This window comes from Paenibacillus psychroresistens, from assembly GCF_009728935.1.
Lineage (GTDB): Bacteria > Bacillota > Bacilli > Paenibacillales > NBRC-103111 > Paenibacillus_AC > Paenibacillus_AC psychroresistens.
Genome location: NZ_CP034235.1, coordinates 127,843 through 185,513, shown reverse-complemented (window position 1 = coordinate 185,513; position 57,671 = coordinate 127,843). Strand labels below are relative to the sequence as shown.

Annotated in this window: 49 protein-coding genes (2 of these 49 only partly in view); 9 read left to right on the top strand and 40 right to left on the bottom strand. The window is 41.7% G+C overall.

The window, feature by feature from the left end:
- The 9 genes from EHS13_RS00850 to EHS13_RS00810 all read right to left on the bottom strand — a co-directional run.
- Window positions 1–605, bottom strand: partial view of an ABC transporter permease gene (locus EHS13_RS00850; protein WP_155698458.1) — the 5' portion only. It extends 250 nt beyond the left edge of the window; the window shows 605 of its 855 coding nt (coding positions 1–605); its start codon is at window positions 603–605; the stop codon falls past the left edge of the window.
- 84 nt (window positions 606–689) lie between these two features.
- Window positions 690–1,859 (bottom strand): ABC transporter substrate-binding protein, encoded by a 1,170-nt coding sequence (locus tag EHS13_RS00845; protein ID WP_227013739.1) that lies wholly within the window; start codon window positions 1,857–1,859, stop codon window positions 690–692.
- Between the two features lie 187 nt (window positions 1,860–2,046).
- A complete protein-coding gene (locus EHS13_RS00840) occupies window positions 2,047–3,525 on the bottom strand; it encodes an MDR family MFS transporter (RefSeq protein ID WP_155698456.1) in 1,479 nt (492 codons plus the stop codon).
- Between the two features lie 136 nt (window positions 3,526–3,661).
- Window positions 3,662–4,783 (bottom strand): immunoglobulin-like domain-containing protein, encoded by a 1,122-nt coding sequence (locus EHS13_RS00835; protein ID WP_155698454.1) that lies wholly within the window; start codon window positions 4,781–4,783, stop codon window positions 3,662–3,664.
- A 186-nt stretch (window positions 4,784–4,969) separates the two neighbouring features.
- Window positions 4,970–5,959, bottom strand: coding sequence for a DUF4340 domain-containing protein (locus EHS13_RS00830; RefSeq protein WP_155698453.1), 990 nt, complete (start codon window positions 5,957–5,959; stop codon window positions 4,970–4,972).
- On the bottom strand, window positions 5,956–7,350 hold the full coding sequence (locus EHS13_RS00825) for a GldG family protein (RefSeq protein ID WP_162462915.1): 1,395 nt from the start codon (window positions 7,348–7,350) through the stop codon (window positions 5,956–5,958). The genes EHS13_RS00830 and EHS13_RS00825 overlap by 4 nt, the downstream gene beginning before the upstream one ends.
- A 12-nt stretch (window positions 7,351–7,362) precedes the next feature.
- On the bottom strand, window positions 7,363–8,073 hold the full coding sequence (locus EHS13_RS00820) for an ABC transporter permease subunit (RefSeq protein ID WP_155698450.1): 711 nt from the start codon (window positions 8,071–8,073) through the stop codon (window positions 7,363–7,365).
- Window positions 8,066–9,067 (bottom strand): ABC transporter ATP-binding protein, encoded by a 1,002-nt coding sequence (locus EHS13_RS00815; protein ID WP_155698448.1) that lies wholly within the window; start codon window positions 9,065–9,067, stop codon window positions 8,066–8,068. The genes EHS13_RS00820 and EHS13_RS00815 overlap by 8 nt, the downstream gene beginning before the upstream one ends.
- A 234-nt stretch (window positions 9,068–9,301) precedes the next feature.
- Window positions 9,302–11,809, bottom strand: coding sequence for a U32 family peptidase (locus EHS13_RS00810; RefSeq protein WP_155698446.1), 2,508 nt, complete (start codon window positions 11,807–11,809; stop codon window positions 9,302–9,304).
- Between the two features lie 159 nt (window positions 11,810–11,968).
- Here EHS13_RS00810 and EHS13_RS00805 point away from each other — a divergent pair, with 159 nt between their 5' ends.
- Window positions 11,969–12,628, top strand: coding sequence for a DUF975 family protein (locus EHS13_RS00805; RefSeq protein WP_155698445.1), 660 nt, complete (start codon window positions 11,969–11,971; stop codon window positions 12,626–12,628).
- A gap of 70 nt (window positions 12,629–12,698) precedes the next feature.
- On the opposite strand, the gene EHS13_RS00800 is transcribed toward EHS13_RS00805, so the two are convergent.
- Complete coding sequence (locus EHS13_RS00800; protein WP_227013738.1) at window positions 12,699–12,977, bottom strand: hypothetical protein; 279 nt, start codon at window positions 12,975–12,977, stop codon at window positions 12,699–12,701.
- Window positions 12,978–13,172: 195 nt separating this feature from the next.
- Here EHS13_RS00800 and EHS13_RS00795 point away from each other — a divergent pair, with 195 nt between their 5' ends.
- Window positions 13,173–14,141 carry a sugar phosphate isomerase/epimerase family protein gene (locus EHS13_RS00795; RefSeq protein ID WP_155698443.1) on the top strand — a complete coding sequence of 323 codons (969 nt, stop codon included), beginning with the start codon at window positions 13,173–13,175 and terminating at the stop codon, window positions 14,139–14,141.
- Window positions 14,142–14,218: 77 nt separating this feature from the next.
- Here the strand turns inward: EHS13_RS00795 and EHS13_RS00790 are convergent, their stop codons facing one another.
- The 3 genes from EHS13_RS00790 to EHS13_RS00780 form a co-directional block, all read right to left on the bottom strand.
- Window positions 14,219–14,482, bottom strand: a complete 264-nt coding sequence (locus tag EHS13_RS00790; protein ID WP_405083544.1) for a DUF2759 family protein — start codon at window positions 14,480–14,482, stop codon at window positions 14,219–14,221.
- Window positions 14,483–14,702: 220 nt separating this feature from the next.
- Entirely contained in the window at window positions 14,703–15,185 is a 483-nt protein-coding gene (locus EHS13_RS00785) for an SRPBCC family protein (protein ID WP_155698442.1), read from the bottom strand.
- 80 nt (window positions 15,186–15,265) lie between these two features.
- Window positions 15,266–16,357 (bottom strand): ParM/StbA family protein, encoded by a 1,092-nt coding sequence (locus tag EHS13_RS00780; RefSeq protein WP_155698440.1) that lies wholly within the window; start codon window positions 16,355–16,357, stop codon window positions 15,266–15,268.
- Window positions 16,358–16,561: 204 nt separating this feature from the next.
- Here EHS13_RS00780 and EHS13_RS37330 point away from each other — a divergent pair, with 204 nt between their 5' ends.
- From EHS13_RS37330 to EHS13_RS00765, 3 genes are all read left to right on the top strand, one after another.
- A complete protein-coding gene (locus EHS13_RS37330) occupies window positions 16,562–17,563 on the top strand; it encodes a peptidoglycan DD-metalloendopeptidase family protein (RefSeq protein ID WP_319633414.1) in 1,002 nt (333 codons plus the stop codon).
- Window positions 17,564–17,565: 2 nt separating this feature from the next.
- Window positions 17,566–17,991, top strand: coding sequence for a bactofilin family protein (locus EHS13_RS00770; protein WP_155698438.1), 426 nt, complete (start codon window positions 17,566–17,568; stop codon window positions 17,989–17,991).
- A gap of 87 nt (window positions 17,992–18,078) precedes the next feature.
- Window positions 18,079–18,423, top strand: a complete 345-nt coding sequence (locus EHS13_RS00765; protein ID WP_155705174.1) for a TFIIB-type zinc ribbon-containing protein — start codon at window positions 18,079–18,081, stop codon at window positions 18,421–18,423.
- A gap of 83 nt (window positions 18,424–18,506) precedes the next feature.
- Here the strand turns inward: EHS13_RS00765 and uvrA are convergent, their stop codons facing one another.
- Both uvrA and uvrB read right to left on the bottom strand, forming a co-directional pair.
- Complete coding sequence (gene uvrA / locus EHS13_RS00760) at window positions 18,507–21,359, bottom strand: excinuclease ABC subunit UvrA (RefSeq protein ID WP_155698436.1); 2,853 nt, start codon at window positions 21,357–21,359, stop codon at window positions 18,507–18,509.
- A gap of 273 nt (window positions 21,360–21,632) precedes the next feature.
- Window positions 21,633–23,627, bottom strand: a complete 1,995-nt coding sequence (gene uvrB, locus EHS13_RS00755) for an excinuclease ABC subunit UvrB (RefSeq protein ID WP_155705173.1) — start codon at window positions 23,625–23,627, stop codon at window positions 21,633–21,635.
- A 240-nt stretch (window positions 23,628–23,867) separates the two neighbouring features.
- Between uvrB and EHS13_RS00750 the strand changes: the two genes are divergently transcribed.
- Together EHS13_RS00750 and EHS13_RS00745 are read left to right on the top strand one after the other, a co-directional pair.
- Entirely contained in the window at window positions 23,868–24,665 is a 798-nt protein-coding gene (locus tag EHS13_RS00750; protein WP_155698434.1) for a flagellar motor protein, read from the top strand.
- A complete protein-coding gene (locus EHS13_RS00745; RefSeq protein ID WP_155698433.1) occupies window positions 24,649–25,497 on the top strand; it encodes a flagellar motor protein MotB in 849 nt (282 codons plus the stop codon). Before EHS13_RS00750 ends, EHS13_RS00745 begins: the two co-directional genes overlap by 17 nt.
- A gap of 44 nt (window positions 25,498–25,541) precedes the next feature.
- On the opposite strand, the gene EHS13_RS00740 is transcribed toward EHS13_RS00745, so the two are convergent.
- Genes EHS13_RS00740 through ftsE form a run of 5 tightly spaced genes read right to left on the bottom strand, consistent with a single transcriptional unit; the run spans window position 25,542 to window position 31,173 of the window.
- Complete coding sequence (locus tag EHS13_RS00740) at window positions 25,542–26,843, bottom strand: PDZ domain-containing protein (RefSeq protein WP_155698431.1); 1,302 nt, start codon at window positions 26,841–26,843, stop codon at window positions 25,542–25,544.
- Between the two features lie 39 nt (window positions 26,844–26,882).
- Window positions 26,883–28,361 (bottom strand): S41 family peptidase, encoded by a 1,479-nt coding sequence (locus tag EHS13_RS00735; protein WP_155698429.1) that lies wholly within the window; start codon window positions 28,359–28,361, stop codon window positions 26,883–26,885.
- Between the two features lie 27 nt (window positions 28,362–28,388).
- The gene (locus EHS13_RS00730) at window positions 28,389–29,567 is read right to left on the bottom strand and encodes a murein hydrolase activator EnvC family protein (RefSeq protein WP_155698427.1); all 1,179 of its coding nucleotides are present in this window, start codon (window positions 29,565–29,567) and stop codon (window positions 28,389–28,391) included.
- Window positions 29,568–29,576: 9 nt separating this feature from the next.
- Window positions 29,577–30,497 (bottom strand): permease-like cell division protein FtsX, encoded by a 921-nt coding sequence (gene ftsX / locus EHS13_RS00725; RefSeq protein ID WP_155698425.1) that lies wholly within the window; start codon window positions 30,495–30,497, stop codon window positions 29,577–29,579.
- Complete coding sequence (gene ftsE, locus EHS13_RS00720; RefSeq protein WP_155698423.1) at window positions 30,487–31,173, bottom strand: cell division ATP-binding protein FtsE; 687 nt, start codon at window positions 31,171–31,173, stop codon at window positions 30,487–30,489. Before ftsE ends, ftsX begins: the two co-directional genes overlap by 11 nt.
- A gap of 180 nt (window positions 31,174–31,353) precedes the next feature.
- Here ftsE and EHS13_RS00715 point away from each other — a divergent pair, with 180 nt between their 5' ends.
- On the top strand, window positions 31,354–32,844 hold the full coding sequence (locus tag EHS13_RS00715) for a VanW family protein (RefSeq protein WP_155698421.1): 1,491 nt from the start codon (window positions 31,354–31,356) through the stop codon (window positions 32,842–32,844).
- Window positions 32,845–32,935: 91 nt separating this feature from the next.
- Entirely contained in the window at window positions 32,936–33,247 is a 312-nt protein-coding gene (locus EHS13_RS00710; RefSeq protein WP_155698419.1) for a hypothetical protein, read from the top strand.
- 108 nt (window positions 33,248–33,355) lie between these two features.
- Here EHS13_RS00710 and EHS13_RS00705 read toward each other — a convergent pair whose 3' ends face one another.
- The 20 genes from EHS13_RS00705 to EHS13_RS00610 all read right to left on the bottom strand — a co-directional run.
- Window positions 33,356–34,804 carry an O-antigen ligase family protein gene (locus EHS13_RS00705; protein WP_227013737.1) on the bottom strand — a complete coding sequence of 483 codons (1,449 nt, stop codon included), beginning with the start codon at window positions 34,802–34,804 and terminating at the stop codon, window positions 33,356–33,358.
- A gap of 197 nt (window positions 34,805–35,001) precedes the next feature.
- Entirely contained in the window at window positions 35,002–38,430 is a 3,429-nt protein-coding gene (locus EHS13_RS00700) for a carboxypeptidase regulatory-like domain-containing protein (RefSeq protein ID WP_162462913.1), read from the bottom strand.
- 188 nt (window positions 38,431–38,618) lie between these two features.
- On the bottom strand, window positions 38,619–40,034 hold the full coding sequence (argH, locus tag EHS13_RS00695; RefSeq protein ID WP_155698414.1) for an argininosuccinate lyase: 1,416 nt from the start codon (window positions 40,032–40,034) through the stop codon (window positions 38,619–38,621).
- Between the two features lie 39 nt (window positions 40,035–40,073).
- Window positions 40,074–41,312 carry an argininosuccinate synthase gene (locus EHS13_RS00690; protein ID WP_155698412.1) on the bottom strand — a complete coding sequence of 413 codons (1,239 nt, stop codon included), beginning with the start codon at window positions 41,310–41,312 and terminating at the stop codon, window positions 40,074–40,076.
- 21 nt (window positions 41,313–41,333) lie between these two features.
- The gene (argF, locus tag EHS13_RS00685; protein WP_155698411.1) at window positions 41,334–42,290 is read right to left on the bottom strand and encodes an ornithine carbamoyltransferase; all 957 of its coding nucleotides are present in this window, start codon (window positions 42,288–42,290) and stop codon (window positions 41,334–41,336) included.
- Between the two features lie 18 nt (window positions 42,291–42,308).
- The gene (locus tag EHS13_RS00680; RefSeq protein WP_155698409.1) at window positions 42,309–43,505 is read right to left on the bottom strand and encodes an acetylornithine transaminase; all 1,197 of its coding nucleotides are present in this window, start codon (window positions 43,503–43,505) and stop codon (window positions 42,309–42,311) included.
- Between the two features lie 39 nt (window positions 43,506–43,544).
- The gene (gene argB / locus EHS13_RS00675; protein WP_155698407.1) at window positions 43,545–44,336 is read right to left on the bottom strand and encodes an acetylglutamate kinase; all 792 of its coding nucleotides are present in this window, start codon (window positions 44,334–44,336) and stop codon (window positions 43,545–43,547) included.
- Between the two features lie 36 nt (window positions 44,337–44,372).
- Complete coding sequence (gene argJ, locus EHS13_RS00670; protein WP_155698405.1) at window positions 44,373–45,599, bottom strand: bifunctional glutamate N-acetyltransferase/amino-acid acetyltransferase ArgJ; 1,227 nt, start codon at window positions 45,597–45,599, stop codon at window positions 44,373–44,375.
- A 97-nt stretch (window positions 45,600–45,696) separates the two neighbouring features.
- Window positions 45,697–46,746 carry an N-acetyl-gamma-glutamyl-phosphate reductase gene (gene argC / locus EHS13_RS00665; protein WP_155698403.1) on the bottom strand — a complete coding sequence of 350 codons (1,050 nt, stop codon included), beginning with the start codon at window positions 46,744–46,746 and terminating at the stop codon, window positions 45,697–45,699.
- Between the two features lie 171 nt (window positions 46,747–46,917).
- Window positions 46,918–48,037 (bottom strand): peptide chain release factor 2 gene (gene prfB, locus EHS13_RS00660; RefSeq protein ID WP_155698401.1). Its coding sequence is split into 2 segments (ribosomal slippage): window positions 46,918–47,964 and window positions 47,966–48,037, totalling 1,119 coding nucleotides; the frame shifts between segments, so codons are not numbered across the junction.
- A gap of 67 nt (window positions 48,038–48,104) precedes the next feature.
- Entirely contained in the window at window positions 48,105–50,609 is a 2,505-nt protein-coding gene (gene secA / locus EHS13_RS00655; protein ID WP_155698399.1) for a preprotein translocase subunit SecA, read from the bottom strand.
- Window positions 50,610–50,786: 177 nt separating this feature from the next.
- Window positions 50,787–51,341 (bottom strand): ribosome hibernation-promoting factor, HPF/YfiA family, encoded by a 555-nt coding sequence (gene hpf, locus EHS13_RS00650; protein WP_155698398.1) that lies wholly within the window; start codon window positions 51,339–51,341, stop codon window positions 50,787–50,789.
- Between the two features lie 165 nt (window positions 51,342–51,506).
- On the bottom strand, window positions 51,507–51,707 hold the full coding sequence (locus tag EHS13_RS00645) for a cold shock domain-containing protein (protein WP_227013985.1): 201 nt from the start codon (window positions 51,705–51,707) through the stop codon (window positions 51,507–51,509).
- Between the two features lie 242 nt (window positions 51,708–51,949).
- Entirely contained in the window at window positions 51,950–52,288 is a 339-nt protein-coding gene (locus tag EHS13_RS00640; protein ID WP_155698395.1) for a flagellar protein FliT, read from the bottom strand.
- Window positions 52,281–52,685 (bottom strand): flagellar export chaperone FliS, encoded by a 405-nt coding sequence (fliS, locus tag EHS13_RS00635; RefSeq protein WP_155698393.1) that lies wholly within the window; start codon window positions 52,683–52,685, stop codon window positions 52,281–52,283. Before fliS ends, EHS13_RS00640 begins: the two co-directional genes overlap by 8 nt.
- Window positions 52,686–52,722: 37 nt before the next feature.
- Complete coding sequence (fliD, locus tag EHS13_RS00630; RefSeq protein WP_155698391.1) at window positions 52,723–54,630, bottom strand: flagellar filament capping protein FliD; 1,908 nt, start codon at window positions 54,628–54,630, stop codon at window positions 52,723–52,725.
- Between the two features lie 24 nt (window positions 54,631–54,654).
- Window positions 54,655–55,077 (bottom strand): flagellar protein FlaG, encoded by a 423-nt coding sequence (locus tag EHS13_RS00625; RefSeq protein ID WP_227013736.1) that lies wholly within the window; start codon window positions 55,075–55,077, stop codon window positions 54,655–54,657.
- 139 nt (window positions 55,078–55,216) lie between these two features.
- A complete protein-coding gene (locus EHS13_RS00620) occupies window positions 55,217–56,164 on the bottom strand; it encodes a dTDP-glucose 4,6-dehydratase (protein ID WP_155698390.1) in 948 nt (315 codons plus the stop codon).
- 11 nt (window positions 56,165–56,175) lie between these two features.
- Window positions 56,176–56,712: a GNAT family N-acetyltransferase gene (locus EHS13_RS00615; RefSeq protein WP_155698388.1), complete on the bottom strand. Its 537-nt coding sequence runs from the start codon at window positions 56,710–56,712 to the stop codon at window positions 56,176–56,178.
- 2 nt (window positions 56,713–56,714) lie between these two features.
- Window positions 56,715–57,671, bottom strand: the 3' portion of a protein-coding gene (locus tag EHS13_RS00610) for an N-acetylneuraminate synthase family protein (RefSeq protein WP_155698386.1). Its footprint extends 123 nt past the window's final position; only the last 957 of its 1,080 coding nucleotides appear in the window; its start codon lies beyond the right edge, outside the window — the gene reads right to left on this strand; it ends in the stop codon at window positions 56,715–56,717.

The window sequence follows — 57,671 nt, the reverse complement described above, 5'->3', positions numbered from 1 at the left end:
AAAACGGGCAGAGCAATATAACGCCAGAACTGAAATGGACCCGCCCCCAGTAAAGAAGCCGCTTCTTTCCAGCCTTCGCGAATACCGTTGTAGATGGGGAAAAGCAAGAGTGTAGCTAGTGGAATCTGAAAATATACATAAACTAGGGCAAGTCCCGTCCAAGTGTAGAGATCAAAATCAGTAAAAACCGACCAGCCCCACTGCTGCGCGAGAATAGTAAAGATTCCGTTATTTCCCAAGAGAATAATATAAGCAAATGCCAGAGGAATCCCGGCAAAATTGGAGGTCATATTAGAAATCATAATCACTTTTTCACGAATTCCCTCGGATACTCTTGTGATGGCATATGCCACTAACAAACCAACAATAAGCCCAATTACACTGGAGTATAACGAGATCATCAGACTATTTTTGATGGCTTTTAGATAAAAGGGTTTGCTTAAAGAGGTTACATATTGATGCAAAGTAAAACTACTGGCATCCTCTGCATGAAAGCTATTCAGCAGCATAGCGACTGCTGGCGCCAGCTCAAAGATAACAATTAAGATCACAAAAGGCAGAAGGGCAACCAATAACAGCAGCTTGATCTGTTTCTTATTCTTCATGTTAGACTCCCTTACTTTAGTAAAACAATTATCCCCTCTGGATAGAGAGGATAATGGCTTCTACATGGCTGCAGTTAGCTAAAATTAGTTAAGCAAGACGGATATTTTATCTTCCCAAAGCTGTGGCAATGTTTTTGAAGTTTCTTCCCAGACTTTAAAATCCTTGACTGGTTTTACGTTTGCATATTGGTCTGCAGGAATCATTTTTGCTGCTACATCAGCTGGAAGTGTAACATCCGCACGAATTGGACGCGCAAAACCTTTTGCTAAATTAATCTGACCAGCGTCGCTTAAGATATATTCACGAGTAAGCTTAGCTGCGTTTGGATGAGCGGAGTATTTATTGATGATAGTTGCATAACCACTAACAACGCTGCCTTCAGTAGGAATAGCTACGTCAAAAGTACCGGTAGGAATTTGTTGCTTGTAACCAAGTGCGTTAAAATCCCAAACTAAAGCAACTTCAACTTCACCTTTTTCAAAATTAGCGATCTTCACATCGGATAGTGAAATGCGTTTCTGCTTAGCAAGCTTTTCAAAGAAATCAATACCCGGTTGAATGTTGGACTCATCTCCGCCAAAAGCGATAGCGGCAGCAAGAATAGCATTTTGCGCTTGGGATGCTTTAGCAACATCACCGATTGAAACCTTATAATCTCCAGCTAAAATGTCTGCAAAGCTTTTCGGAGGGTTCTTAACTAGCTTTGTGTTAGTAATGATTGCAATCGTTCCTGTATAGCCTACAACCCAGTTGCCTTCTGTATCTTTTGCCCAATCGGGAATTTTATCCCATTGTGTTGTTTTGTAAGGAAGTGTAACACCTTTATCCACGGCTACAGATCCAAAAGCAATACCCACATCGCCGATATCGGCTGTTGGTTTATCTTTTTCTGCATCAAATTTAGCAACCTCTTCAGCACTCGACATATCTGTATCGGTGTGCTTCAAACCATATTTAGTGTCCATGTCTTTCCAAGTATCCAACCAGTTAGCCCATGAATCCGGCATGCCTACACTGATTACAGATCCTTCTGCTTTAGCCGCTATCTCCAAATCTGCCAAAGATGAATCTCCTGCTGCAGCTACTGCTGTTGCGTCTGGTGTGCTGCCTGCCGATTCTGTTGGTGAATTAGCTGCTGTTGCTTCGGGGCTGTTTTCTGGACTGTTCGACATGACTGGATCCTTTTTACCACAAGCTGTAACGATGGAAAGCAGCAACAAAACCATTACCATGCTTAAAGCCATTTTCTTCATTATGAAATTCTCCTCTTTATCCTTTTTTGTGGTTTTCGTTGTTGTTGTATGTCTTTATGTTGTTTTTACCACTATTCCTATCATAAACAACATTTATCATCGCAATTTAAACTTGGGGTGAAGGTTTTGTAAAGCAAAAAAACACCAACCTCTTGTTAAAGGTTGGTGTTCTTGGATAATGGCTTATTTATATATGCTCTTTCACTACAGGTCGACCCTTAGGCAATGCTAGAATAATTAAAAAAGAAACCAGAGCAATCACAGCTATAACGATGAAAACTAAATGCAAACTAGACGCTAGTGCGCTTCGATAACCTTGAAGAATATTCTGCGGAAGCGTTGAAGCATATTCAGGGCTAAGTGCTTTATTCATATCCATTTGTAAAGCCAGATCCTTGGACATATGACGAACGATACCGGTATTAAGCAGTAGTCCAAAAACCGCAATTCCGATGGTTTGTCCCAAAGTACGCAAGAATTGATTCGAGGCAATTGCTATGCCACGGAGATTCCACCCGACTGCCGACTGAACCGAGAACGTCATGGTCGTAAATAAGAAACCAAATCCTAAACCAAAACCACCCATCAATACTGCCAAAACCCAATGCATGGGCAGATACGCAGATGCAATGGCTAAACTAATACTGCTGCAAATGATGAGCGTTATGCCCCATAATGTTATAGCTCTAATGCCGTATTTTGTAATAAATTTCCCGCATAAAGCTGCACTTAACGGCCAAGTGATCGTCATCGGCACGATAATCAAGCCCGAGAACGTCGCCCCTTCGCCATAAACTCCCTGCACCCATAAGGGTATATAGAAGCTAATGGCAACCAAAACAAAGCTAATGAGAAATCCAGACAAATTTACTACTGCAATAATCCGGTTGGAGAATAGCTTTAGAGGCAGCATGGGCTCAGGTGATTTCCATTCAATATAGAAGAAGATAATCCCCAAAATTGCGGAAATCGAGAATAAGCTAATTATCATCGGAGAATCCCATGGAAAGGCTGATCCACCCTCGAGCAATGCATACAAAAAGCAAGTCATACTTAGGGTAAAAGCAAGCGCTCCCCAATAATCAATATGATGTTTTTTACGCTCAAACCCCTCCTGTAAAGCAGATAAAATTAGAATTAAAGAAAGAATTCCAAAAGGTAAATTGAAATAGAAAATCCAGCGCCAAGACACATAATCCACCAGTAATCCACCTGTTAGAGGTCCCAGAATACCGGCGACTCCCCACATCGCACTAATTAGGCCTTGAATCTTAGCACGTTGTTCAAATTGAAAAACATCCCCTATGATCGTGAAGGTTACAGGAATGAGTGCCCCTGCCCCTATGCCTTGAATAGCTCTAAATATAATTAACTGCTCCATTGTCTGCGACAGACCAGAAAGAATGGATCCCAATAAAAAAACGACAGTTCCAATCATAAAGACAGGCTTTCGCCCAAACAGATCTGAAATCTTCCCAAATATAGGAGTTGTAACCACCATCGATAATAAATAAATCGAGACCACCCAGCTGATCTTCTGCACGCCGCCAAGATCACTCGCTATCTTGGGTATTGCCGTGCTGACAATGGTACCTTCAATTGCCGATAAAAATGTCGAAATCATTAACCCGATCAACACGATTTTAGTATTAGTTTTCTTTTGCATGCTGCACCTCTTGCTAAATTATAAACTTAAGTCGAGCCTAATTATAAGATAATCTAACAAAATAAGCGATTTTTTTTCAACAAAAAAAGGCTATCCCTGAAGTCTTTTTAGACTTGGGGACCGCCTCCCGATTTGCTTAAGGAAGTTGTTTGACTATTACTTGAAAGGTTTTTGAATCCACAATTCCGTTATTGGTGATATAGGCCGTTAAGGTGACTGTTGCATCACCTGTGCCATGAGCTGGGCGGCCAATAGCTGTACCATTATTTGAGATGTTCTGCGGATTGCTTGAAATCCATATTATTGTCGAGCCATAGTAACCTGTTGTTGGTAGACTTAAAGCTTTTGTTACTTGCGCAGCCGAATCCGACCCACCAAAGTTAATTTCAAGCGCTGCTTTATCAGCCGCTACTTTTTGATTGTCCGTCAATTGTTGCTTGATTGTAAATGGAAACAGCTTTGCGTCCGAGACTGTATTGGAACTAACAATTGCGATCATTAACACTACTACATCACTATTTCCCGTTGTAGGGCGAATAACGGTCTTGCCATCATTTGAGATAACGGAAGGAAATCCTGAATACCAAGTAATGTTAGAACCATTTGATCCTTTCGACGGAAGGGCAGCTAATGCTTGAGTAACACTATTCGCCGTATCCGTACCGTTAAATAGAATGTTAAGCGCTTCTTTATCTGCTGTAACTTTTTGTGTATCTGTTATAGCAACCGGGAACGCTTTAATCAATAAAGTAAATGTTTTACTTTCCGAAACTTGATTGATAGTGATCTTTGCCGTCATTATAACGGTTTCATCCATTGACGCTGATCGAACTACTGTTAATCCATTATTAGAGATAGAATTTGGTTTACTTGAACTCCAAGTAATAACCGATCCTTTCTTTCCTGCGGCTGCCAGTTTAATAGGTCCTGTTACACGTTGAGCAGAGTCATTGCTGCCAAAACCAATTTGCAACGCAGCTTTGTCTGCTAACACTTTTTGTAAATCGGTCATACCCTTATTATTATCATCTTTTTTACATTTTTGTTTATACTTTTCAATATTCTTCTCGATTGCCGCTTTTGCTTTAAGGTTTTTTTCTTTCTTTAGCGCATTAGCCAAGCTTGCTAGAACTTTACAATCTTTGACTTTCAAATCATGGGAATTCCTGTCTTGTTTTCCATGATCGTCCTTGGCCATTGCCGTACTGCCAAAAGTCAGTAACGCAATCACTAAGGGTATCGCTAACCACTTTTTCATCTTCATCTCTCCCAATCTAATCATTTTTTAAAGTAATACTAAAAAATTCGGATTGACTTGGAATTTTACGGAGGTTATGTAAAAATTTATTATTATGTTTAGCGCGCAATAGCCACAAATTATATGACCTCATATATGCAAATAGAACCGTGCATGATAAAAAATGCACGGTTCGAAATAGCTTGTTTATGGGGCTACTGTTGGGGCAATGGATGGTACTGGTGTTGCAGCAGGCTTGCTGGCATCAAAAGCTTCTTGTATGGAAGCTAGCGGAACCGAGAATGCCCATGCTCCACCTTGTTTAGCTATCCATACATTCTCTTTGTCTATTTTGCCGTTGAAGGTAGAAATAGTTGCTTTACCCGCTTCTGATTCAGTAATTGTAAACTTAAGCTCAGGAGCTTCCATCTTGACTTCTACTGCAGCTTTTGGCAGTTCTGCGGTTGAAAGTGCCACGACTTTATCGAGAAGCGCTGTACCTTCTTCTGCTTTCCTGTCTTTACCGTCCAGCTTCCATGTTGACTCGAAAACGGTTTTGTCGGCTTGAGCCTTTTCCAATAACCATTTGCTGCCTTTCCAATCCATTTGGATGCTATTCACATTATCGTACGCAACCATTACCGCATTTTTGTTAACAAAATCCAACGGTTGCTTGTTTAAACCTTCTAAGAGTGATTCGGTCACATCGAATATTTTAGGTGAGTCAGCAAACTTAGCATACACATGTCCTTCGATGGGCAGCGGACTGCCGATGAGCAGTTTTTTAGTCGAACCGTCTTTTAAGCTGACTTGATAAAACTGCTTGGGCTCCGCAAGACCGTAATCAGCAAGGCTTGTAGCATTTTCTTCTACTATGCCTTCATATGTTAAGGCTGCAAAAGCTTCATTCCAGCTATCTACGCTAAAAGAGTTGATTGGATAAGCCGTTGGCTTAAGCATCTCCCAGCCCGCGTCCTTTTTAGTCAGCTCTGTGAGATCATAAACAGCATCCGGACTCTCCGAGCTTGCAGCATTTTTAGCTTGAAAAGAAATGGCTTGAATATCAGCCGCTGCCAGCGTGAAGAGCTTTTTCTCATCCACAACCGTTTTATCCTTGAAAAAGTTTTGACTGGAAGCATACCAAAACCCACCTATACAAACGATAACCAAGATTAGTGTAGGAAGCAGTCGCTTCATCCTTTACGCCTCCTCCACCAAATGCCGCCTCCGAGTAGTAGAATCAACAAAGGAATGATAATTAGCGAAATATATTGTATGACTCTTCCTTGACTTGGGCTGATCATAGCTTGCTGCGGCATATCCACTAAACGCGGACGAATCGTAAGCTGATCCTTCTGCTCCTGCAGCCAGCCAACGCTGTTCATGATAAAATCATTGTTGCCATATTGGCCAATCAAATCATTCTCAAACATAAAAGAATTACCGATTACAATCGCTTTAGGTTTACCGTCTTTATCTTGAATGGCATAAGCTAGATCCAAAGGACCTTTGGGATCGGTATCTTTTTCCGCCACATCTGCTTGAGTTAGAGGCTCTTGCGATGTGAATCGGGAGATATTAGTCTTCCCATAGGAATCAGCGGTCGATTTAAGCAGGGCTGTAGATTGATAACTGGTATTGGCTGAATCCGCTGTTAAACCAAGCGCGCCTTGAAGAATCGTAACTATATTCTGTTCCATCAGCTTATCAGTAATCGCATGTGATCCATATTCAGGTACGATGGTGAATGGATCTCCTGCTTTTGAATTATTCTCAATTGCCAGAGAAAGCTGATTCTTAATGCCTAATGTGTTTAAAATAGCATACCAATTTTTCCACTTATCCATATCAGGTACTAGATTAAGCCCGAAAATTAGTTTGCCTTTGCCTTTTACATAGTCTTGTAATACTTTAGTTTCTACATCACCGAGATCCTTCTGAGGGGCTAGTAATATTAGGGCTTCTGCATCGGTCGGAACCTGAGCAGTTCCCACTAAATTAAAGTCCTTCACTTCATACCCTGCTTGCTGCAGGCCTTGAGTAAAGGTGCTGGCTGTCTCAGAGGTTAATTCCCCGTGCCCAGTAATCAAATAGACAGGATGCTTAACTTCAGTAGACAAATTAACTATCGCTTGGGTGAATTTCTGCTCCCCGTTAAAGCTTTGAGCGCCAGTCGTTTGATCCTGCAAATAAATATCGGAAGGATTTACAAGATTGGTTTTACCATCAATAACGAAAACAATCGTGCTGTACTGCGTCACATTGTATTGCTTGGCAAGGGCAGGTTTTTTAACCAAATTAACCTCTTCATAGGTTAGCTTGCTGTTTAGCTTATGGTAAGCACTAAGCATATCTGTAATCTCTGGATCCACTTCACCGCCTTGATTGGAAAAAGCCAGTACATGTACATCCTTTTTTAACTGCTGCATGGTCGTTTTGGTTTGATCCGATAATGTGAACTTTTTATCCTTGGAAAAATCCCACTGCACACCTTTCAACGAATGAAGAAAGATCGTGAGCACGATAAAAATACCGATAACGGCCAACGAAAGCACTACAGCATTGGTCCCTTTAAGCCAGTTTTTCAAGCGAATCGACTCCTATCTCCACCGTTTTCTGTCCAGCAGTTGAATGCTGAGAAATATAAATACAAGAATAAAGCTCACATAGAACAGCACATCACTTAAATCAAATACACCTTTTTGCATATTGACGGTTCGGCCAATGATCGAGAATTGATTCAGCCAATCCTTGCCTGAGGTTGCCGAGCTTCCGCCCATGAATTCAATCATCCACAAGAGAATCATCAGTGAAAATGCAACTACACCTGCCACCATTTGATTGGCAGAAGTGGTTGATGCAAATAAGCCAACCGCCATTAATGCCGAACCGAGCAGGAACATGCTGAGGAAGGAAAGCCATAAAATCGGCATATCTAGCTTACCAAACGCTGACATAATTAAAGGATAGATTAAAGTTCCCACAACAAGCGTGCCTTGAACAATCAAAGCTGCTAGATACTTGCCCACAATAATTTCCGTAATGCTTGCAGGCGAGGTTAAGAGCAGCTCGTCCGTTCCTTGGCGCAGCTCATCTGAAACCAATCGCATGGTTAAAAGTGGGATAATAAACAAGTAAATGAACGAAGTATTTCCGATAATCGGAACCACATCTAAAGATAACGATTGCAGAAAGTACAAGGAAAAGAAAAATCCACACACCAAGAAGTATATCGCGAAAGCAATGTAGGAAGTCGGAGCGAAGAAATAAAGCTGCAGCTCCTTGCGGCACAAGGCCCAAGTTCTACGCATCTTCACTCACCTCCTCTTGAGGAATCAATTCTAGTGTCGGCTCAATTTCTTCGCCTTTTTCATTGGTAGTCAGCTTTAAGAAGATATCTTCCAGACTGAGGTTTTGTTTCTTCATTTCCAATATAGGCAATCCCAGCTCCGCCATGCGGTAGAAGAGAATTTCACGGATGTCTTGGCGATTATTAGAGGAAACCTGAAGCTTGGTTGAATCCGCTTGAGGTTGGTCAGCCGCAATGGTGACTTGACCCACGGATTCCAGCAATTCCAGCTCACGCACAATTGTTTCACGATGCCCTTTAATCTCTAAGCTAACTTCGAAAGTCTCGCCCATGGTATTAACTATTTGCTCTGGTTTGCCATCCAACACAATAGACCCTTGATTGATGATCAAAACTCGATTGCAAAGCGCATTCACTTCAGGCAAAATATGCGTGCTTAAGAGCACCGTATGATTCTCTCCCAGCTCTTTAATCAGCTGGCGGATCTCAATAATTTGCTTCGGGTCAAGTCCTGAGGTGGGCTCGTCCAAAATAAGCAAATCCGGATTGTGAATGATTGCTTGCGCCAATCCCAGTCTTTGCTTATATCCCTTGGAAAGTCCACGGATGATTTGGCGTTCTCTGCCTTGCAGCCCCAGCTTCTCAATAACAGAGCCGATCCGCATTTTCTGCTCCTTCACCGGAATACCACGTAGATCCGCGATAAAACGCAGGTATGCATAGACATTCATTTCCGGGTATAACGGCGGTGTTTCCGGCAGATAGCCTATTTTGCTTCTAGCTTTTCTGGGATGATCAGCCATGGATAAGCCATCCACGAGAATTTGGCCCTGCGAGGGATTAAGATACCCCGTGATCATCCGCATGGTAGTCGTTTTGCCGGCACCATTGGGTCCGAGAAATCCCACAATCTCTCCGCGACTCATCGAAAAATCAATCTGATTAACCCCACGCTGATTTTCATATAACTTACTGACCTGCTGTACCTCTAGCAATAGGACACCCTCCCTTTGAAAAAAATCTGGTAATAACGGAAACCGAATAGTCTCATCAATCAATATAGCCAAGTAACAATAAGCTAACCTTAAAGGAGTCTGAATTTTTGCTTAATAATTTGTGTCTGATTTGTGACAAAAAAGTACCCATATCCTAAACACTCTTTTTTAAAGTGTCTAGTCTATGGGTACCCGTTTAAAATTCCGCTATCTCTTTCTAAATTTGTAATTTGGTTACTTCACTAATTGTCCGCGAGTAACTCCAAGTTGATTGGTTGCTTTTAATGTGCGCCATACTTGAGACCCGCTAATTTTCCCGCTCAACGCTTGGCTGTAAAGCTCTAGAACTTCAATCACTTGTTCAGGAGTTTCCTCCAAAAATTCGACGCGATAAGAAGGGACACCTAGCTCGATGAACTGCTTCAAGTATTCAGCGCCTGATTGCTCAATGGCATTGTAAACGGTGTTCCGACAGCCTTCATCTACACGAACAGGATGTGACATTCCGATTCTGTCCTGTAAGGATACACGACTTTCTTCGCAAGGTCTGCCACAGTTGGTGAAGTCTGTGCCTTCACTAAGGAAGGTGCAATAAACGCAATGCTCTGTATGGAACATCGGCATATGCTGATGAATGACGATTTCCATTTGTGATGTGTCAGCTTTCCGCAGCATATCGACCATTTGTTGAATGTTCAAGTCGTAAGATGGAGTAATGGTATTACAGCCGGCATCCAAGAATAATTGTGCGGCCTTATGATTGGCAATATTTAAGGAGAAATCTCCGATTAGTTTAGGATGCTCTTGCTCTGGATGAAGCTGTTGCTGCTGCATGTAATAGTATACCCCAGCTGTATTACGCACCAGTACAGCGTCCGGTTTAAGATTTGCAATATTGCGGAAATACCCGTTTTCCCCCGGCATGTGAATACGTGGAGTTGCTAGAGCTATCTTCCGGCCAGCTGCACGGACAGCATCTACTGCTGCTGGAAATTGCTTAATAAACTCAAAGTCTGCATAGATCCATTCCACATTGGTTTGCAATACGGCCTTTACCTGCTCTAGATTGCGACATAAAGCGGTTAGCTGTGGTTTCACTTGCAGCTGCACAGGTGTCTGTGCGTCCTTATACACTTCATATTCTTCTACCGAGTGTTTAATGTAAGCTCGCGGCTTTTGGCGAATGGCTTCCAGCTTTTCGACCGCATCGCGACGCATTTGGTTCAATTCACGCATGGGTAGGATTAGATCACCCTGCAGCTGTATATCAAGCTTATCTAATGTATATATCGTTCCGCCAAGGCGACCAAATTGCTCTGTGAAGAAGACTTCGTCCATTGGACGCTTCAAGGCTTGCTCAAGCAGCAGCTCCGATTCAATCAGCTCTGTATGCCCTGTAAGCAGATCAGTCCACCAGCTTCGCAGCGGATGACCCAATGCGCCCGTGACTTTGACCTGTACTGGGAAGACATGATACGGCTTCTCCGTCTCGTAGGTTTGACGCAGCTGCTTGTCGAGGTGCGGATCGTTCGTCTTCCAGACGCGATCCCCGACATGCACGCGGCTAAGATCCACATCGTTGCGCCCCGGCACGATGTCAATAAACCCACCGGCCGCTTCGCCTTCAATCTTCGCCCCATTGCGGCGAATATCGTACACGCGGCCGCCCTGTTCCTTCTTCGACGGGTCGCCCGCGTCGAAGACAATCCCATCACCCCGCTTCACAGGGGCTTCAAGCTCACAAACCACGCCGTCGCGCAGCACCTGCTTCACGCGGCCCAGATAAACCCCACGGCTTTTGGGAAACGTGCCCTCCACCAATTGCTTGTTGTTTGTCCCGTTAAAAAAGCCGACCGTAAACCCACGCGAGAAGCTTTGCTGCAGCTCTCGTAAATCCTGCTTGTCCGGCCGCGCATCCTCGCCGGCAAAATACTTGTCGATCGCCTTCCGGTACTTGCCGACGACATTGGCAACATATTCCGGGCTCTTCATCCGCCCTTCAATCTTAAAAGACGTCACGCCGGCTTCAATCAGCTCCGGCATAATCTCCAGCGCCGCCAAATCCTTCGGCGACAGCAAGTACGCGACATCGCCCATCGGCTTCTGCACCCCATCGACCATTAGGTCGTAAGGGAGACGGCAAGCCTGCGCGCATTCGCCGCGGTTAGCAGACCTTCCGCCCCACATCTCCGAGGTGAGGCACTGCCCCGAATATGACACACATAAAGCTCCATGAACGAAAACCTCCATAGGTAGCTTAGCCTGTTCGCCAATAGCTTTAATCTGCTTCAAGTTATTTTCGCGGCCCAGTACAACTAGCTCCAACCCAAATGGCTTTGTAAACTCCACCGCTTCCGGTGAGGTAATCGTCATTTGCGTAGAACCGTGAATCGGAAAGTCCGGCGAGATATCACGAATCATTTTGACCAAGCCCAAATCCTGAACAATTACCGCATCCACACCAGCATCTATACAGGCCTCGACCAATCGCTTCGCGTCCGTTAGCTCATCTTCAAACACTAGAATATTAAAGGTTAGAAATCCCTTGACTCCATATAAATGAAGATAGGACATAATATCAGGGAGTTCATCCATTCTAAAATTGTTCGCCCTAGCCCTAGCATTAAATTTCTCTACACCAAAAAACACGGCATCTGCTCCATTGGCTACCGCAGCACGCATACATTCCCAATCACCAGCCGGAGCTAGCAATTCAACCTTCTGTCTGGATATAATACTCATATACAACCTCCGTAAATCATAACTTATACTTACTAGTGTAGCAGAAAAGCAGGCAAGTAAGCCAGTTTGCAAAAAAAGGGTAATCTTTACGAAACGTCGAATATATATTTTCGTAAAACATTAAGGAATAATAGCGAAACTACAACTGGAGCGTGGAACATGTTAACTGATTTAAAAAGCAATCCTGAATTACGTGCAACTGCAAGGGAACGACTAAAGGGAAATTGGGGCAAAGCGATTTTAACCGTGCTGGTTTATTTCATACTAACCATCTTAATAAACGGCGGCTCTAAATTTGAAGATATCGGTTGGATAGTTAGCATTTTAGCGCTAATCTTAAATGGTGCATGGTCCGCAGGGCTACTAACCTACTTTATCCACGTGGCACGACAAGAACCTTTATCGATCAAGCTTTTGTTCAGTCAGCTCCCTAGGCTCATTCCATTTTTTATCCTGCTGCTCATCCAAGGGATATTAATCATTCTTTGGACCTTACTACTGATAGTACCGGGTATTATTGCGAGCATACGTTATTCTCAAGCCTTCTATATCTTACTTGACCATCCAGAAATGAAAGCAAGCGAAGCAATAAACCGTAGTAAAGAAATGATGAAAGATCAGAAATGGAAATACTTTTTGTTAATTTTAAGCTTCGCTGGTTGGTATATTCTAATTATGGCAGCCCTATTAATTTTGAGTGCGCTAGGTTTGCAAATTCTCGGTATTATTGTATTCGGTATCGGTATATTAGCGTTAATGCCTTATATCTACACCACTCAATCCATCTTTTATGATGATTTGAATAAAAATACACCTTAAAGTGTCAAAAAGATGAGGCTCCAATGAATGACTGGAACCTCATCTTTTTATTTATACAACTGTTTCTATGTTAATTCGCATTTACTACCAGACCTATGATAACAACAAACAATACAATGTAAATCGCTGCAACACAACCAATGATAATCAAAGATGCTTTAGCATAATTTTGCTTATTTAAATTCACTCCTTCACCAAATGCCCATACAAAAAGCAAGATAATATTCACGAGTGGAATCATTAACAAAAGGGTAGTACCCACCCAGCTTTTTACACTCATCGGTGCAGAATTGGGTGAATATTGACCATTGTCCGGAAAAACTGGATTATTCTCATAGTTTTGATTCATTTCAACACACTCCCAAATTTTATTTAAAAAATTGCTGAGTTGTTACCTCTGAGAATGTATGCCCCTCTGGCGAGATTAATACGTGTTTAAAATTACTGTTACATAAATTTGAAATTTATCTGAGCTTCTTAATTCATTTTCTCCAAATCAAATGTTATACTTTAGACGAACCAAATTATGTCGGAGGTGTCAAACATGAAGTTAGGTGTTTTCGCAGTTCTATTCGCCCAAAAGTCTTTAGAGGAAGCCTTAGATTATATTGCTGAAAAAGGCTTGCAAGCCGTTGAGCTTGGTACGGGGGGATATCCCGGGAACTCTCATTGTAATCCGGATGAATTATTGAACGATGCTGGCAAGCTAAAAGCTTTCAAGCATGCTGTAGAGTCACGCGGTTTAATCATCAGTGCTCTTAGCTGTCATGGCAATCCGTTGCATCCGCAAAAAGCTTTTGCTAAAGAGCATCACGATGCTATGTACAAAACAGTAGAATTAGCCCAACGTTTAGAAGTGCCTGTAGTAAATACCTTCTCAGGATGTCCTGGCGATCATGAAAATGCCAAGTATCCAAACTGGCCTGTCGCTCCTTGGCCGAATGATTTTAAAGAAATTCTGGATTGGCAGTGGGCAGAAAAAGTTATTCCTTATTGGACCGAAGCTGGAAAATTCGCTTCAGACCGTAATGTAAAATTTGGCTTAGAGCTCCATGGCGGTTTCTCTGTACATACTCCAGGGACCTTGCTAAGACTACGCGAAGCTGTTGGTGAAGTCATCGGCGCCAATCTAGATCCAAGTCATATGTGGTGGCAAGGCATCGATCCTGTGCAAGCTGTTCAAATTCTAGGACGCGCAGGGGCCATTCATCACTTCCATGCAAAAGATACAACGATTGATCCTGTTAACGTAAACAAACATGGACTAACGGATATGCAATCATACTCCATGATGTTGGATCGCGCTTGGCAGTTCCGCACCGTTGGTTATGGCCATGACTTGAAAACATGGGCTGATATTATCAGCGCTCTTCGCTTAGTTGGTTACGATTATGTAGTCAGTATCGAGCATGAAGATGGCCTGATGTCGGTTGATGAAGGCTTCACTCGTGCCGTGCAAAACTTAAATCAAGTATTAATTAAGGAACCACTAGGTGAAATGTGGTGGGTTTAATCCTATAGAAACAACACAAAAGCCCTCTCACCTAAGTGAAGGGGCTTTTGTATGTCTTGTTTATCACTCGTCAAACATTAAGTAAGTCCGGGGAATAACCAATTCTTAACCATGATGTAATCCATAATAACGAATACGAGCAATGAAACGCCACCAAAGCCGATAGCCACTACATTCTTCTGCTCTGCCTTTAATGATCGATATACACCTATAGCAATTAATATGGTAAAAGCAATTACAAAAAAATCAAAATAATCGAAAGTAATGCCGAACATATTAAATGTACCAGTTGCCATTGCTTCATGTTCTGGTGATGTAACTGGTTCTGCTGCTAATAACATGGAGAGCCCTCCTTATATTTATACGAAAACAACCTATTTTTCTATGTTATCGCGTGAAGCCCACGGATGCAAGTGCTTTCTGGCTTAAGAGGCCCTTTGTCACCAAATCTCCAAATTTCCTATTAAGAATTATCTAAATTTCAAGCAATAATCTTTATAATTATAAATTGTCCATTTTGATTAAAATTTATCACTGCATTCATTAATGTATCTTTAGTCATTAGTTTTTATTGAGATTATCGATAAGCTCTTTGTATAGTTCAAACTGTATTTTCCATTCGTTTTCACGAGACTCCAGTGTTTTCCCATCCAATAATAAGCCTAAGACAGCTAGGCAAACATGCCAGCCGGCAAGATCCCTTGGTGTATGGTCCGTAATTTTAGCCATCTTTTCTATTAAGATTAAACAACATCCTTCTGGTTCCGGATATAACTCAAAACGTACAATGCCTTCATCCCAAGTAAATTCCAATACCGAATTTAGTGTCAGTTCGATAATTTCAAGCCCTATGAATGTTTCATCTGGCATGTTGAACTTAATTGTCCCTCCCTTACGGAGGCTGTCTACCTCGAGTTCAGAAAACCATTTCGCCAGTTTATCATTCTCTGTTAACCCAGCCCATACCTTTTCAACCGAATGCTGGAGATTACGCTCATAACGCGCGGTATATCCTTCTTCTGCTTTCTTTATGACTGCTATCATGTTAATTCTCCTCCTCCAAAATGGTGCTGACTAATACAAAAAGCCTACCATTTCGGTAGGCTCCAATCAAATTCTAGTAATTAAGAGGTTTGATTTACTTTATTTTTAGCCATTTTTAGGTAGCCGTATACATTCTGCAATTCACTATCTTCAGCAAAGCGCAGCTTCATTGTTTTAGCAAGCTCTTGAATGTATGGCTTCAACGCCATAGCCCCACCGCCTAATACATAAAAACACTCAATATCCGGATATTTTTTCCAACGTTTTTTGATTAGATCAACAATGCGCTGTGCTGCTCGGGTAAAATAGGCATCGACGATTGGCTTGATGTTGGCTTGCCCTTCACCTATTCGTTGAATATTGTAATTGCCGCTTTTCACTCGTTGCACTAACTTTGTACGACTTGGAAAACGATATCCGTATGTATCTTCGATATCATGGATAATATAATCCAAGTACATAGCCAGACCCATTTGCTCACCTGTACTGAATTGATTATCGATACTCATTCTTTTTAGAACTGGAAAATCTGTCGTTAGCGCACCCATCTCACAAATACCAATACAACCATAGTACAGCTCTTCATCCTTGACTTGAAGATTCTCGTGAGTTGCCATATGGAACAAAGCCGCCGCACCCTCAATGGAGATAACCGCTTTACGAATGGTGACTTTTACTTTACGATTGCGCAGCTGTGGGGTAGTTAAGAAAGTAACTTCATGCTCACCAACTAAACGATCTTCGAATACTTTATGAAATTTGGCATAGGTACGGACAGGTAATCCAGTCCCAATTACATACTCTACCTCATCAAATGTGCTATTAAAGGAAGAGCCTGAATGGCTGTTTCCACTAACTCCAGCGTAAGCTAAGGCCACTAAAGCAACAATTAGAGATTGATCAGATAAAGCTTTATTATCCATGTCTTCCAATTCAACGTTATCATCATTCTCCATAGCAAGCTGCCCAATAAAATAACGCTGATTGCTTCTCGCTAATCTCGGGCTATGTACCATAACATCCAAACCTTTAAGAGGTGAATCTTCTTCTTGCAGAATAGATCTTTCATATCCAGGAGCAACAATGTTAGGGACCATAATCGTCTCTTGACCCCCGTCGACCACAAGCTTAATACTGTCATTACCTATATCAATTCCAGCTAATTTGATCATTTGATCCTCCCTATTAGTCATTGCTATCAATTGCTATCACAATACTTATCTACAAGATTTCTACTTATTTCGACAAATTCCTGCTTGTCCGATGAATTAAATTGAAAATTAAGGTAAAGAGAGGCAGGTTTTTGTAGATTAATGGCGAATATTACAAACGGTAAAAGTCCAAATATCGACAATTCGCTTCGAAAAGGAGTTCGCATGAAATTAAAGTGGTTTAAGAAAAAATTCACCTTTATGGTCATACCGGACAATGATCCAAGTCGAAGTGTGCTTCGCTTTCGGGTACATGGCCTCTTGCTGTATGTCTTCTTCTCGATCTTTTTTGCATTAATTGTCATCAGCATGATTTTGTATATTGTGCATGGAAAAAGCTCATTATTGAATTCCATTCTCGCAAAAAAGCTAACTGGACAAGAGCAAGAATACTCTCAAACCGTTTCCTCTAAAGATTTGACTATTGAACAGCTGCAAAATAAAGTGATTCAGCTCTCGGAGCAAGCCGCAGAGATCCAGAGTAGAATTGGAGAAATGCAAAAGCTGGATGAGGAAGTCAAGCTGCTTACGAATCCCGATAAAACTGCAAAGAAACAAGTAAAGGCTGGAACAGAGGTTGCTCAGGATAGTAGCAATGATAAAGGCGGGCCTATGCTTTCGGTTACTAACGAAGAAATTCTCCAGCTTGCGGATAACACTCAGAAAAATTTTAAAGCTTTAGGTACTGAAATGACTACTTTATTCGGGTCGATGGAACAAACTAAGAAAAAAGTGATCAATGCCATTGAGCTGCTGAAAATTTCACCCACTATTTGGCCTGTAACGACACGACATATCACCTCTGGATTCGGCTTTCGAGAAGATCCTTTTACATACAGACCTACTTTTCATAGTGGGTTCGATATAGCAGGGAGTTTTGACGATCCCGTTTATGTAACCGCAGATGGTACGGTAATCTCATCCGATTATGATAAGCTACATGGAAACAATATTGTGGTTAGTCATTCCAAGGGTCTTCGAACCTGGTATATGCATTTGAATAAATCCCTTGTTTCTGAAGGTGATCATGTGACTAAAGGTCAACAAATTGGTTTGCTTGGCTCCACGGGACGCAGCACGGGTCCCCATCTTCATTATGAAGTAAAAAAAGACGGCGTTAGCGTCGATCCTGAACCTTACTTAATTACAGCTAGAAAGGAAGAATAAACATGTTTAAAGGCAAGAAAAAGCAAATTAATCCTAATATTACGGATACCCTAGTTGGAGAAGGCAGTCAATTTGAAGGCAGAATTAAATCAGAAGCTAGCCTTCGGATCGAAGGTATGGTAACAGGCGATGTGGAGTGTACAGGTGATGTAATCGTTGGGGAGCATGGGGTCGTTAAATCAAATATTATTGCACGCAATATTATTATTGCAGGCTCGGTACATGGCAATATTATGACTAAAGGAATGCTGAAAATTACCTCATCTGGAAAATTATTTGGAAATACGACAACTGCTTCATTAATGATTGATGAAGGCGGTACTTTCCAAGGGACTAGTAAAATGGAATCCAAAGCTGCACAAACTGAAAAGCATGAAAACGAAGAAAAAAACCAACCAACCGTTATCCCATTTAGCCAAGGTTTATAATATTACCAATTCGCTTTGAAACCGTATGGTCTACGAAACGTACTAAGCATAGACGAAACGGAAATCACCGAATGGAGGGTATTAATGATGAAATGTCCTGTATGTTCAGATGTTCGAATGCGCGAAGTGGCAAAAGATGGAGTTTTAATTGATGTATGTCCCGATTGCAAAGGAGTTTGGCTTGACCGGGGTGAGTTGGACAAGCTGCGAACTGGGATTCAAGAAACACGAACCGAGTATGAACGAATGGAACGGCATGTCTCGAATGATGATAAATATGAGCGTAAACAGAGTAGAGATGATGACGATGATGATGATGATGATGATGATCGTTCGTATAGCTCACAGGATTCCAAAGGCTATGACAAACATGGCAAGCCCTATAAGAAAAAGAAAAATGTGATGGATGTATTTGGTGATCTATTCGGATAACTTTATAACTAAAAGGCCATTCATTAAGTCAGCTGACTTGATGAATGACCTTTTTGCTTACTCTAGATTTAACTTAGGTAAGATTAATGTACTTCTGCTAAGGTACGTGCGCGATCCCGTTCCAGCACAGGTTTTAGGTATTGCCCTGTATAAGAACCTTTTACTTTAACGACTTCTTCTGGTGTTCCTGAAGCAACAATCAAGCCACCACGACTCCCACCTTCAGGTCCTAAATCAATCACATAATCAGCTGTTTTGATTACATCTAGATTATGCTCAATGACTAACACGGATTCTCCGTTATCCACTAAACGATGCAGGACCTCTAACAAGCGAGCAATATCATGGATATGCAAGCCAGTAGTAGGCTCATCTAGTATATAGATCGACTTGCCTGTACTGCGACGGTATAACTCAGCTGCAAGCTTAACTCGTTGTGCTTCTCCACCTGATAAAGTGGTTGCAGGCTGACCCAAATCCATATAACCGAGACCAACATCGAATAAGGTCTGCATCTTGCGGCTAATGCGCGGAACATTCTTAAAGAATTCACAAGCATCTTCAATCGTCATGCCTAGAATCTCCGATATATTCTTGCCTTTATATTTGACCTCAAGTGTTTCGCGGTTGTAGCGTTTGCCTTTGCAAATTTCGCATGGTACATAAACATCGGGTAGAAAATGCATTTCAATTTTGATGATGCCATCCCCTCGACAGGCTTCACAACGGCCGCCTTTTACATTGAAGCTAAAACGACCCTTCTTGTAGCCGCGGATTTTTGCTTCCGATGTAACGGAGAATAAGTCCCGAATATCATCGAAAACACCTGTATAGGTAGCCGGGTTAGAACGTGGGGTTCGTCCAATTGGAGATTGATCAATATCGATTACTTTCTCAATATGTTCAAGTCCGAGAATTTCTTTAAATTCACCTGATCTGACTTTTGCCCCATTCAGTTCACGCGCTAAGGTCTTATACAGAATCTCATTGATCAATGTACTTTTTCCAGAGCCTGATACCCCAGTTACACAAGCAAAAACCCCTAACGGGAATTTCACATTTACATTACGCAGGTTGTTCTCTTTTGCACCTTTTATTTCTAGCCATTTACCGTTAGTAGCACGACGTTTTAATGGGATGGGAATGAACTTACGCCCACTTAAATATTCTCCGGTTAAAGAGTTAGGATCTGCCATAACTTGCTCAGGTGTTCCTTGTGAAATAATTTGGCCCCCATGGATACCTGCTCCAGGACCAATATCGATTATATAATCTGCAGCCAACATAGTGTCTTCATCATGCTCAACAACGATTAGGGTATTGCCTAGATCACGCATGTGCAGTAGAGTCTCGATTAAACGAGCGTTATCCTTCTGATGCAATCCAATACTCGGCTCATCTAGAATATATAGCACGCCCATTAAGCTTGAACCAATTTGAGTTGCTAAGCGAATACGCTGTGCTTCCCCACCCGATAATGTGCCTGCTGCTCGACTTAGCGCTAAGTAATCCAAGCCCACATTAACTAAGAAACCCAATCGTGCATTAATCTCTTTAAGAATTAGTGTGGCAATCTGCATTTCACGATCTGTCAGTACAAGATTCGAGAAAAACTTCTGTGCATCTCCAATAGACAGACCTGTGGAGTAAGCTATATTCTTCCCTTGAATCGTTACAGCCAAGCTCTCGGCTTTAAGACGCTGCCCTTTACATTTACCGCAAGCCTTAGAGCTCATATAAGCCTCGATATGCTCCCGTATCCCATCTGAAAAGGTATCACGATACCTACGTTCCAAATTCTTAATGATCCCTTCAAATGGAACCATGGCATCTCTTGTTTGTCCAAGTTCATTCTCATATCGAAAACGAATCTTTTCCCCATCTGTGCCGTATAACAAAACTTTCATTTGATCTTCTGTTAGCTTCTCTATAGCCACGTTCCGTGGAATTTTATAATGCAGACAAACGGAAGCAAGAAATTGTGGATAATAGTTAGATGTACTACCCGCCCATGCTTCGAAAGCTCCATCCTGAATGGTCTTCTTGCGATCGGAAACCAGGAGATCGGGATCTACAATCATTTTACTGCCTAACCCGTCACAATCTGGACAAGCACCATAAGGGCTATTGAAAGAAAACATCCGTGGAGCAAGGTCCTCAATACTGAAGCCACATTCAGGGCATGCTAGATTCTGACTAAACAGCAGCTCATCATGATCTGCCACATCTATAAGTACTCTGCCCTCAGAGATCTTCAGCGCAGTTTCTATCGAGTCGGCTAATCTGACTTGTACGTCTTCTTTAACCACAATCCGATCGATAACAACTTCGATTTTATGCTTTTTGTTCTTATCTAATTCTATTTTTTCTGACAAGTCGATAATCTCGCCATTCACCCGTACTCGAACAAAGCCTTGTCGCTGAATATCGCCCAAAAGCTTAGTGTGCTCCCCTTTGCGACCTGAGATCAGTGGAGCCAAAATTTGAATTCTTGTTTTTTCTGGGTACTCCATAATGCGGTCCACCATTTGTTCAACGGTTTGTGCAGTTATTGCTATCCCATGAGTCGGACAATGCGGCTGACCGACACGCGCAAAAAGCAAACGCAGATAATCATAGATTTCTGTAACCGTACCGACGGTTGAGCGGGGATTACGGCTTGTTGTTTTCTGGTCGATAGATATAGCCGGAGATAAACCTTCGATAGAATCTACATCCGGCTTCTCCATCTGGCCTAAAAATTGACGGGCGTAAGCAGAAAGCGACTCTACGTATCTTCTTTGCCCTTCTGCATAAATCGTGTCGAACGCTAAGGATGATTTACCTGAACCGCTTAATCCTGTCAATACGACAAAACGATCACGTGGAATGGTCACATCGATGTTTTTGAGATTGTGAGCTCTTGCTCCTTTAATGACGATATGTTCACTTGCCACGAAAATTTCATCCTCTCATTGTGAGATTAAATTATTAAGATAATTGAACAATGGTAGATATCACTTACGTTTATTAAAAAAGAAATGCTCAAGTGCGTAACAGATGTGCCTTCCAGCCACTCTTGAAATTGCATCCCTTTATTTGAAGGGTTGTAACGATGCAATATTCAAAGGCGGCACGTAAACTTTCCAGACACACCCATTACTCCCTTTCGCTTCTTTTTTAAAAAGCATTAAAAATATAATCTACTTTATTTAGAATATCTTTAAAAATTAATCTTCTGCTTTAAGTTCTAAGACCGCATCGCGGAGTTCGGCGGCGCGTTCGAATTGAAGATTCTTAGCTGCGGTTTTCATTTCTTGCTCTAAACGTTCGATGAGTGCAATGCGCTCTTTTTTGTTGAGCTTGCCGCCCACACCTGTTAGATAATCTGCTTTTTGCTCGGCTACTTTGCTAGCTTCAATCACATCACGTACTTTTTTGCTGATCGTCGTTGGCGTAATGCCATTCGCTTCGTTATGTGCAGCTTGAATGACTCGTCTACGCTCCGTTTCATCTAAAGCTTTACGCATGGAGTCTGTTATTTTATCGGCATACATAATGACTCGGCCGTCTGAGTTTCGGGCAGCTCGGCCTACCGTTTGAATTAATGCGCGTTCTGATCTTAAGAATCCTTCTTTATCCGCATCCAAAATACAAACCAAGGATACTTCAGGTAAATCCAAGCCTTCACGAAGCAGATTTATACCAATTAAAACATGAAAAACACCTAGCCGTAAATCACGCAAAATTTGCAAGCGTTCTAAGGTTTTAATATCCGAATGCAGATATCGCACTTTAATATCTATGTTTTTGAGATAGTCAGTTAAATCTTCTGACATTTTCTTGGTCAATGTTGTAACCAGTACACGTTCATCTCTGCGAATCCGTTCGTGAATCTCACCTATTAAATCATCAATTTGACCTTTCGAAGGACGAATTTCTATGATGGGATCAAGCAAGCCTGTTGGACGAATAATCTGCTCAACCATAATAGGACAGCGTTCCAATTCAATGGGACCAGGTGTTGCAGAAACATAGACGATTTGACTGACTTTATCCTCAAATTCTTCGATGCGCAGAGGGCGATTATCCATAGCGGAAGGTAGTCGGAATCCATGATTAACGAGCATTTCTTTTCTCGCTCTATCCCCGTTGTACATCCCACGAATTTGCGGTAAGGTTACATGAGATTCATCCACAACAAACAACATATCATCTGGAAAATAATCCAAAAGCGTATAAGGGGTAGCTCCTTTTTCACGGAAGGTTAAAGGTCCAGAATAGTTCTCAATCCCTGAACAAAAACCCATTTCTTGCATCATTTCTATATCATAACGCGTCCGCTGCTCCAACCGCTGTGCTTCAAGCAGCTTGCCTTCTTCACGGAATACAGCTAAGCGTTCCTCAAGCTCGCGCTCAATATGGACTATGGCAACCTTCATTGTGTCTTCATGCGTCACAAAATGTGAGGCTGGAAAAATAGCAATGTGGTCCCGTTCAGCAATAATTTCACCTGTTAAAACATTGATTTCGACAATTTTCTCAATCTCGTCGCCAAATAACTCGATCCTAACAGCTTGCTCACTGTGTGAAGCCGGGAAAATCTCTACTACATCGCCTCGCACACGAAAAGTACCGCGCACAAAATTCAAATCATTCCGCTGATACTGAATATCAACTAATTTATGGAGGATTTCATTCCGCGAACGTTCCATACCCACACGAAGAGATAACAATAGATTTCCATATTCTATGGGAGATCCTAAACCGTAAATGCATGAAACACTGGCAACGATAATGACATCTCGCCGTTCAAATAAAGAGCTTGTTGCTGAATGTCGCAGCTTATCGATTTCTTCATTGATGCTGGAATCCTTCTCGATAAAAGTATCCGAAGAGGGAATATAGGCTTCCGGCTGATAGTAATCGTAGTAGCTGACAAAATACTCGACTGCGTTATTCGGGAAAAACTGCTTAAATTCGCTGCAAAGCTGGGCCGCTAACGTTTTGTTATGGGCAATTACAAGAGTAGGGCGATTCAATTCGGCTATAACCTTAGCCATTGTAAAGGTTTTCCCTGTACCTGTTGCGCCTAAGAGAGTTTGCTGCTTTTGTCCAGCGGTGATGCTTTTAAGCAGCTGCTCAATTGCTCTTGGCTGGTCCCCTTGCGGTGAAAACTCTGAAACCAATTCAAACTTTTTATCACTCCGTACTATATCGTTCATTTCACTCACCTTATCCCAGCCTCTAGGCGCGAATTTGATTAATCCAGATGCAGCCATACAGTTTTACTAAACTTTTATAGACGATTTTCCGATATAAATAAAGTATTAAGCAATTTTGGAAATAGGAATATTTGTTCCCGTTAATTATACCTCTTTTCAATAATCGTTGCAAATAAAGAATCACCGTTTTACACCAATATACGAAGTATATAGAAAAGTTGACTTAGGGGTGGTAGTTTCGTGGATTTGACAACAGTAATCGGTTTAGTTTTGGGTCTTGCATCATTAGTAGGTGGGTATATGTGGGATGGCGGGCATTTATCTGCTTTGGTTGTTCCCAGCGCCATGCTTATCGTTTTTGGAGGTACATTTGGAGCCGTAGCCATGAGCTTTCCAATCTCCCGTCTTAAAGAGCTTCCTTTGGCCATAAAAATGGCTTTTAAAGAACCCGTGCATAATCCGCATACCATAATTGAAGAGGTTGTAGAGATGGCAACTGTAGCACGTCGAGAAGGTGTGCTAGCCTTGGAACAACGTGCCCAAGAACATACCAATCCATTTCTTAAAGAAGGCTTAATGATGGTCGTGGATGGAACTGATCCTGATCTTACCCGTCAAATTCTCGAATTAGAAATGGATGCATTAGCTCATCAACATGAAGGCTTCGCCAAGATTTTTGATAGCGCAGGTGCAATTGCTCCTACCATGGGAATTATCGGTACCGTTATGGGTTTGATTCACGTATTGGGTAATTTAGCTAATCCAGATGATCTAGGACCAGCGATCGCCGTTGCTTTTACAGCAACCTTGTATGGGGTGGCGAGTGCTAACGTTGCTTATCTGCCGCTTGGAGCCAAGATCAAAATACGCAGTAAGGAACAAATTTCTGAAATGGAATTAATGCTTGAAGGTATTCTAGCCCTACAGGCTGGTGAAAACCCACAACTAATCAAGAAAAAACTAACCTCATTCCTGCATAAGAAAGAAGATAAGAACAAAACGGGAGGAGCAGGTGAGGAAGATGGCGAGGAGAAATAAGAAGCATGAGGAGCATGAGAACCATGAACGCTGGCTCATCACTTATGCCGATTTAATCACATTATTGCTAATCTTTTTCGTTATTATGTACTCCATGAGCAAAATTGATATGGCCAAATACACAGAACTGTCTAAGTCCCTTGCTTTTCAGTTCAAAAAATCGGATACCGTTATTCCCCAGGGAAATGTCGGTGTTGCAGATCCAGGTGAAGGGGCTGAAGGAAATCTGTCTCAAAAAGATCCCGAAAAGGATTCCCCTACTGCTGAGGAAACTGATGAAGTATCTGAAGAAACGGAGAAAGAAAAGCAAGAGAAAAAAGCTGAGCAAATCGAGCAAAGAGAAAAAGAATTGAAGGATCTCAAGGAAAAAACCGAAAAGTACATCAATGATAATAAGCTGCAAACCAAGGTATCTGTTAAAGATACCGCACGAGGCATTGCTATCACTCTAAATGATTTATTCTTATTCGATTCAGGAAAAGCAGACTTAAAACCCGCTTCCATTCCTATTCTAGAAAAGCTATCCAGTCTTTTTCCAACTTTACACGCACCAGTTAGCATCGAAGGCCATACGGACGACCAACCTTTAAGCACTGGATCCTTATATCAAGATAATGATGGATTATCATCTGAAAGATCCTTATCGGTCAAAAGGATTTTCAATAAAATCCCTGCCTTGCACGGCAAGCTTGTCGGCGCATTCTATGGCGACTCCCATCCAATTGCTCCTAACGATACACCTGAAAATAGACAAAAAAATCGTCGTGTCGAAATCATCGTATTACGCGAGATTGAAGCCGAAATTACACCTACAGCAAAAGTAGCGCCATAGGAAAAAAAGCTTGAAGCTCCGTTTAACGAGAGCTTCAAGCTTTTTTAATTTTCATCATATATCTGACGTTCCTTGCGCTTACCCGGTTTTCCCTTTAAACCATGAAGGAAATGCAAATTCCGCTGTTTCTGTGGAATGTAATCAATCGTCTCTGCATCGGGGGCCAAAATGATACCTAACTCGTGATGATCACCTGCGTAGATTGCTCTACTAACAAATTTACTATGTCCTTCTAGATTAAGTACTTCCAACCGGCAAAAAGCGGGGTTTAAGCGCATAGCCTGATGTAGCTCTTGCTTCGTGCGTACGAGTACGGAATTGACCTTATGGATAATTTCACCCGCTTGAAGTCCCAACTCAATTGCAGAGCTTCCAGGCAGCACAGCTAATATTAATAAGCCTCGTTCACCATGGACAAATAATGGACTTTGGGTTGTCTCTTCCCAAGCACTATATTTCACTAGCCCTTCGTGCAATAGGATGGTCAGGATCGACGCTATTAAGATGAAAAAGCTCCAATAATAGCTCAGTAAAGAAGCTATAAGTATAATGCAAGCATATAACAAGAGTAAGCTTGAGCTTCGTCTTATTTTGGCGACGGGAAGTCGCGCTTGGGTAAAATCAGTAAACCCCAGAATCAACGGGAGTGCGAGGAAGCCCCAGCTGCCAGTAACTGCAGCAGAGTCTAGTCCAGAAGCAAACAGCGGAGTCCATGGCAAATCGAGCGTACCGCCTGCTACAGGCATTAATAAGAACAACGGGATCGGCCAATAGCTTTGTAACTGATACCCACCGACGATTTTACCTCTTTTGCCTTCAACCAAGGTTGGGCTTGCCAGTCGTTTCCCCTGAATTCTTAACAGGTAAGCTTCGAGAAGATGCATGATGGCGACTATAAAAAGCAAAGACGGGACATGAAGTTCATTTATCGGTCTAAAAAGCCATTGATAGGAGGTTAGTTCCAATAGGCCAGGAAAATACCCAACTATACAGTGCAACAATCCCATGATTCCTGCAGCGTATGCCACGTTAAAATAACGAACACGGAACAGCAATAGAATCAGAGAAATTGCCCACAGCAAGTAAACGCTTTCCATGGGTATGGAGGCACCTACAAAAATCATGATAAGTGAAGCGACTATTCCGCATAGCCAGCCCCAGAGCAGCATTCGCCAGAATTCATGAACAATAGAATGCAGCTTTGTATGGAATAGCTTGCGTTCCAATACGATCTGCCTACGATATTGCAGCATAATGATCACAATGCCTAAATAATAAAACGGCTGCAGTAAAATTTGCCCTGCAGCCTGTAAAAGTTGATTTAGCAGCTCCAATATAAATGCCATACTATGTTTCTCCTTAGATGGGTAGAATACGAAGCTTGCTTAGGAAGCTGGTGTGCTCTGAAGTAGGTCAATCGCTGCTTTAAGCTGCAAGTCATTCTTACTATCTTTAATTTTGTCTGAAATCTTATTCTCAATTTCTTTCATTGTTACTTCATTTGCCTCGCCGGTTTCTGCAAGTAAATTAGCTTTTTGAAAAGCTCCCACAGCTGCAACGGTTTTCATGTCATAATAACCATCTTTCCGTTCCGGAGAAAACCCTAAGCCTTCTAGCATAATTTGCATGTTCATGATGTCTGCGTTATTCATATCAAATTTCAAGGTTTCCTTTTTACTGAGCACCATGACATCAAAGTAATCTGGTTGTTCAACAGCAATATCTGGAGTGATCCCTTTTTGGTGTATCCAGCTGCCATTAGGCGTGAGCCATTTATTAATCGTCAGCTTTATATTGCTTCCATCCACCATTTCATCCAAAAACGGCTCCTGCACCGTTCCTTTTCCATAGGTGGTTTCACCAATCAGCTTACTCCCTGCCGATTGCTGTAAAGCAGCAGCCAAAATTTCTGCAGCACTGGCACTGCCTTTATTGATCAGAACGACGATTGGATATTTACGGACAGGTTCTTTGATGTTTGAGACGTCTGCTTGACGTTTTCCATTACGATCCTCTACTTGGACAATCGTTTTACCTTTATCAATAAAAGGCTCTACAATTTCAAGGACCTTGAATAATAACCCACCTGGATCATCGCGCACATCGATTATTAAGCTCTTCATACCTTGCTTTTCCAATCCAAGCAAATTCGCCTTGAACTCATCCGTTGAACGAGCAGAAAATTGACGAATTTCAATTTTTCCAATTTCCTTGGTGACCATTTCACTTTGTACCGTTTGAGTCTCAATTTCGTCCCTTACTACGATAATATCGATAGGATCTATACTACCGGCGCGGATGATACTCAGTTCAGCTTGCGTACCTTTAGCTCCACGAATTTTGGCTACGGCTTCATAAAGGGTAAGGCCTTCGAGCTTTTCACCGTTAACGGATACAATGATATCATTCTTCCGCAACCCAACTTTTTCTGCAGGGGAGCCTTTGATGAGCGAATCTATCGTAATTTTGTTGTCTATCATTAAAAGCTCTGCACCAATACCCTCGAATAAAGCATCCACATTATCTTGAAATTGTTTGGCTTCATCAGGCGTCATATAAGTGGAAAAGGGATCACCTGTAGCTGAAAGCATTCCCGTAATCGCACCATTTAGAATTTTATCATGATCTATCTCAGTTACATACTGATTATGAATCAAATTATAGGCTGTCTGCAGCTTTGTTAAATCCTTCGATGTCAGGCCAGCTTGTTGACGGCTGGCATTTGTGGGGTTTAATTTATCGGCGCTTCCAGCGTTAATAGAGATCACCGGATAGAAAAAATTGATGGTTAATAAGGTTAATAAGCTGCTTGCAAACATTCCGATTAGCACATAAGCCAATACCATTCGGCCTTTAAATACCATTACCCTACCACCACCATATACAATATATTACTTTAAGTACGGCAATGGATTAACCGCTACTTCGTTTTTTCTTACCTCAAAATGCAGATGATTTCCAGTTGAATCTCCCGTTGAGCCTACCTCTGCAATCTTTTGTCCTCGTGTAACCGTTCGGCCTTCCTTTACCTTAATGCCGCCCTCGCGAATATGGCCGTACCAGGTCCATATCCCATTGCCATGATCAATAACAACGGTATTGCCATAACCGCTTACTGTTGACGCAATTAGGACGACGCCACTCTCTGCTGCAACAATCGCAGTACCTTCAGGTGCTGGGATATCAACCCCTTTATGCAGCTTCCTGACATGTTTTATCGGATCAATTCGATATCCAAAGCCATCACTCATGCTTGTTCTGCCTGGCAGCGGCCATAAGAGCTGACCCCCACTGTATTTAAAGCTATCTGCGAGCTCTTTTTTCTTCTTGTTTAGTTGGGCTTTTTCTGAGGCTAAGGCAATCAACTTCTTCTCAGCTTCTTCATCGATCCCATCCAATTGTTCAATATTCTGATCCAGACTGGCAAGCAACACTTCTTTCTTCTTCTCTTGATTGGAAAGCCTGTCCTTAGTGGCTTCTGCTTCTAAGGCTAAGCTTTGAACCTCAGCAAGGTGCTTATCCATTTCCTTTTTCTTCACAACTTGCGTCTCGCGATCTTCTTTATTCTTCTCGAGAATTTGTTTATCCTGACCAACAACACTCTGTAGTGCTAGAAAACGGTCCAAAAAGTCAGAAAAACTAGTTGCACTAAACAAAACATCCATATAAGAGACCGATCCGTTCATGTACATTAAACGTAAGCGGGACTTCAAAAGCGCATCGCGAGATTTAACTCGTTCATCCGCTTCATCCGATAGGACGCCTGCTTCTTTAGCAGCAATCGTACCATCCACAATCTGTTGATTCAATACACCTAATTTATTCGCTTGCTTTTTAATATCTGCCATTATTTTCTGCAAATTCTTCTCTTCTTGACCCTTGGTTGCATCAAGAACTGCCGATTGTTGTTTAACTTCTTCACGCTTCTTCTGCATTTCAGCTTCTTGCTTCTTCACCTTGGCAAGCGCATTGTCAATATCACTTTGTGCGCTGGTATAGCCTTCTTTTGGATGAATCACTAAGCTGAACAATAAGACAGCTGCCAGAACAGCGAATAATATTTTGCGCATATTGTCTCCTTAAACCTTTAAGAATTTACGTACAGAAATGGTGCTGCCCCAAATTCCGATAACGACTCCAATTAATAACAAGAAAATCGATAATAAATAGCTAATTTCATCAAATGGTTTAAAGCGTAACAAAATTGTCGAGATATCATCCGGCTGCAGCCACCTCAATAGCCTCCAATAGCCATAGGATAAAATCACAACCGGGATGACTGAGCCAATAAATCCAAGCAACGCTCCCTCAATGAAAAAAGGCCATCGTATAAAGCTATTCGTAGCGCCTACAAGCTTCATAATCTTAATTTCACGGTTACGCGCCATGATCGTTAGCTTAATAGTATTAGATATTAGAAACATGGCTGTCAAGCCTAGACAAACTACTAAACCAATTCCGATGTAACGAACAATCTTAGTGGCTTTGAATAAAGACTCTACAGTGCCTTTCCCATAGCTTACTTTTACAATGGGCTTAGGCGATTTGCCTTGATTCAGCTCATTTATCTTAGTTGCGGCAATATCTATTTGATGTGGATCTATAACTTGAACGGTAAAGGAGTCATTCAATGGATTGTTCTCGCCATCTAAACCTTCCAAATAGGACTTGCCGTCTTCTCCCATTTTCTCGCGCATGCTTGCCAAGCCTTCTGCTTTAGAAACAAAGGTTACTTTACTAACCTCAGGCATGCCAGCAATCCCGTTCTGAAGGGCATTTATTGATAATTCCGACGTATTCAATTCCAGAAAGACACGAATCTCTACCTGTGATTCTATCTGCTTGCCCATATAATCCACATTAGAAACCAACAGCAAAAAAACACCTAATATTAACAAAGAAATCGCAATCGAGCTTATAGATGCAAAGGACATCCAGCCGTTACGCACAACGTTCTTGGTGCCTTCACGAACGTGCCGGGTCATAGTGCTAATCTTCATAGCCATATTCCCCTCTCAATTCATCACGAACAACCATACCTTTTTCAATCGCGATTACACGCTTCCTAAAGGTATTGACCATCTCTTTATTATGCGTAGCCATCATAATGGTTGTGCCGCGGAAATTAATTTCTTCCAACAGCTTCATAATGCCCCACGAAGTATCCGGATCGAGATTTCCAGTAGGTTCATCTGCGATAATAACCGCTGGATTATTGACTATTGCCCGGGCAATTGCAATGCGCTGTTGCTCTCCACCTGAAAGCTGACTCGGTAATGAACCCGCTTTATCCTTCAGCTTTACAAGCTCAAGAACCTCCATCGTCCGCTTCTTAATCAACCGTTTGGGAGCTTCAATAACTTCCATCGCAAAAGCGATATTCTCAAAAATAGTTAGCTTGGGCAGTAAACGGAAATCTTGAAAAATGACCCCGATATGACGACGAACATAAGGAAGCTTCCGCTGTTTAAGCGAAACTAAATTCACGCCATTGACAAAAATTTGCCCTTTAGTCGGACGTTCTTCGCGGTAAACCATTTTCATAAAAGTGGATTTTCCCGCACCTGACGGTCCTACGATATATACAAATTCATTGCGATCGACTTTTAAGGTAATCCCTCTAACAGCATGTGTTCCATCTGGATACGTTTTCCATACATCTTGCATTTCAATCATTCGTCTCACGTCCTAAGCATTCAATAGAGTTATGCACTAACAACTAACACTTCGACACAGAGTGTTTAAATCCCTGCCTATTGTTGAAAATAGCATTTTTTAAGCTCTGATTACATAGATTCTTGTATAGGACGAGTGTACGAGTAATACTTAACCGCTTAAAAGGAGGATTTCAGAGGCATGCGCATAAAACCGGTGTATCTCATAGGCTCTGTGCTAATCTCGTTATTACTGGCTTGTTTTCTGGTATTTACATATGGTTCAAAGCATACAGTGCCGCGAAATGTAACACTTTCGGGTTGGTCACTGAATGGAATCACACTAGCTCAATTTGATCTCCAGTTAAAGAATACCATGACTTTAATCGAACGGCAGCAAGTATTGTTTACATGTTCGGGAACAGGCTGTGAGCAGCCACTTTCTAAAAAGGACCCTTTTCGACAAGCTTTTTGGAAGCCATCTGCGATAACTTTACATGAAATGGGTGTGAGTGGTAATCTCACAGAAATTGCGGCAATTCTCCATTCCGTTGAGAAAGGCCCTTGGTATAAGCGTGCTTGGAAGAGATGGCATTTAAGCAATTCCCAATATAGCGTGAAGCTTATCTTTGATGAGAATAAATTATTGAGCGCAATAAATCAAAAAGGAACTGCGGCTAATACTTTTAAGCCTATAAATGCTTATCGTAAAATTGAAACCGATGATTCTATTAAAATAACCCCTGAAATAAACGCTTATCGTGTGGATTCGAATGAGCTGAATAAACTATTAAAAGCTGAACTGTCCAGTAAAGATTCACTTTGGCTGCTACATTTAAGAGCTGGAAAACCATTGCCCATGCAAGTAAGATTACCCTTGTTAGTTAAACCACCTGCAGTGACTGCCGTAAGCTTAAAAAAGCAAGGGATCACACGCAACATCAGCCAATTTTCGACCGTATTTGCAACAGGTGCAGCAGGGAGAATACATAATATCAGTGTTTCTGCCCAAACGATGCAGGATCAGCTGCTTGCCCCTGGTGAAATCTTTGATTATAGTCAAATCATTCGCCAAACTGAGAAAAAGCTGGGTTATCAAGAAGCACCTGTCATTTACAACGGCAAGCTTGTACCTGGCATCGGTGGCGGAATTTGTCAGGTTTCTACTACTCTCTATAATGCTGTGTTACGTGCAGGTTTGCAAATTATCGAACGGCGAAATCACTCCCTGCCCATCAGTTACGTGCCTTTGGGACAGGATGCGACATACGCCACGGACTATATCAATTTCCGCTTTAAGAATAATACAGGGCATTATCTGCTAATCCGAACTTCGGTAGTGAACAATAAACTTACGGTTAAACTCTTTGGTACTCTACAGCAAGAAAAGACCTATGAGGTAAAATCGAATATCGTCAAAAAAATTCCACCTTCCATGAAATACTTGTACAATGCTTCACTTGCTCCTATGGAAACACAAACCCTTCAAGCAGGCAAAACAGGTTATGTCGTTGAAACCTACCGACTGGAGAAGCTAGCTGGGGTAATGGTTAAAAGGGAGCTCATTTCTAAAGATACCTATCCTTCACAGCCTACCTTGGTTGCTGTTGGAGAAGGCGGGAGAGCTAAGGTGCAGCCACAGGAACAAAATTTGCTAGAGGACGGAGTTAGTGGTCCAAATTTCAGAAGATGAGGGATTAAGAGTAAACACAAAATCCAGAACGTTTAGTTCTCTCCTAAAGTGGGTAAAGGTAAAGTAAATATTCCAATAGGAGGTTTACACTATGCCTGTAGCTAAAGAAAAGTCTGCGAAACTACCTAAGGTAAAACTGAAGGAACCAACAAAGAATGATCAAAACGATATTCTAAAACAAAAGGAAAAAGCAAAGCTGAATGATAAGAAGCTGATTGCGCGCGCAGATTATCGACCGGAAGGTTGGTTTGCAGTTGTATATGATGAAGGCTCCCAAGAAGCTGTATTTGCCGAATTATCTGCAAATGAGCAATCGGCTTATGAAGCTGCAATTTCCGAGATTCAGCGGATTAATATCACTGCAGAGGGCTTTGCTTCTGCAGCTGTTGCTGATTCGGAGTAAACAAACAAAAACTAAATCGTACTTTCGGCCAACAAAAAAGCTTTCTCCATCTAAATTGATGAAGGAAGCTTTTTTCAGAACTAACTATCAGGTTAATTTTGAAATGAATTATTGAGTTGCTTGCTGTAATTCAAGTAATAATGCTTGATAAAGCGACTGTTTCGGAGATAATTGAATAGCTTTTTCGATTTCTTCTTTTGCCTTTTGATAACTAGCACTATCGTTCGTCTGATTACCAAGTAGTACATACCCTTTGGCAGCATCATAATAGGCTTTACTTGACCAAGGCAGAAACCATTTAGCTGTCGTAAATTGTTTTTGAGCTGCTGCTATCTGTATGTTTGATTGGATATTGTGCTCTCCTTTTTTCATGAATGAGTACCCTGTTGTCAACCAGGCTGAGAATAGTAGAAAAGCAAAAATACTAACTAACGAAAGCCTATAATAAGCTTGGTTTTTTATAGTTAAATTAAACAGATTCTCAGAGCCTATACTCAAGACTAGGACCACAACACCTAGCATTAGTGGGAAGCTTAAATCAAAGTCAAAGCCTGCATGAAGCAAAATAAAAGTGACTATAATCACAAAACCCTTATTCCAAAGTCGACTCTCTTCATTTTGCATAATTCCAAGCCCAATTCCTCTATAAAAAACAAAAAGTATCGAAATAAAGATGACTAATCCCACTAAGCCAACATCCATAAAAATTTGCAAGTACTGATTGTGAACATATTTAACAAAGTAGACAGGGTCACTATACTCCGGCAATAAAACACTCCAACCTCCACCGCCTGTACCAAGCAAAAAGTGATCTCGTATCATAGCTAAACTATCCCGCCAATAAACAAAACGAATTTGCAGCTCTGATGCTTTAGCCTGAATACTATGAACCCGATTAAGAAAGAAGAATAGATCCCATTTAATTAAAACGGCCAAGCCAAGTGCTGCTAATTGGACAAAGCTAAATCTAGCCAACTGCTTCCGGGTGCGCAGTAGCTTATAAGATAATAAAAGCAACAGAATGGCTGCAATCCATAAAATCCAGACAGATCTCGATAGAGTTAACAACAAGCCTGAAATTTGCAGGGTCAAATGAAATAGTAAACCGACTTTTTGCTCATGGAGATAGAATAAGATGCAGAGAATAGCTGTAACCAATAGGAATATCGCCAGTGTGTTGGCATATTCAATAGTTGATTCCAAGCGGTTTTGCCTATATAAATTAAACAGAACCCCAACAACCACTAAACTGCTTCCAACCCAGATACAGAGCTTTAACAGTTTTAATTTATTGTTATATGTTAGTCTAGCAGCAACAAATCCAATAAGCGGCATGCTCGTTACTTTTAAAGCTTCTTCCATAGCTAGCTCAAAATCCTGCGCATAGAATAAAGCTGCCCAATAAACGATTGTAAAAAGGATTAGCAGAGCTTGAAATAGATTTACTTCTAGTTTTTTCTCTAATAAAATCATAATTAAAATAGCGGATGCTAGTACGGTTAACATTAAAACTGCATCCAGCTCATAAAAAAAACCTTGTCTCAGTGCTCCCCACATAATAAATAGGGCTATTGTGTATAACCTAAATCTTTGCAAGGAAAGTCACTCCAGTCCAATCATAACCATCTATTTCCTCAGTATACGGGAATATTTGGGTATATGTCATTAAAATCAGGGATTAAGGTAGTCATGTAAAAAGACTTACCCCTGAATAACGGAGTAAGTCTTCCTTTTTGCAAAGCAGCAAGCTTCGATTAATTAATGAAATCTAGATACTTTAACAATCTTTTTATCGTTACTGCAGCTTGTGCACGGTCAGCAAATGTATCCGGAGAGAAACTCCCTGCACTTCCTTGCATAATCCCTGCTTGGGTTACTTTTGCAGTTCCAGATGTTGCCCATGCACTGATATCCGCGTTATCCGCGAATTTACTGATAATTTGGTCGATTTGTCCATCTACGTTTACAACTTTTCCAGTGAGAGTTAAAGCCTTTGAAATTAAATTAGCCATTTGCTCACGTGTAATCGAATCGTTTGGACGGAATGTTCCATCTTCAAAGCCGTTGATTAAACCTGCTTTACTACCCGTGCTTATCGCACTTGCATACCAATCTGATGCTTTAATATCTGAGAATGACGAAGCTGATGTGTCTAGTGAGAGCCCTAATGCGCGTACTAACAATGCTGTGAATTCTGCACGTGTTACTTTGTTGTATGGCTTGAACTCCGTTGCTGTAACTCCATTCACAATTAACTTAGATGCAAGTAAGCTGATATCGTCTGCAGCATACATGTTTGCTGTGTCTGCAAAAGATTTATCGGAGCTGACAATTAGATACTGGCTGTTCCCGTTGCGTTTTATGGTAATGGTTGTTTTGCCATCTACAGTACTGAAGGTAGCCGGGACAAAAGAGAATTGTCCAGTTGTTGGATCATACAATACGGCTGATGCCGTATTTGAAGATATAACCTGCGGCAATGTTAAAGTTCTCGAAACGTAAGTGCTGCCAAAGTCGTTGATTTCTTTCTTAACTCCATTTGCTTCGATTGTGATTTTAAAGTCAATTGCATTACCAATAGCTTCAAAACCTGCTGTTTTAGCTTCTGCATTGATTTTATCTCCAGCAGCGCCAGTGATTTTTTCAATGCTTATCGTGATTTTCGCATTAGCAGCGTCTGATCCTAACGCTTTGCTGAGTGAGGCTAGATCTAGTAATTTAATTGGAAGATCGTAGGTTACATCATTAGAAATAATCGTAAGCACTACATCCTGGTGATTAACTAAAGCGTTCGTAATTAAGGATGCTGATAATGAAATGTTTGATATATCTGTTTTACTGTTACCTAAATCAATAGTAATAGATTGGTCATCTTTCGATTTATCTTTTATTTGCTCCAAAGCTTGCGTAAACGTACTTGCTTCTATAGTGACATTTAAAATATCTCCCCCAGTAGGTGATTTCTCATGTACCCCTATCGGAGTAATCTTAGAACCCCCGTTTGGATCAGCGGTAACAACGTCCTGTGATTTGGTTGGAATAGGAGAAGGAGTAGTTCCGTCGGCTACAATTGGTGGAGTAATAGTCGTGTTGTTATTTGTTGGCGCTGGTGTTGGTGAGGCTGTTGGAATTGTTCCGATAACAAAATTATCGAAAAATATCGAGTTATTTTCTGAGAAGCGATATTTAATTGGCTCTACATCTGAGTTTGAAACAAGAATAATATCATCAGGTATTGAGCTGAAATGCGATTGTTGAATATGAACCTTCTCTGTTGTAGTTAAATCGTCATAACCAATCTTTGAAATAGTAAGATTGTAATCTCCTGATGGGACATCAAAAAAAGTGAAACTACCTTGATAAGTACTTGCATGATAATTAGTTCCTGACAAGGTGACTTTTGCATTTTCGATACCATTATTATTGGAGTTTTTAATAAAGCCTGATAAATAGGAAGAAACTATACTGAAACTATTAACCACTGTTTCTGTGTTTGCTCTGACTGACGTACTACTATATTGGGCATTCCCATAGTATCCAGACTTATAAAAATATAGACTAACTTTTCCTGCAGGTACATTGTTAAATGAATAAGCACCTAATGAGTCGGTTAATGTAGTCCCTACAAATTTCAACACTAAATCCACTTTTAAATATAGACTTACTTCAACTCCAGCTATTGCTAGCCCTGATGAAAATCCTTTAACACTGCCTTTTAGGGACCCGCTATTTGTTGGAGCTGGTGTAGCGATTGGCGGGGTGGATATCATGTTAATTTTTCCAATCGAATTGTAATAACCATGGTATATATCCTGAGAGCTTACTGTTGTAGTCTGATAGCCCTCTTTTGTGATTGTTAGAAGATGTTCACCGTCTGGTAAATTATCAATAAAGAAACTACCATCATTGTTTGAATTTGTGTTAATAGTAACCCCAGAAACAACCGTGGATATGTTTGCATCCCGGATTGCTATACCATTTAAATCTTGAATTGAACCCGTAAGCCCACTGACAACCATTCTAAGTGAATTTAATGTTGTTGGGCTATCCGTTTTAACCAAAGTATACGAGGTAGAGACTGATATTAACCCTTTTTTTGCCGCACTATAATAAATTTCACCTACGGGTATATGGTCGAATGTGAAAATGCCATTAGCATTTGTTAATGCACTCGCATATAAGTTTTCTTTCGTAAAAGAATTGCTAAGATAAAGATTTATTTTTGCTCCTTCAATTGGTGTTTGATCTACATTAGTTATCAGGCCACTTACTGAACCATAACCCGTTGGTGTCGGTGTTGGTGTTGGAGTAGCTGTCGGTATTGGCGCAGGCGTTGGTGTCTGGTAGGGAGGAAGAAGTGTTCCCAGATACGCAGATGAATCATATAGGCCATTTCCAGGTAACTGAATCTCATTACCTTGGCTTGTTGCGGACATCTTTAAAGTATAGGAATGATCCTTTAATAAAGGAGTACTAGTTTTTAACTCCAATTTTGATGTGCTTAACACATCGATGCCGTTAATATAATCATATTCATACGGTTGATAAACATTTGAAATGACTGTATTAGAATTCGTGGTATTATCTGTTAAAGTGAAGCTCCCTGGAGTCAATTTACCAAAATTAATTGTTGTTTTTAAGCTTTCATTGGCTGGGAATAAAAGCATTATCGTATCGGACAAGCTTTGTGTGGGAGTGAAGTTTAATAGAGTTGCAGTTGGTTGTAAAAAAGAATTAGGTGCTAACCCTTCAGAATTTTGTGAACCACTCATCCGAAAGGAAGAAAGACGCTCATAACCATCTGCGTTAGTATAATAGCTTTTTGGAGGATAGTTATCATTACTCGTAATAGTTGCACCTTGAGGTAATGAGCTATCACTTACTTTAAAGCTAGTTGGTTTATTACCTCCATCATCGCTATAGCTAATACTATAATAAAGTTCATTGGCGTCATTATAAGTTTCTGTACTTACTGAGACGCCATTAAGTGTTGAAATAACACCTCCAACATTTTTTTCTACCTTGACTGAATTGGGATCCTTTGTATAAATAGAGCCTGATAAGCGATTATTGCTTGAATCGTATGAGAAACTAGCAGTCATTGCGTAAGTCAAAACTGGTAAAAGCATACTAACTAATAATAATGTAGTTATTAAAATACTAACCCTTCTCTTTCTTTTCATAAAAACCTTCTGTATAATGCCCATAAAGTCCACACATCTCCTTTTTCTGTTAAAACTCCTAAGGATTATAACATGTGATTTTAAGAAAATAAAGGTGATTATTAGACAAATTATAACAATATGTGTCAAAAATAGTAATTATAAAAATCCCCTGACCATTCGAAAACAGTCAAGGGATTTTCATTAAATTATTTACTTTTCACAATAAAAACATCATACCAAGCCGTCGCTTCAGTCGTTACTACTTGAGCACGTGCAATGGCTTCCGTCACTTGATTAGAAGCTGTGCCGCCATAAACGTTACGGGCATTGACGACCTGCTCAGGCTGGAGAACAGCGTAGATACGATCATCGAACAAACTTGAGAACTTTTTGTATTCTTCGATGGTTAGATCTAGCAAATACTTTTTATTCTGGATGCAGTATAAGACGATTTTACCGATGATCTCATGCGCTTGGCGGAAAGGCAGGTTCTGATTAACCAAGTAATCCGCAATATCAGTTGCGTTGGAAAAATCGGTGTTGACGGCTTCACGCATGCGTTCTTTGTTTACTTTCATCGTCGCCACCATTGGGGCGAATAATTGAAGTGCGCCTTGCAGCGTATTCACGGTATCCAGCATGCCTTCTTTATCCTCTTGCATATCTTTATTATAGGCTAGAGGAAGACCCTTTAAGACGGTAAGCAGACCGAACAGATTGCCGTAAACACGACCCGTTTTCCCACGTACCAGCTCGGCTACGTCCGGGTTTTTCTTCTGCGGCATAATACTGCTGCCAGTACAGAAGGCATCATCCAGCTCGATGAAGTTAAATTCTGTGCTGGACCAGAGTACCATCTCTTCGCAGAAACGCGAAAGATGCATCATAATCATCGCACCGTTGGAGAGAAACTCAACAATAAAATCACGATCACTCACTGCATCCAAGCTATTCTCATAAACCTTATCAAAACCTAGTTGCTCAGCAACAAAATGACGGTCAATCGGGAATGTAGTTCCCGCTAATGCGCCTGCTCCAAGTGGCAGCACGTTAATCCGCTTATAGCTTTCCTGCAAACGTTCAATGTCCCGTTGGAACATCGAAACGTAAGCCATAAGATGATGAGCGAATAAAATCGGCTGAGCCCTTTGCAGATGAGTGTAACCAGGGATGATTGTGTCTAAATTCTTTGTAGCTTGCTCCAATAAAGCTTCTTGCAGCTTGATTAGAAGACCCACGAACTCGACAACTCGTTTGCGTAGGAATAAATGCATGTCTGTAGCCACTTGGTCGTTACGACTGCGGCCTGTATGCAGCTTACCGCCAACTGGTCCTACCTCTTCCATTAAGGCTTTTTCGATATTCATATGAATGTCTTCGTCGCTTACGGTGAATTCCATTTCGCCGCGTCGAATGATGTTTTGGATTTTGTGCAAGCCGTCTTTGATCTTCTCGACATCGCCATCCGGCAAGATCCCGCATTTGCCCAGCATAGTTACGTGAGCCAAGCTGCCTTGGATATCCTCTTCAGCCAATTCCTTATCGAACATGATCGAAGCAGTGTACTCCTCGACCAGCTGGTCGGTTTTTTTGGTAAATCGTCCACCCCATAGTTTTGACACGGTACTGCCCCTCTCTAGCCTTGCTTACTATTTAGCAAATTACTTTTTAGCATTCTGCTCAACACCTGAAGCTACTTTCAAACGCAAAGCATTCAAGCGGATAAAGCCAGTTGCATCGTTCTGATTGTAAGCTTTTGTTGGATCTGCTTCCATAGTCGCAATATCCGGATTGTACAAGCTGACATGGCTTTTCACACCTGCGCCGATCACATTGCCTTTATATAGTTTCACGCGTACGGTACCTGATACATTTTTTTGACTTTCGGTTACTAAAGCCTGCAAAGCCAAGCGCTCTGGAGCGAACCAGAAGCCATTGTAAACCAATGAGCTGTAACGCGCATTTAATGAATCGCGCAGATTCATAACTTCACGGTCCATGGTTAAGGACTCCATTTTGCGGTGTGCTGCGAACAAAATCGTACCGCCTGGTGTCTCGTAGACGCCACGGCTTTTCATACCTACAAAGCGGTTTTCGACCATGTCTACTCGCCCGACGCCGTGCTTACCGCCAAGCTCGTTTAGCTTCTCCATGATTTCCAACGGAATCATAGCTTCGCCATTCACTCCAACACAATTGCCTTGCTCAAACTCTAGCTCGACATACTCTGCTTGATCTGGTGCTTCTTCCGGCGAAACGCTGAGTACGTACATTTCTTCGTTTGAGGTTGCGCTAGGATCAAACCATGGATCCTCGAGCATGCCGCTCTCAAAGCTGATGTGCAGCAGGTTGCGGTCCGTGGAATACGGCTTAGCCGCCGACGCCTGCACGGGAATGTTGTGCTTCTCCGCGTAAGCGATCATCTCGGCACGTCCGGGGAATTGCTCCCGGAACTCGTCCATGCGCCAAGGCGCGATGACTCCAAGCTCAGGCGCTAGCGCCGCAGCTGTGAGCTCGAAGCGCACTTGATCGTTGCCTTTGCCAGTGGCGCCATGGGCAATGGCGGTAGCGCCTTCCGCGCGGGCGATTTCGACCATGCGCTTCGCGATTAGCGGGCGGGCGATGCTGGTGCCGAGCAGGTACTGCCCTTCATAAAGCGCGCCGGACTGGAACATCGGATAGATGAAATCGCGAGCGAATTCCTCGCGGAGGTCGTCGATGTATACTTTGGAGGCTCCTGTGCTTAATGCTTTGGCTTCGAGGCCATCAAGCTCATCCTTTTGTCCGATATCGGCAGTGAATGCGATGATTTCTGCATCATAGGTTTCTTTTAACCATTTTAGAATTACGGATGTGTCCAAGCCACCTGAGTAAGCCAACACAATTTTTTCTTTTGCCATTGTCATTTTACCCCATTCTCTTTATAAAATAGCGGCCATAATCGCTTTTTGCGCATGCAGCCGGTTTTCCGCTTGATCAAAAATAATTGAATGTGCGCCATCAATAATACCTTCACTTACTTCTTCGCCGCGATGTGCGGGCAAGCAGTGCATGAATAGGTAGTCTTTTTTGGCGTGCTTGGTTATTTTATCATTGATTTGGTAGTCTTTAAAAGCGACTTCCCGTGCTTTTTGTTCGGCTTCAAAGCCCATGCTTGCCCATACATCTGTATATAAAACATCCGCATTCACAGCAGCTTCCGCTGGATCATGACAAATGTGCACCGAACCACCGGTAAGCGCAGCAGCTTCTTTAGCCAATTGCCAAACTTCAAAATCCGGTCCGTACCCTTCAGGAGTAGCAACTGCAATGTGCATACCCAGCTTTGCCGCACCCATCATCAAAGAATGCGCCATGTTGTTGCCATCACCAATGTAGGCGATCTTCAGCCCTTTAAGATTGCCTTTTTTCTCTAGAATCGTCTGGTAATCGGCCAATGCCTGACAAGGATGCGAAAGATCGGTTAAACCATTAATCACAGGTACCGTAGCTCCGCGTGCAAGCTCGATGATTTTTTTATGGGCAAAAGTACGAATCATAATACCATCGACATATCGGGATAGAACCTGAGCAGTGTCCCAAATCGGCTCACCGCGACCAATTTGCATATCCGACCCACTTAAGAATAACGGGTGTCCACCGAGCTGGTACATCCCCACTTCAAATGAAACGCGCGTACGCGTAGAAGCCTTTTCAAAAATCATCGCCAAGGTCTTGCCTTTCAAAGGCTGATAGACTTCTCCAGCTTTTTGCTTACGCTTTAACTCAATCGCCAAGTCCAACAAATATTGAATTTCTTCCGTTGTATAATCAACAAGTGCGATAAAATCGCGACCTTTTAAGCTTAATTCCAATTCCGGTTGCAGCTGTAATGACATGTTGCTTCCTCCTTCTGGTTATCCGTTAACTACCGCCGCCGAATGCGTGGCAATAATCGAGCATAAAAGTTCAATCCCGCTATCAAGATCCTCTTGCGTAATTAAGAAATTCGGCAGTAACCGAATAACATTAGGACCCGCTGTTAAAACCAATAATCCTTTATTATGAATTTCAGCAATCAAATCCGCGACTGGCTGTGTGCATTCAATTCCGATCAGCAAACCTTTTCCACGAACCTCTTTAACAAGCGGATTGCCTTGCAAGCCTTTACTCAGCTTATCCATGGCATAGGCACCTAATTCAGCCACTCTTGCTGGGAGCTTTTGAGCTAAAATCGTTTCCACGGTTGCTATAGCCGCTGCTGTTGCAATTGGCGTTCCACCAAAGGTTGATCCATGGCTTCCCGCTGTAAAAGCTTCGATTAGCTTAGCTTTACCCAACATAGCTCCTATCGGAAATCCACTGCCCAAAGCTTTAGCTAATGTAAAAATATCCGGTTCAATCCCATAATGCTCGTAAGCAAATAATTTTCCGGTCCGACCTAGACCCGTTTGAATTTCATCAACGATTAATAGCAATTTGTGAGCTTTGCAAAGTCTCGCTACCTCTTGTACGAACTCTGGAGTTGCCGGAACAACACCGCCTTCAGCAATTACAAGCTCAAGCATAATAGCACAGGTTTTATCTGTAATGTAGCCTTCGAGTGCAGCCACATCATTATAGGGAGCATGAACAAAGCCTTCTGGAAGCGGTAAAAAGCCTTCCTTTACTTTGTCTTGACCTGTTGCTGTTAAGGTTGCTAAAGTACGCCCGTGAAAGGATTGTTGGAACGTAATGATCTCATATCTTTTTTCTCCAAGTACTTTTTGATGATACCGACGTGCTATTTTAATAGCTGCTTCATTAGCCTCTGCTCCACTGTTGCAGAAAAAAACGGCATCTGCGACGCTATTTTGAGTAAGTAATTGCGCTAAGGTTTCTTGATTAGGAATATGAAAAAGATTGCTGGTGTGCCAAAGCTGATCCAATTGTTGAACTAGCTTCTCTTTGACGACTTGTGGCGCATGCCCAAGGCTTGTTACTGCAATACCGCTGACGAAATCCAAATATTCTTTGCCTGTATCGTCCCAAAGACGGCTGCCTTCCCCTTTAACCATTGTAAACGGATACCTAGCATACGTCGGAAAAATAGCTGAATTCTTCTCATTTCCCATACTTGACACTCCCCTTCTTCAATCCTCATTATCATACCTTTACTTAACAATACGAGTTCCAATCCCGCTTCCTTGCAAAACACGGCTCAACACTTCTGGCTCAGCTCCATCGACAATAACAACTTCACTGACTCTCCCTTGAATACATTGAATAGCGGCTCGTACCTTTGGAATCATCCCGCCATAAATCTCACCGCTCGTTATCATCGCTTCAATCTCCTGCACCGTTACCGTTGGCAGAACTGTTTTTACACCATCTATAGTTTTGAGTATTCCAGGCACATCGGTTACAACGATCATCCGCTCCACACCAAGAAATGAAGCGACTGCTCCCGCTGCTGTATCTGCGTTAATGTTATAACGTTGGTTGCCATCTTCACCCAGCCCAATAGGCGCTATCACCGGAATGTAACCCATAGCAAGAATGCCTTTTATCAAAGTCGCGTTAATCGCCGTAACTTCACCTACAAAGCCAACTTCAGCTGTATTAGCAACAGGTTGCGCTAGAATTAGATGGCCATCGACACCGGATAAGCCTAATGCTTTTGCACCGAATCTTTGGATCTTGCGGACGATTTCTTTATTGATTTGACCGGCTAAAACCATTTCTACAACATCTAAAACCTCTTCATTCGTTTTGCGCAAGCCATGTATAAATCCCGTCTCAATCCCTAGCTTAGCTAAAGTGTCCGAAATCGCTGGCCCGCCTCCATGTACAATGACTGGAATGGTTCCTGCCTGCTGCAAATTATGCATATCAATGAAAAACACATCTGGCAAAGCGGCTAGTGTGCTACCCCCGCATTTAATCACAAAACAATGTTCCTGCATCGTTTTCATTCTCCTCCAATCACCCGCTCAGTTGGGCTAAGTCCGATAAGCTGCATTAATTCTTACATATTCATAGGTTAAATCGCAGCCCCATGCGGTTGCTTGCTTATCTCCCATATGTAAATTTACAAAAATCACAACCAACTCGCCTTTTAAATATTCCGCCGCTTGCTCTTCATCAAACTTAACCGGACGGGATTGCTCCAATACTGGAAAATCCCCTAAGCGAATATCCACTGTATCCACGTTCACTGCCTGACCGGAGCGGCCTGTTGCTGCAATAATTCTTCCCCAGTTGGCATCTGCACCAAAGCAAGCCGATTTCACTAAGCTTGATCCGACAATCGTCTTAGCAATCGCACGTGCTGCATTCTCTGTTGCTGCTCCCACGACCTGAACCTCAATAAGCTTCGTTGCACCTTCACCATCACGTGCTATTGCCTTAGCCAAATATTCACCGACATATTGAAAAGCAGCTACAAAAGAGGGCCAATCCGGATGCTCGGCATTCAGCTTTCTATCTCCAGCCAAACCACTAGCCATAACTACAACCATATCGTTTGTGCTTGTATCGCCATCTACTGTTATCATATTAAAGGTTGAATCCGTAATTGCGCTAAGCAGTTTTTGTAAATCTTCACTATCTACCTGAGCATCTGTTGTCATAAAGCCCAACATAGTCGCCATATTCGGGTGAATCATCCCTGAACCTTTAGCTGCTCCGGCAATATAGATCCGCTTGCCATCAATGATAACCTCGGCGCAAGTCATTTTCTGGACCAAATCCGTGGTCAGAATAGCCTGGCAGAAATCATTGCCGCCGTCCCACTTCAGGCTTCCCGGCAACCGGGCTATCCCGCTGCGCACCTTGTCCATCGGCAGCAGCTCCCCGATCACACCCGTCGAAGTAACGCCGACTAGGTGCTCCGGCAGCCCAAGTGCCTGAGCGGTCGCCGCTCGCATCTCACGGGCATCGGCTTCGCCTTGCTTGCCCGTGCACGCGTTAGCGTTGCCGCTGTTAACGGCCATCGCCTGCAGCTTGCCCTCCACGCCAATGCTTTCGCGCGTCACCTGAAGCGGTGCCGCTTGAAAAGCATTCAGCGTATACACCGCTGCCGCCGCCGCTGGAACGTCACAAACAATAACGCCGAGATCGTGGCGTTCCGTTTTCTTCAACCCGCAGTGCAGTCCGCCTGCGCGGAACCCTTGCGGAGTGGTGATGCTTCCCTCCGGCACTATCGTAAAAAGCGGTTTACCAGTCATCTATCGTTCACCTGTCCTTTTGAATGTTGTCACTAATCCTCTTCTCATATCTGTTCCCTTATCTGCTCACTTATCTCTTCTCTATCCACTTCACAAATCACGGGTAAACCGGAGCCATAGTCAAGCCGGTTGTCTCATCCCAGCCCATCATTAAATTTAAGTTCTGAATTGCTTGGCCAGCAGCACCTTTAACTAAGTTATCGATGACTGATATAATCGTTAAGCGACCTGTACGCGGATCTGTAGAAAAACCAATATCGCAATAATTCGAGCCCCAAACTTCCTTGGTGGCCGGTACCTTGCCTTCTGGACGAATCCGTACAAAAGGTCTTCCTTCGTAATAAGTGCGGTAAAGCTCGATAAATTCCGCATCTGTGTGCGGTTCTGTAAGACTTGCATAACTCGTGCATAGAATACCACGCGTCATTGGCACCAAGTGTGCTGTAAAGGTGGTTACCACTTCTTTCCCGGCAATCCGACTCAACACTTGTTCAATCTCCGGCAAATGCTGGTGTTTATTCACTTTATAAGCAAGAAAATTTTCATTTATTTCTGAATAATGAAAGCCTAAGCTTAACCCGCGGCCGCCACCCGAAACACCCGTCTTAGCGTCGGTAATAATCGTCTTAGGGTCTATCCATCCCGCTGCAAGTGCCGGAATCAACCCAAGTAATGTAGCCGTTGGATAACATCCTGGATTAGAAATTAAATCCACTCCGAGAATTTCATCACCGAATACTTCTGCTAACCCATACACAGCTTTAGCAATCAGCTCTTCAGGAGCTGGTTTGTGCTTATACCATTGCTCGTAAACCTCGCCAGACTTCAAACGGAAATCCCCCGACAAATCAATCACCTTCAAACCTGCCTCCAAAAACTGTGGAACCAGTGCTGAGCTAACACCATGCGGTGTTGCCGTAAAAACGACATCAGCTTTGCTTTTAATAAGTGCTGGATCAATAGCATCCAGTCGATCCGTAACTATCTCCGCTAAATGAGGATAAGCATCGGCAATTGGCGCACCCGCATTAGAGGATGAAATCACAGATGTAATCTCGACCAAAGGATGCTGCAATAAAAACCGAATCAATTCCACGCCGCCGTACCCTGTAGAGCCAACGATTGCAGCCCGAATTTTTGTTCCCATGATTTATTCCCCCTGCTCCATTCCCAATGCTTTTATGCAGTTAACGGGCAACTTGCCTGTTAACCGATTATGTATATTATGCATCCGATGCTGGCTTTATTGCATTATTATACATTAAAGAGTATAAAAATACAACGGATCCTACACATTCCATGTAGGATCCATAAGCCTTTATTCACTAGCCATAGAGCGATTCATTTCCCAGCGCAAGAAGGAATTTATTAAGAAATCAATCTCACCATCCATTACAGCTCCAGTATTCCCTGTTTCTGTCGTAGTACGGTGATCCTTCACCATTGCATAAGGATGGAAAACATAAGAGCGGATTTGACTTCCCCAGCCAATTTCCTGCTGCTCTCCACGAATGTCATTCAAATGCTGGCGCTGCTCTTCCATTTTCTTCTCGTAAAGCTTCGAACGAAGCATTTTCATCGCTTTTTCACGGTTTTTAATTTGCGAGCGCTCCGCCTGACAAGTTACTACAAAACCAGAAGGTAAATGTGTTATCCGTACAGCTGAGTCCGTCGTATTAATATGCTGACCCCCTGCTCCAGTTGCCCGATAAACATCAATTTTGAGATCTTCTGTCCGAATCTCAATTTCAATATCATCTTCAATTTCTGGAACGACATCGCAGGATACAAACGAAGTATGCCGACGTCCTGAGGAATCAAAGGGAGAGATGCGCACCAAACGATGCACACCTTTCTCCGCCTTTAAGTAACCATATGCGTTATAGCCTTTAATTAGTAGTGTCACACTCTTCACTCCAGCTTCTTCACCAGGTAAATAATCCAACACTTCCACATTAAATCCGCGTTTTTCGGCCCAACGGCGATACATCCGCAGCAGCATTTCAGCCCAATCCTGTGACTCCGTGCCGCCTGCGCCCGGATGAAGCTCAAGAATTGCATTAAGCTTATCATAAGGCTGGCTTAGCAATAACTGCAGCTCATAGCTTTCCAGCTTCTTCTGTAAGCTCTGCGTACCCGAGGTCACTTCAGGAATTAAGCTCTCTTCCTGTTCTTCTTCTATGAGTTGAACCATCATATCCAAATCCTCGTATTCACCATTCATTGCCGAGAATTCATCTACGACCGCTTTAATTACGTTCATTTCAACAATTAACTTCTGTGCCCGCTCATTATCATCCCAAAAACTCGGCGCCGCCATCTTCTCTTCAAAATCAGCGATCTGCTCTAATTTATGATCTAAGTCAAAGTGACCCCCGAAGTTCATTTAATCGTCTTTCTAAATCCTTTAACGTATGTCTAATCTCTACATCTAACATGCTCATACACCTCATTGTTAAATTACGCTAATCTCGCGTTGAATTACGTGTTTATGCGAAGAATTAATTAGGCTCCGTGACATTGCTTAAATTTCTTACCACTGCCACATGGACAAGGATCGTTGCGTCCGACTTTTTCTTCACGCTTCGCCGGCTTCTTGGCGGATACTTCTCCGTTAGGATTAACGGCCTGTCCTTCTGCCACTGCTTGGCGTTCTAAGTTTGTTTCAACATGTGCCTTCATGATATAAGTAGCAATTTCTTCTTGAATGCTGTTAATCATTTCCTGGAACATTTCAAAGCCTTCGAATTGATACTCGCGCAATGGATCGGTACCACCATAAGAACGAAGGTGAATCCCTTGACGAAGCTGATCCATCGCATCAATGTGATCCATCCACTTGCTGTCCACTCCACGCAATACAACCACTTTTTCAAACTCGCGCATATTTTCTTCGCCAATTTGCTCTTCGCGCTCATCATACAGCTTTAAAACCGCCGTTTTGATAACTTCTGTAATATCCTCTTTTTCTTTTCCAGAAATCGATTCTAAGGTTAGCATACCCTCTTGTAGAAAGGTTCCATTGGCATAATCTGTAATCGCTTGAAGATCCCAATCCTCCGGTACATCATTGCTAGAGCAATGCACATCAACAATTCGTTCTATTACAGGCATAATCATCCCAACTACAACACCCTTGATATTCTCTGATTCTAGAATCTCAATTCGTTGCTTATAGATAATTCCACGCTGCTGATTCATTACATCATCGTACTGCAGCACCACTTTACGAACATCAAAGTTATTGCCTTCCACTCGCTTCTGAGCAGATTCTACAGCTTTGGATATTAAGCGGCTTTCAATCGGCTGATCTTCTTCAAAGCCCAATCGGTCCATCATACCCATGATATTGTCGGCACCGAATCGACGCATCAGCTCATCTTCTAAAGATAAGTAAAATTGCGAGGAACCTGGATCGCCTTGACGTCCAGCACGACCACGCAGCTGATTATCAATACGTCTGCTTTCATGGCGCTCCGTACCTATAATATGCAAACCACCTAAATCAGGCACACCTTCGCCAAGCAAAATATCAGTACCCCGTCCAGCCATATTGGTGGCTATCGTAACGGAACTAGGCTGCCCAGCACGCGCAACAATTTCGGCTTCTTCTGCATGATACTTCGCATTTAGGACTTTATGGGTAACTCCCTTTTTCTTCAGCAGCTCCGATAGCTTTTCCGAATTTTCAATGGAAACCGTACCTACTAGTACTGGCTGGTTCATCTTATGGCGTCTTACTATCTCTTCTACAACTGCGCGGAACTTGCCGTTCTCTGATTTATAAACCACATCCGGTTGATCTTTACGAATCATCGGACGGTTTGTTGGAACAACCACAACATCAAGCCCGTAAATTTTCTTGAATTCTTCTTCTTCCGTTTTAGCTGTTCCTGTCATTCCGGCAAGCTTACGGTACATTCGGAAATAATTCTGGAAAGTAATAGTGGCCAAAGTCATACTTTCATGCTGAACCTTTAAGCCTTCCTTGGCTTCGATCGCTTGATGTAATCCATCACTATAACGTCTACCTGTCATTAAACGGCCCGTAAATTCATCAACAATCAGCACTTCTTCATCCTGTACAACATAATCCACATCGCGCTTCATGATGGCTTGAGCTTTCAATGCTTGGGTAATATGATGATTGATCGTTACATTCTGTTGGTCAAATAAATTTTCGATGCCAAAGGAGTCTTCTGCCTTCGTCACACCCGCTTCCGTCATCGTGACCGAACGCAATTTAATATCAATCGTGTAATCCTCTTCTTCACGAAGACGGCTAACAAACCGATCAGCAGTTGTGTATAAACTCGTTGATTTAGCTGCTTGCCCCGAAATAATCAAAGGCGTCCGCGCTTCATCGACTAGAATGGAATCGACTTCATCGACAATGGCATAATAAAGCGGGCGTTGCACCATTTGTTCTTTATATAAAACCATGTTGTCTCGTAAATAATCGAACCCAAATTCATTGTTCGTACCGTACGTAATATCGCAAGCATACGCTGCTTGTTTATCCTCATGATCCATATCATGTAGATTAACACCGATTGTTAGCCCTAAAAATGTATAAACCTGTCCAGTAATTTGACTACCAACCGATGCTAAGTAATCATTCACCGTAACCAGATGAACTCCACGCTCTGTTAAAGCGTTCAGATAGACCGAGAGTGTTGCTACTAAGGTTTTACCTTCTCCTGTCTTCATCTCGGCTATACGGCCTTCGTGAAGCACCATTCCTCCAACCAATTGCACGTCAAAGTGACGCATGCCTAAAGTGCGCTTAGAAGCTTCCCGTACCGTTGCAAAAGCTTCCGGCAGCAAATCCTCCAGCGTTTCACCGCCTTTTAATCTTTCTTTATATTCTTCTGTCTTTGCTCGCAGTTCCTCATCGGACAAAGCTTCCATTTCGGGTTCAAGCTCGTTGATAATATCGACGACTTTTAACATTTTTTTAATATCGCGTTCATTTTGATCACCAAAAATTTTCTTAACAAGTCCGAGCATGGAAAAAGCCCCTTTCACTTTTTATCTAATTCATTAAATTGTAACAGTTTGCCGTTACAGTCGCAACAAAAGGTGCTTTGTTACCTTGTACGATAAAAAACTAGAAAAGGTTTCATATATTAAAAAGACTTGATCCGTTTCCAGATCAAGCCTTTTGTCGCATTATTTAATTTAGATTTAATTACGTAAGGGTTCTATTAAACCATATTTGCCGTCATGACGCTTGTAAACTACATTCACATTCTCAGAGGCTTCCGTATTCGAGAAAACGAAGAACGTATGCCCAATCATATTCATTTGCAAAATAGCTTCTTCAATATCCATCGGCTTCAAGTTAAATTGCTTCGTCCGAACGAGTTCAAATTCATCCTCGTCCTCCATAACTGCAGTCCCGCCAGTTTCAACCTGAAAATAATTCTTATATTCACTTTCCTGACGAATTCTTCGGTTTGCCTTCGTTTTGTGCTTGCGAATTTGTCTTTCGAGTTTGTCCAAAACCAAGTCGATGGAGGCATACATATCTCCAGCTCTTTCTTCTGCTCTCAATAAAACACCTGTCAATGGAATCGTTACTTCAACATTATTCAATTCTCTTAAAACACTTAAAGTCACATGTACCTCGGATGTTGGCGGAGCTTCAAAATAGCGTTCCAGCTTGCCCAACTTCTTTTCGACATAATCCCTCAGGGCTTCTGTCACCTCAAGGTTTTCTCCACGGATGTTAAACTTCATGGCTACTCCTCCTTTGACTTCTTCCCTAGTATAACTCATTTGCCTACGATCTTCAAAAAACATTTACAATTCAAACAAAAAAATACCCCAGATTAGCATCCGAGGTAAACAATTTAGTAAGGAATAATCTTAACTTCTATTGCATAACGACACGATGTCGAATGATTATGCTTTTACTACATTAGCAGCTTGTGGTCCACGTGCGCCTTCAACGATATCAAACTCAACAGCCTGACCTTCGTCTAATGATTTAAAGCCATCGGATTGAATTGCGGAGAAATGTACGAATACATCTTTACCATCAGCACTTTCAATGAAACCATAACCTTTTTCTGCGTTAAACCATTTTACTTTACCTTGCATCAATAACATTCCCTTCGTTATCAAATAAATGAGTCTGAATACCTACATTTCGAATATAACACCAGATGAAAGCGATGTCAATTACTTTATTAACAGGTCATTTACAATTTATTCACAGTATGAAAGCTTGTTTTCATTGGCTATCCACAGAGTTATCCACATTATCCACAGTTGGTTGTTAGAGTCATGTGGACAAACAAAACCCCTTACTCATTGGAAACCAATAAATAAGGGGTTTTGTTGATTTATTTTTTCTTATCAAAGAAAATGCCATCTGCCAAATGATGCTCTCCATCATAAGCATTTTTCTGTAAGCGACCCGACGTAACCTTGTTTAGTTCCTGTTCCGCTTCTTTCTTGAGCTGTTCCATTTTCGTTACGATGATCGGGTCCAGCCCAACAATTCGATTGACGATATCTCGATATTTTATTTTATCAGAAGGTAGCACTTCAAGGTTGTCAAACTCATTAAAAATAGCCTCACGCTCTTCCATAAAGGATGTGAGCTCTTCGAACGACACTGCTTGAAAATGCTGCAATAAATCATTGGAGAGTTTCTCCAATCGGATTAATAAATTATCCATGCTGGAGCACATTGCTTGCAGCTGGCCCTGCCAGCGATGATTTTGCAGCCTGGATCCAGACTTCCTTCAGTTCCAATAGATAGCCTAGAACCTCTTGTGCAGGCTCTACCTTCTTCTGAATATTCGCTTCGGTCAATCTGAAGTTGAAATATTCATACAATCTCAGCAAACCATCCGCAACGGAGGATTCTCGATCTAGGGTTATGATTAATTCACTAACAATATCTTGAACCTTGCCTAGATTAAGATTAGCTTCTGCATGATTCTTTTGCTCAATAGCACTTATACCCATCTTGCAAAATCGTGTTGCCCCATCAATTAACATGATCAGTAATTGTGCAGGTGTAGCATTTTGAACAGTATTCTCCATATACTTGTTCCGCTGTGATTGAATCATATCTTATCCCCCTGTTGTTTACAATTACTTATAGGCGTTAGTTAAAAGCGTTAGTTAATTGAGCACTTTGAGCATTCATCTGACTAATATATTTCTCCATAGCTGTAAATTGATTGTAGTATCTGGTTTCGAGAGAATCTAGCTTTCTAGTCAAGTTAGTCATTTTAGTATTTAAATCCAGAAAGCTTTTACCAATCGTATAGTTATTATCGAGACTTCCTGAAGCGCCCGCTTTAACTTTGATTTTATCCATTAAACTAGTTACTCGATCGAACATCCTCTCAGCAATACCATCACCACTATCTGAGGTAGCATCACCATCTTTGGCCAAGAAGAGATTCATCACCTCTTCCGGATTCTCGTCCAATGCTTTACGTAATTTTTCATCATCAATATATAGCTTGCCCGGATCCAAATAAGAGCCTGATATGCTTTTTCCTGAAATAAGTGTAGTGCCAACACCTATCTCGGATAGAGAGTTTATAGATCCATTTGATAGACCCCCAATTGAGCCCGACAATCCCGATCTTAAACTCTGTAAACCTGAGTTAATTAGAGAATCATTTCGAATTTGCCCGCTTTTCGCTTTCAGTTCCCAAGCCTTTATATCATCTTCATTCATTGCATTACGCTCATCAGTTGTTAGAGGTTGGAATTTTTTATTCTGCTCTTCAGAAAGCTTAGCACTGGTTGTACTGATGAAAGTATTGTATTTATCTACAAATGCTTTAATAGAATTAAACATCGTATCGGTATCTTGAGTAACGGAAATACTAACAGGTGCACCAGTCGTCACTTTTTTTGCGTTAAATGAGATACCATTAATGCTAAACGAATTGGAAGCAAACCCTGTCGTAACACCATTGTAGACAATTTCTGAATTGCTTCCTGATGATGCAACCTCAGAATAATCTAGATCTGAAGTTGTTGTTATTCCAGCATCTAATCCAAGATTGGTCAATATATTAGTAGAATCAACTGTTGAATCAGCAAAGGTAAGAGTATTCGAATCATTCGGATTAAAGAAGGATAACTTACCTGCTGAATCCAAATAAGCAGATACACCTGTCTTTCCCAATTCGGAATTATTAATATTATCAATTAGTTTAGCAACTGTCGTTTTATTATTAATTGCAAAGCTATAATCCGTACCCGCAACAGTAACTTTTAAATTCTGATCTGCTGTTAATGCACTATTAACGTAGCCAACACTCGATAGGGTCTTTGACCCTGCCACTGTTTGTCCCACATCATCAAGTGTTGTGGAAGGAGTCGCTCCTGTTACCGGTAAATGCAGAACACTACTTAAGAGATTTTGTCCGGTACCGTCTGTTCCCTTCATACGCAAGTTAATTTTGGAGCTATCTCCCGTGGTAGAAGAGGTAAAGAACAGGCGATCCATGCTGGAATCATAGCTTAATTTAACTCCTGTAGTACTCGATTTTCCATTTACCGCATTAACAAGTTCTGCAATTGTATTAGCACCGCTAAATTCAATAGTGGTACTTCCTTTATCTCCGCCGACCGTAAGTGTTGTTTTATCACCTAAAGCGAAGCCAGTACCAATTTCGCTTAGCTTTTTTGTGCTATCTCCCCCTGAATCTAAAGAATCCGAGGTCACAGAAGCAGTAGTAGCCAGTTGATTAATAATGATATTATTAATCCCTGCATTTGCATTAGCAGTTGCAACAGCAGATACAGATGATTCATCTGCAGAGGTTGCTTTTCTTGCTGCATAAGATGAAGGGAGTTTCATATTACCTAATGTATTTCTTAAATCAAGTAAGTTTGCATTCACAGCGCGATACTCGTCACGTTGCCAAGTTAGCGTTTGTTTTTTCTGACCTAATTGATCATAAGGAATTCTCGCAGCTGTCATTAATTTCTTTACTGTATCGTCAATATCTATACCAGAGCCTGAAAACCCACTTAAGCGTGTTACCATAGCATTTCACTCCTTTGTCTAAAACTATCTTTTCTCGTCGATTAGAATACCTGCTTTTCTCCACAAAGTAGCTAGAAAATCCAAGTTTTTCTCCGGTGGTATTTCTCGAATGATTTCACCCGTATCTTTATCCAACACTTTAACTGAGATTTGATGGGTAGCTTTGTGAACGGAGAATTCCAAAGTTGTTGTAATTCCCTCTGCTGCCTTAATCGCCTTCTCAATAGCTTTCACTAGCTGCTCATCACTAATCGGGAGAATATCGCCCATCTGCTCAGCTCTTCTTAACTCAAAAGAGCTTTTCATTTCATTTTCATGAGAAATAACAGATGCTTTAGGCTGATCTGCGGAAGAAACTTTCCTTACTACAGCATGTTCTACAGTTGGTGCCCGTTCGATTGTGTGTGGACTGTACGATGGATTAACGGAAATATCATTTGAACTCATACTAAAACCCCTCCGCACAACATAGTTATAGAATATATATCGGAAGAAGGTTAACAATCAATAATAGGAAATTGAAAAATATTCTATATTTGCTTCAAATAACATCATTGCGGCCTAAAAATAAAGTTTCTTCAGCATTTTACATAAGATGGCTTGATTGAATCCATTTCTCAGTACGTAATATGCCTTCCTCTAAGCTCACTTTCGGTGTCCAGCCTAGTAATTCTTTCGCCTTAGTTGAGTTGCATAATAATTTTTGAATTTCACTTTGTGGATGAATATGTGGGACATGCTTAATTCTCATTTCATCTTTGGCAATGACTAATGCTAATTCATTAATTGTAATATCACTTCCAAGACCAGCATTTACAATCTGTCCATTCACTTTATCGGAGTATCCCGCTTCTACAACAAAATTAGCGCAATCCTCCACATATAAAAGATCACGAGTTTGTTCGCCTTTCCCATATATCAACAGGTCTTTCCCTACTAGATTATTACGAATAAAGATAGCAACCACGCCGCCTTCACCACCTGTTTTCTGAAAAGGTCCGTAGGTGTTAAAAGGACGGATGACAACGACTGGCAAATCATAAGCAAAATAGTAGGATAAAACCATATTCTCTGCGGCAATTTTAGCTCCAGCATAAGGAGAAGCAGGTTTAATTGGATGAATCTCAGTAATTCCTTGGTCATCTAGGCAAACGTCATATACCATACAAGTGCTCATGAAAACTACTTTGGTTCGATGTTTACGACATTGCTCCATCACATAAAAAGTACCTACAGCATCATTATTAAATGTGGTTCTTGGATCATCAATAGAATCCTGCACGTTAATTGAAGCTCCAAGATGGTAACATATATCAAATTTATTCTCAGAAAATACTTTGTCTAGCAAAGCTTCATCTTTAATATCACCAATAATAAAAGCTTGAAGCCCTTTATGATCTTTAAATTCTTCAATGTTATCTTCTCTTCCGTTTGAAAGGTCATCTAATATCCAAACAAGATGCCCGTCTCCCAGTAATTGTTTAGCAACCCAACGGCCAATAAATCCAGCTCCACCAGTCAATAAAATATTCATAATGCACTCTCCTAATTCTTAGGTATACTATCCGAACTGAGTAAACTATAAAATAGTGAATCATGCCATGAACCCTCAGACCAATGCGTTTGACGATGTCTACCGTCCAATGTAAAGCCTAGTGTTGCAAACATGGCTTTTTTCGCTTCATCGAAATCATATATTTCTGACCAAAGTCGATGAAGTGACAACTCTTCGTATGCAAATTTCACCATCGTTTTAGCTGCATCTATTGCAAACAAACCATCAATATAAATGGAATCAGCACCAATATATATGGAAAAATCAGCGCTTCGATCTACCCAATTGATGTAGCATAACCCACAAGCGCCTAATAATCGCTTGCTTTCCTTATCGATTATTGCGAACATCATCGTGTTCCGATCATTTAAGACAACCTTGTCATACCATATAGCTTGATTATCCGAAGACAATTCACGATATTCACGAAAAAATCTTCTGAATTCTGGCTGATTTCTCCACAATAATAATTGAGCCAAATCATTCTGCTCAATTGCTCTGAGCCCTATACTATTTCCAATTAACAACTTCATCCCTCCAAATCAACAGCATATAGAGCGTCCCCAGCATTTTTAGTTACTTTTAAAGTCCGACCTATTACTTGTTCTAATTGATAAGGTTCTAGAGAACCGTCTGGTGCTGGGCGCAAGCTTTCCAAATCTTCATAGCAAAGCTTATGCCCTTTTTCCAATAAACCGACCAATCGCAAACAGCGGCGTTGAACAATACTGGCATCCTTTTCATTGTTTTCTATTCGCTTTATCCCATCACCGAGGGATGCTTCCAATTCACGGCTTCTATCCATCATTTCTCTCCATGCCGCTGGATTCATTGAGAATGGGTGATCCGGTCCTTCTCTATTGTTATCATCCGTGAGATGCTTTTCTATAATACGTGCTCCTAAAGCAATGGCTCCAAGTACAGTTGAGTGTCCAGAGGTATGGTCGGATAGACCAAGAATCATTTCAGGATATTTTATTGCAAATTGCTTCAACACATTTAAGTTAACATGCTTCAAATTTTCTAAACTACCTGTGTAATTAGTATTACACTGTAATAAGGCAATTTTCTGATTATATTTTAATATCGATCTTACTGCCCGATCTACATCTTCAATACTAGATGCACCTGTTGCAAGAAAAACTGGTTTTTGTTGCTGCGCAATTATTTCTATAAACTCAGTCCAAGTGATGTCACCCGAACCAATCTTGTAAGCAGATAGATGCCCGTCTAATAGTTGGACTGCTTCAAAATCATACGGAGTAGTCATAAAATTAATATTTGCCTCTTGAGCCGTTTTTACTAATTCTTCTGTCCAGCTTCTGTCCGTCTCATATTGTTGATATACCTCAAACACACTTTTTTTCCATGTGGCTTGATGACTTAGCTTTCCATTTAAGTTTTTAAATCCATAGTCGCTAACTATTTTGTTAGCTTGAAAATGCTGGAACTTAGCTGCATCTGCCCCAGCCTCTTTAGCAATCCA

Bases quoted from the DNA above. Each gene is read 5' to 3' on its own strand.
- EHS13_RS00845 (WP_227013739.1), bottom strand. From the start codon at position 1,859: ATGAAGAAAATGGCTTTAAGCATGGTAATGGTTTTGTTGCTGCTTTCC.
- EHS13_RS00840 (WP_155698456.1), bottom strand. From the start codon at position 3,525: ATGCAAAAGAAAACTAATACTAAAATCGTGTTGATCGGGTTAATGATT.
- EHS13_RS00835 (WP_155698454.1), bottom strand. From the start codon at position 4,783: ATGAAAAAGTGGTTAGCGATACCCTTAGTGATTGCGTTACTGACTTTT.
- EHS13_RS00830 (WP_155698453.1), bottom strand. From the start codon at position 5,959: ATGAAGCGACTGCTTCCTACACTAATCTTGGTTATCGTTTGTATAGGT.
- EHS13_RS00820 (WP_155698450.1), bottom strand. From the start codon at position 8,073: ATGCGTAGAACTTGGGCCTTGTGCCGCAAGGAGCTGCAGCTTTATTTC.
- EHS13_RS00810 (WP_155698446.1), bottom strand. From the start codon at position 11,809: ATGAGTATTATATCCAGACAGAAGGTTGAATTGCTAGCTCCGGCTGGT.
- EHS13_RS00805 (WP_155698445.1), top strand. From the start codon at position 11,969: ATGTTAACTGATTTAAAAAGCAATCCTGAATTACGTGCAACTGCAAGG.
- EHS13_RS00800 (WP_227013738.1), bottom strand. From the start codon at position 12,977: ATGAATCAAAACTATGAGAATAATCCAGTTTTTCCGGACAATGGTCAA.
- EHS13_RS00795 (WP_155698443.1), top strand. From the start codon at position 13,173: ATGAAGTTAGGTGTTTTCGCAGTTCTATTCGCCCAAAAGTCTTTAGAG.
- EHS13_RS00790 (WP_405083544.1), bottom strand. From the start codon at position 14,482: ATGTTATTAGCAGCAGAACCAGTTACATCACCAGAACATGAAGCAATG.
- EHS13_RS00785 (WP_155698442.1), bottom strand. From the start codon at position 15,185: ATGATAGCAGTCATAAAGAAAGCAGAAGAAGGATATACCGCGCGTTAT.
- EHS13_RS00780 (WP_155698440.1), bottom strand. From the start codon at position 16,357: ATGATCAAATTAGCTGGAATTGATATAGGTAATGACAGTATTAAGCTT.
- EHS13_RS37330 (WP_319633414.1), top strand. From the start codon at position 16,562: ATGAAATTAAAGTGGTTTAAGAAAAAATTCACCTTTATGGTCATACCG.
- EHS13_RS00770 (WP_155698438.1), top strand. From the start codon at position 17,566: ATGTTTAAAGGCAAGAAAAAGCAAATTAATCCTAATATTACGGATACC.
- EHS13_RS00765 (WP_155705174.1), top strand. From the start codon at position 18,079: ATGAAATGTCCTGTATGTTCAGATGTTCGAATGCGCGAAGTGGCAAAA.
- uvrB (WP_155705173.1), bottom strand. From the start codon at position 23,627: ATGAACGATATAGTACGGAGTGATAAAAAGTTTGAATTGGTTTCAGAG.
- EHS13_RS00745 (WP_155698433.1), top strand. From the start codon at position 24,649: ATGGCGAGGAGAAATAAGAAGCATGAGGAGCATGAGAACCATGAACGC.
- EHS13_RS00740 (WP_155698431.1), bottom strand. From the start codon at position 26,843: ATGGCATTTATATTGGAGCTGCTAAATCAACTTTTACAGGCTGCAGGG.
- EHS13_RS00735 (WP_155698429.1), bottom strand. From the start codon at position 28,361: ATGGTATTTAAAGGCCGAATGGTATTGGCTTATGTGCTAATCGGAATG.
- EHS13_RS00730 (WP_155698427.1), bottom strand. From the start codon at position 29,567: ATGCGCAAAATATTATTCGCTGTTCTGGCAGCTGTCTTATTGTTCAGC.
- ftsX (WP_155698425.1), bottom strand. From the start codon at position 30,497: ATGAAGATTAGCACTATGACCCGGCACGTTCGTGAAGGCACCAAGAAC.
- ftsE (WP_155698423.1), bottom strand. From the start codon at position 31,173: ATGATTGAAATGCAAGATGTATGGAAAACGTATCCAGATGGAACACAT.
- EHS13_RS00715 (WP_155698421.1), top strand. From the start codon at position 31,354: ATGCGCATAAAACCGGTGTATCTCATAGGCTCTGTGCTAATCTCGTTA.
- EHS13_RS00710 (WP_155698419.1), top strand. From the start codon at position 32,936: ATGCCTGTAGCTAAAGAAAAGTCTGCGAAACTACCTAAGGTAAAACTG.
- EHS13_RS00705 (WP_227013737.1), bottom strand. From the start codon at position 34,804: ATGTGGGGAGCACTGAGACAAGGTTTTTTTTATGAGCTGGATGCAGTT.
- EHS13_RS00700 (WP_162462913.1), bottom strand. From the start codon at position 38,430: ATGAAAAGAAAGAGAAGGGTTAGTATTTTAATAACTACATTATTATTA.
- EHS13_RS00690 (WP_155698412.1), bottom strand. From the start codon at position 41,312: ATGGCAAAAGAAAAAATTGTGTTGGCTTACTCAGGTGGCTTGGACACA.
- argF (WP_155698411.1), bottom strand. From the start codon at position 42,290: ATGTCATTACAGCTGCAACCGGAATTGGAATTAAGCTTAAAAGGTCGC.
- EHS13_RS00680 (WP_155698409.1), bottom strand. From the start codon at position 43,505: ATGGGAAATGAGAAGAATTCAGCTATTTTTCCGACGTATGCTAGGTAT.
- argB (WP_155698407.1), bottom strand. From the start codon at position 44,336: ATGCAGGAACATTGTTTTGTGATTAAATGCGGGGGTAGCACACTAGCC.
- argJ (WP_155698405.1), bottom strand. From the start codon at position 45,599: ATGACTGGTAAACCGCTTTTTACGATAGTGCCGGAGGGAAGCATCACC.
- argC (WP_155698403.1), bottom strand. From the start codon at position 46,746: ATGGGAACAAAAATTCGGGCTGCAATCGTTGGCTCTACAGGGTACGGC.
- secA (WP_155698399.1), bottom strand. From the start codon at position 50,609: ATGCTCGGACTTGTTAAGAAAATTTTTGGTGATCAAAATGAACGCGAT.
- hpf (WP_155698398.1), bottom strand. From the start codon at position 51,341: ATGAAGTTTAACATCCGTGGAGAAAACCTTGAGGTGACAGAAGCCCTG.
- EHS13_RS00640 (WP_155698395.1), bottom strand. From the start codon at position 52,288: ATGGATAATTTATTAATCCGATTGGAGAAACTCTCCAATGATTTATTG.
- fliS (WP_155698393.1), bottom strand. From the start codon at position 52,685: ATGATTCAATCACAGCGGAACAAGTATATGGAGAATACTGTTCAAAAT.
- fliD (WP_155698391.1), bottom strand. From the start codon at position 54,630: ATGGTAACACGCTTAAGTGGGTTTTCAGGCTCTGGTATAGATATTGAC.
- EHS13_RS00625 (WP_227013736.1), bottom strand. From the start codon at position 55,077: ATGAGTTCAAATGATATTTCCGTTAATCCATCGTACAGTCCACACACA.
- EHS13_RS00620 (WP_155698390.1), bottom strand. From the start codon at position 56,164: ATGAATATTTTATTGACTGGTGGAGCTGGATTTATTGGCCGTTGGGTT.